The sequence below is a fragment of the Alphaproteobacteria bacterium genome (assembly GCA_024244705.1).
Taxonomy (GTDB): domain Bacteria; phylum Pseudomonadota; class Alphaproteobacteria; order JAAEOK01; family JAAEOK01; genus JAAEOK01.
Genome location: JAAEOK010000075.1, coordinates 1 through 57671, shown reverse-complemented (window position 1 = coordinate 57671; position 57671 = coordinate 1). Strand labels below are relative to the sequence as shown.

The 57671-nt window shown below is 62.3% G+C and carries 51 protein-coding genes, 1 tRNA gene and 1 other RNA gene (1 of these 53 running past the window's edge); 34 read left to right on the top strand and 19 right to left on the bottom strand.

Annotated features, from left to right (window positions below):
• On the bottom strand, positions 1–24 hold the beginning of the coding sequence (locus tag GY791_13155) for a hypothetical protein (GenBank protein ID MCP4329373.1). 342 nt of this gene lie to the left of the window's left edge; only the first 24 of its 366 coding nucleotides appear in the window; the start codon lies at positions 22–24; its stop codon lies off the left edge, out of view.
• A gap of 191 nt (positions 25–215) precedes the next feature.
• Here GY791_13155 and GY791_13150 point away from each other — a divergent pair, with 191 nt between their 5' ends.
• From GY791_13150 to GY791_13125, 6 genes are all read left to right on the top strand, one after another.
• Positions 216–1211 (top strand): C4-dicarboxylate ABC transporter substrate-binding protein, encoded by a 996-nt coding sequence (locus tag GY791_13150; GenBank protein MCP4329372.1) that lies wholly within the window; start codon positions 216–218, stop codon positions 1209–1211.
• 42 nt (positions 1212–1253) lie between these two features.
• Positions 1254–1757 (top strand): TRAP transporter small permease, encoded by a 504-nt coding sequence (locus GY791_13145; GenBank protein ID MCP4329371.1) that lies wholly within the window; start codon positions 1254–1256, stop codon positions 1755–1757.
• A gap of 1 nt (position 1758) precedes the next feature.
• A complete protein-coding gene (locus tag GY791_13140; protein ID MCP4329370.1) occupies positions 1759–3033 on the top strand; it encodes a TRAP transporter large permease in 1275 nt (424 codons plus the stop codon).
• 82 nt (positions 3034–3115) lie between these two features.
• Positions 3116–4513, top strand: a complete 1398-nt coding sequence (locus tag GY791_13135; GenBank protein MCP4329369.1) for an FAD-binding protein — start codon at positions 3116–3118, stop codon at positions 4511–4513.
• A 221-nt stretch (positions 4514–4734) separates the two neighbouring features.
• Positions 4735–9003, top strand: coding sequence for an AsmA family protein (locus GY791_13130; GenBank protein MCP4329368.1), 4269 nt, complete (start codon positions 4735–4737; stop codon positions 9001–9003).
• A gap of 47 nt (positions 9004–9050) precedes the next feature.
• Positions 9051–9341, top strand: a complete 291-nt coding sequence (locus GY791_13125) for a DUF3303 domain-containing protein (GenBank protein ID MCP4329367.1) — start codon at positions 9051–9053, stop codon at positions 9339–9341.
• Here GY791_13125 and GY791_13120 read toward each other — a convergent pair.
• The 3 genes from GY791_13120 to GY791_13110 form a co-directional block, all read right to left on the bottom strand.
• Positions 9338–9538 carry a ribbon-helix-helix domain-containing protein gene (locus GY791_13120; GenBank protein ID MCP4329366.1) on the bottom strand — a complete coding sequence of 67 codons (201 nt, stop codon included), beginning with the start codon at positions 9536–9538 and terminating at the stop codon, positions 9338–9340. The genes GY791_13125 and GY791_13120 overlap by 4 nt on opposite strands.
• 26 nt (positions 9539–9564) lie before the next feature.
• Positions 9565–10974: a class II fumarate hydratase gene (gene fumC, locus GY791_13115; GenBank protein MCP4329365.1), complete on the bottom strand. Its 1410-nt coding sequence runs from the start codon at positions 10972–10974 to the stop codon at positions 9565–9567.
• A 107-nt stretch (positions 10975–11081) separates the two neighbouring features.
• Positions 11082–11441, bottom strand: a complete 360-nt coding sequence (locus GY791_13110; protein ID MCP4329364.1) for a TfoX/Sxy family protein — start codon at positions 11439–11441, stop codon at positions 11082–11084.
• Between the two features lie 246 nt (positions 11442–11687).
• Here GY791_13110 and GY791_13105 point away from each other — a divergent pair, with 246 nt between their 5' ends.
• Positions 11688–13403, top strand: coding sequence for an adenylate/guanylate cyclase domain-containing protein (locus GY791_13105; GenBank protein MCP4329363.1), 1716 nt, complete (start codon positions 11688–11690; stop codon positions 13401–13403).
• A gap of 31 nt (positions 13404–13434) precedes the next feature.
• Here GY791_13105 and GY791_13100 read toward each other — a convergent pair whose 3' ends face one another.
• The 6 genes from GY791_13100 to ssrA all read right to left on the bottom strand — a co-directional run bounded on the left by GY791_13100 (position 13435) and on the right by ssrA (position 17840).
• The gene (locus GY791_13100; GenBank protein MCP4329362.1) at positions 13435–14070 is read right to left on the bottom strand and encodes a LysE family translocator; all 636 of its coding nucleotides are present in this window, start codon (positions 14068–14070) and stop codon (positions 13435–13437) included.
• Between the two features lie 29 nt (positions 14071–14099).
• Positions 14100–14720, bottom strand: coding sequence for an alpha/beta hydrolase (locus GY791_13095; GenBank protein ID MCP4329361.1), 621 nt, complete (start codon positions 14718–14720; stop codon positions 14100–14102).
• Positions 14717–15229: a DUF1499 domain-containing protein gene (locus GY791_13090; GenBank protein ID MCP4329360.1), complete on the bottom strand. Its 513-nt coding sequence runs from the start codon at positions 15227–15229 to the stop codon at positions 14717–14719. Before GY791_13090 ends, GY791_13095 begins: the two co-directional genes overlap by 4 nt.
• Before the next feature lie 20 nt (positions 15230–15249).
• Positions 15250–16869: a fumarate hydratase gene (locus tag GY791_13085; protein MCP4329359.1), complete on the bottom strand. Its 1620-nt coding sequence runs from the start codon at positions 16867–16869 to the stop codon at positions 15250–15252.
• Between the two features lie 133 nt (positions 16870–17002).
• A complete protein-coding gene (locus GY791_13080) occupies positions 17003–17488 on the bottom strand; it encodes a hypothetical protein (protein MCP4329358.1) in 486 nt (161 codons plus the stop codon).
• A gap of 23 nt (positions 17489–17511) precedes the next feature.
• Positions 17512–17840, bottom strand: a transfer-messenger RNA (tmRNA) gene (gene ssrA / locus GY791_13075).
• A 129-nt stretch (positions 17841–17969) separates the two neighbouring features.
• Between ssrA and GY791_13070 the strand changes: the two genes are divergently transcribed.
• Positions 17970–19556, top strand: coding sequence for an acyl--CoA ligase (locus tag GY791_13070; protein MCP4329357.1), 1587 nt, complete (start codon positions 17970–17972; stop codon positions 19554–19556).
• Between the two features lie 42 nt (positions 19557–19598).
• Here the strand turns inward: GY791_13070 and GY791_13065 are convergent, their stop codons facing one another.
• A complete protein-coding gene (locus GY791_13065; protein MCP4329356.1) occupies positions 19599–20126 on the bottom strand; it encodes a hypothetical protein in 528 nt (175 codons plus the stop codon).
• A 173-nt stretch (positions 20127–20299) separates the two neighbouring features.
• On the opposite strand from GY791_13065, the gene GY791_13060 reads away from it, so the two are divergent.
• The 3 genes from GY791_13060 (at position 20300) to GY791_13050 (ending at position 22899) form a co-directional block, all read left to right on the top strand.
• Complete coding sequence (locus tag GY791_13060) at positions 20300–21319, top strand: FAD-dependent thymidylate synthase (GenBank protein ID MCP4329355.1); 1020 nt, start codon at positions 20300–20302, stop codon at positions 21317–21319.
• 89 nt (positions 21320–21408) lie between these two features.
• Positions 21409–21765 carry a hypothetical protein gene (locus GY791_13055; protein MCP4329354.1) on the top strand — a complete coding sequence of 119 codons (357 nt, stop codon included), beginning with the start codon at positions 21409–21411 and terminating at the stop codon, positions 21763–21765.
• Positions 21766–22047: 282 nt separating this feature from the next.
• A complete protein-coding gene (locus GY791_13050; GenBank protein MCP4329353.1) occupies positions 22048–22899 on the top strand; it encodes a metal-dependent phosphohydrolase in 852 nt (283 codons plus the stop codon).
• A gap of 11 nt (positions 22900–22910) precedes the next feature.
• On the opposite strand, the gene GY791_13045 is transcribed toward GY791_13050, so the two are convergent.
• Positions 22911–23669: a DeoR/GlpR transcriptional regulator gene (locus GY791_13045; protein ID MCP4329352.1), complete on the bottom strand. Its 759-nt coding sequence runs from the start codon at positions 23667–23669 to the stop codon at positions 22911–22913.
• A 257-nt stretch (positions 23670–23926) separates the two neighbouring features.
• Between GY791_13045 and GY791_13040 the strand changes: the two genes are divergently transcribed.
• The 5 genes from GY791_13040 to GY791_13020 all read left to right on the top strand — a co-directional run bounded on the left by GY791_13040 (position 23927) and on the right by GY791_13020 (position 31448).
• Positions 23927–24883 carry an ABC transporter substrate-binding protein gene (locus GY791_13040; protein MCP4329351.1) on the top strand — a complete coding sequence of 319 codons (957 nt, stop codon included), beginning with the start codon at positions 23927–23929 and terminating at the stop codon, positions 24881–24883.
• Positions 24884–25026: 143 nt separating this feature from the next.
• Positions 25027–26106, top strand: a complete 1080-nt coding sequence (locus tag GY791_13035) for a betaine/proline/choline family ABC transporter ATP-binding protein (protein ID MCP4329350.1) — start codon at positions 25027–25029, stop codon at positions 26104–26106.
• Positions 26103–28106, top strand: a complete 2004-nt coding sequence (locus GY791_13030) for an ABC transporter permease subunit (GenBank protein MCP4329349.1) — start codon at positions 26103–26105, stop codon at positions 28104–28106. The genes GY791_13035 and GY791_13030 overlap by 4 nt, the downstream gene beginning before the upstream one ends.
• An 11-nt stretch (positions 28107–28117) precedes the next feature.
• A complete protein-coding gene (locus GY791_13025) occupies positions 28118–28996 on the top strand; it encodes a phosphotransferase (GenBank protein ID MCP4329348.1) in 879 nt (292 codons plus the stop codon).
• A 7-nt stretch (positions 28997–29003) separates the two neighbouring features.
• Positions 29004–31448, top strand: a complete 2445-nt coding sequence (locus tag GY791_13020) for an FAD-dependent oxidoreductase (GenBank protein MCP4329347.1) — start codon at positions 29004–29006, stop codon at positions 31446–31448.
• A 30-nt stretch (positions 31449–31478) separates the two neighbouring features.
• Here GY791_13020 and GY791_13015 read toward each other — a convergent pair whose 3' ends face one another.
• The gene (locus tag GY791_13015; protein ID MCP4329346.1) at positions 31479–32102 is read right to left on the bottom strand and encodes a histidine phosphatase family protein; all 624 of its coding nucleotides are present in this window, start codon (positions 32100–32102) and stop codon (positions 31479–31481) included.
• Positions 32103–32273: 171 nt separating this feature from the next.
• Positions 32274–32558 carry a hypothetical protein gene (locus tag GY791_13010; protein ID MCP4329345.1) on the bottom strand — a complete coding sequence of 95 codons (285 nt, stop codon included), beginning with the start codon at positions 32556–32558 and terminating at the stop codon, positions 32274–32276.
• 166 nt (positions 32559–32724) lie between these two features.
• Here GY791_13010 and GY791_13005 point away from each other — a divergent pair, with 166 nt between their 5' ends.
• The gene (locus tag GY791_13005) at positions 32725–33138 is read left to right on the top strand and encodes an SRPBCC family protein (GenBank protein MCP4329344.1); all 414 of its coding nucleotides are present in this window, start codon (positions 32725–32727) and stop codon (positions 33136–33138) included.
• Between the two features lie 60 nt (positions 33139–33198).
• Here the strand turns inward: GY791_13005 and GY791_13000 are convergent, their stop codons facing one another.
• Together GY791_13000 and apbC are read right to left on the bottom strand one after the other, a co-directional pair.
• On the bottom strand, positions 33199–33522 hold the full coding sequence (locus GY791_13000; protein MCP4329343.1) for an antibiotic biosynthesis monooxygenase: 324 nt from the start codon (positions 33520–33522) through the stop codon (positions 33199–33201).
• A 46-nt stretch (positions 33523–33568) separates the two neighbouring features.
• Positions 33569–34699 carry an iron-sulfur cluster carrier protein ApbC gene (gene apbC, locus GY791_12995; GenBank protein MCP4329342.1) on the bottom strand — a complete coding sequence of 377 codons (1131 nt, stop codon included), beginning with the start codon at positions 34697–34699 and terminating at the stop codon, positions 33569–33571.
• Between the two features lie 153 nt (positions 34700–34852).
• Between apbC and hflK the strand changes: the two genes are divergently transcribed.
• From hflK to GY791_12975, 4 genes are all read left to right on the top strand, one after another.
• Positions 34853–35956, top strand: a complete 1104-nt coding sequence (gene hflK, locus GY791_12990) for an FtsH protease activity modulator HflK (GenBank protein MCP4329341.1) — start codon at positions 34853–34855, stop codon at positions 35954–35956.
• Complete coding sequence (locus GY791_12985; GenBank protein MCP4329340.1) at positions 35953–36885, top strand: protease modulator HflC; 933 nt, start codon at positions 35953–35955, stop codon at positions 36883–36885. The genes hflK and GY791_12985 overlap by 4 nt, the downstream gene beginning before the upstream one ends.
• Before the next feature lie 60 nt (positions 36886–36945).
• Complete coding sequence (locus GY791_12980) at positions 36946–37131, top strand: DUF2065 domain-containing protein (protein ID MCP4329339.1); 186 nt, start codon at positions 36946–36948, stop codon at positions 37129–37131.
• Between the two features lie 259 nt (positions 37132–37390).
• Complete coding sequence (locus tag GY791_12975) at positions 37391–38818, top strand: DegQ family serine endoprotease (GenBank protein MCP4329338.1); 1428 nt, start codon at positions 37391–37393, stop codon at positions 38816–38818.
• A gap of 81 nt (positions 38819–38899) precedes the next feature.
• Here GY791_12975 and serB read toward each other — a convergent pair whose 3' ends face one another.
• Positions 38900–39799, bottom strand: a complete 900-nt coding sequence (gene serB, locus GY791_12970; GenBank protein MCP4329337.1) for a phosphoserine phosphatase SerB — start codon at positions 39797–39799, stop codon at positions 38900–38902.
• A 131-nt stretch (positions 39800–39930) separates the two neighbouring features.
• On the opposite strand from serB, the gene miaA reads away from it, so the two are divergent.
• From miaA to GY791_12905, 13 genes are all read left to right on the top strand, one after another.
• Complete coding sequence (gene miaA, locus GY791_12965; GenBank protein MCP4329336.1) at positions 39931–40872, top strand: tRNA (adenosine(37)-N6)-dimethylallyltransferase MiaA; 942 nt, start codon at positions 39931–39933, stop codon at positions 40870–40872.
• A gap of 105 nt (positions 40873–40977) precedes the next feature.
• The gene (locus GY791_12960) at positions 40978–42738 is read left to right on the top strand and encodes an acetolactate synthase 3 large subunit (GenBank protein ID MCP4329335.1); all 1761 of its coding nucleotides are present in this window, start codon (positions 40978–40980) and stop codon (positions 42736–42738) included.
• Between the two features lie 71 nt (positions 42739–42809).
• The gene (gene ilvN / locus GY791_12955; GenBank protein ID MCP4329334.1) at positions 42810–43328 is read left to right on the top strand and encodes an acetolactate synthase small subunit; all 519 of its coding nucleotides are present in this window, start codon (positions 42810–42812) and stop codon (positions 43326–43328) included.
• Positions 43329–43369: 41 nt separating this feature from the next.
• Complete coding sequence (gene ilvC / locus GY791_12950) at positions 43370–44389, top strand: ketol-acid reductoisomerase (GenBank protein ID MCP4329333.1); 1020 nt, start codon at positions 43370–43372, stop codon at positions 44387–44389.
• 490 nt (positions 44390–44879) lie between these two features.
• Positions 44880–46433: a 2-isopropylmalate synthase gene (locus GY791_12945; protein MCP4329332.1), complete on the top strand. Its 1554-nt coding sequence runs from the start codon at positions 44880–44882 to the stop codon at positions 46431–46433.
• A gap of 89 nt (positions 46434–46522) precedes the next feature.
• The gene (locus GY791_12940) at positions 46523–47563 is read left to right on the top strand and encodes a rod shape-determining protein (GenBank protein ID MCP4329331.1); all 1041 of its coding nucleotides are present in this window, start codon (positions 46523–46525) and stop codon (positions 47561–47563) included.
• A gap of 67 nt (positions 47564–47630) precedes the next feature.
• On the top strand, positions 47631–48509 hold the full coding sequence (mreC, locus tag GY791_12935; GenBank protein ID MCP4329330.1) for a rod shape-determining protein MreC: 879 nt from the start codon (positions 47631–47633) through the stop codon (positions 48507–48509).
• Positions 48510–48520: 11 nt separating this feature from the next.
• Entirely contained in the window at positions 48521–49018 is a 498-nt protein-coding gene (gene mreD / locus GY791_12930) for a rod shape-determining protein MreD (GenBank protein MCP4329329.1), read from the top strand.
• A gap of 1 nt (position 49019) precedes the next feature.
• On the top strand, positions 49020–50921 hold the full coding sequence (gene mrdA, locus GY791_12925) for a penicillin-binding protein 2 (GenBank protein MCP4329328.1): 1902 nt from the start codon (positions 49020–49022) through the stop codon (positions 50919–50921).
• A gap of 3 nt (positions 50922–50924) precedes the next feature.
• Positions 50925–52067: a rod shape-determining protein RodA gene (gene rodA / locus GY791_12920; GenBank protein MCP4329327.1), complete on the top strand. Its 1143-nt coding sequence runs from the start codon at positions 50925–50927 to the stop codon at positions 52065–52067.
• A 132-nt stretch (positions 52068–52199) separates the two neighbouring features.
• Positions 52200–52275 (top strand) — tRNA-Lys (locus tag GY791_12915).
• A gap of 134 nt (positions 52276–52409) precedes the next feature.
• On the top strand, positions 52410–52889 hold the full coding sequence (locus GY791_12910) for a hypothetical protein (GenBank protein MCP4329326.1): 480 nt from the start codon (positions 52410–52412) through the stop codon (positions 52887–52889).
• Between the two features lie 249 nt (positions 52890–53138).
• Positions 53139–53846: a DUF429 domain-containing protein gene (locus tag GY791_12905; protein ID MCP4329325.1), complete on the top strand. Its 708-nt coding sequence runs from the start codon at positions 53139–53141 to the stop codon at positions 53844–53846.
• Positions 53847–54502: 656 nt separating this feature from the next.
• On the opposite strand, the gene GY791_12900 is transcribed toward GY791_12905, so the two are convergent.
• The gene (locus GY791_12900; protein ID MCP4329324.1) at positions 54503–55894 is read right to left on the bottom strand and encodes an MFS transporter; all 1392 of its coding nucleotides are present in this window, start codon (positions 55892–55894) and stop codon (positions 54503–54505) included.
• A gap of 869 nt (positions 55895–56763) precedes the next feature.
• Positions 56764–57522, bottom strand: a complete 759-nt coding sequence (locus GY791_12895; GenBank protein ID MCP4329323.1) for a hypothetical protein — start codon at positions 57520–57522, stop codon at positions 56764–56766.
• Positions 57523–57671 lie beyond the last annotated feature (149 nt).

Sequence of the window (57671 nt, the reverse complement as noted above, 5' to 3'; positions counted from 1 at the left end):
CGGCAGAGTGGTATCGTCTGACATGGTTCGGTCCCCGGAATTTGCCATCGACTCCGATTGAAATGGTAGCCGGAACGACCGACCGGCGCAATGTCCAGACGGGACAGCGAAATTCTTATAGAATGACCCCGGTTGGGCGTTTGCCCGGTCCCGGCGTTGATTTGCCCGATCGTGCAATCCCTCACGACCTTCCTGAAGCGGGAGACAAGATCGAAATGACCAGGTTCGCGGTATTGCTGTTGTTGTCCGCTGTCGCCGTGCTGAGCCCGATCGACGCACGGGCAGAGCGGGTTTTACGCTTGACCATGCAATTGCCCCTGGCCAATGTGCTCGGCCAGAATATTCAGGCATTCAAGGACCGCGTCGAGCTCGCGTCCGGCGGTGATATTCGCGTCGAGATCTACCCCTCGGCCCAACTCTACAAGGACAAAGCGGTGCCACAGGCGGTTGCGAGCGGCGCCATCGATATGGGGTTGGCTTCGTTGACGCGATTCGCTGGGACCCGGCCGGCGGTCGAGTTGTTTTCGCTGCCCTTCCTGTTCAATGACAACGCCGCCGTCGCCGAGGCGATCGCGCCGGACAGCCCGGTCCGCCGGATTCTCGATGCCGATATCCTCTCCACCGGTGCGCGCGCCCTGTGGTGGCAGCCCTTCGGCCTCGCGATCACGGTCGGAAAGAGGCAGGCGCTGGTCGAGCCGTCGGACCTCAAGGGCAAGAAGGTGCGCGTCTACGGGCGTATGCTGGGTGAATTCGTCAAGCAGCTCGGTGCCGCACCGGTTCTGTTGTCGGGCTCCGAGCAGTTTCTCGCCTATCAGCGCGGCACCGTCGATTATGGCATGACCGCTGTCGGGGCGGTCGAATCGCGACGCCTCTATGAAGTCATGGACTACCTCTCCAACACCAACCTGGCGGCGGCGGTTTTTGTCGTGTTGATCAACGACGACCTGTGGCGCGGCATGTCCGAGGCCGAGCGCGAGATTATCGGCGCCGCCGCTGTCGCCGTCGAGCGCGAGCTGCGCGCCGGCTATGGTGCGGTGGAACTCGAGCTTCTCGATTGGCTGCGCACCGACACCGATATGACGGTCGTCGATCTGACCGCGGCCCAAATCGCCGATTGGCGCGCCCAGGCCGAACCCATCTATCAGCTGTATCTGCAGGAGGCCGGTGCCGAGGGTGAACGGCTGTTAACCGAGGCGAGACGGCTGCAATAGATCCGCCATGGGACCGCCCCCATCACCAACCACGACCCGCCAATGATCCGGATCATCGATCGGCTGAGCGGCACCTGCGGCTATATCGCGGCATGGGTCTTCGTCGCCATCGGTGCCATCCTCGCCTTTGAGGTGGCGATGCGGTACCTCTTCAACGCCCCGACAATTTGGGTCGGAGAGATCGCGCGCCTGGCCCAGCTGTGGGCGACCTATTTTGCCGCCGCGTTTCTCCTCCGCGATCGTGGGTTGATCCGAATCACGGCACTGACGGAGCGTCTCGGTGCTCGCGGTCAGCGCCGGCTGGAAGTCCTTGCTTTGGCGTGGATCGGCGCGTTCAGCGCCGCCGCGATATGGTATGGAATCGCGATCGCCGCCGAATCGATCCGTGTCGGGCGCGCCGAATCGACGATGCTGGCGCTGCCGCAATGGGCCGGTGAAATTGCCATACCGGTTGGGTTCGCGCTTCTCCTGCTGCAAGTCATCGCCGAGCTCTTGCGATTGCGCCATTCGGCCAAGTCGGGCAACGCCGACGCGACGGGCGGCTGACATGTCCGGCGCCCTTGTCTTCGCATCGCTGCTTGGGCTTCTGGTCGCCGGCGTCCCGGTCGCCTTTGCCTTGGGCGGACTCGGGCTGGTCTTGCTGATCGCCGGCGGATTTTCGCCGCTGATGATGGGTCACAGCCTGCACGGAGCGATCGACAGCTTTATTCTCCTCGCCGTGCCCCTGTTTCTATTGATGTCGAACGTGATGCTGAAAGGCGGGGTCGGCCGCGACGTGTTCACCGCCGCCCAAAGCTGGGTCGGTCACTGGCCGGGTGGGCTCGCCGTCGCGACGATCGTGTCCTGCGCCTTGTTCGCGGCCATTTCCGGCAGTTCGGTCGCGACCGCGGCGACGATCGGCACGGTCGCGATTCCGGAATTGCTGCGGAGCGGCTACCGCGAGCGCTTCGTCTTCGGGTTGTTGGCGGCCGGCGGCACCCTCGGCATTTTGATTCCGCCGTCGATCCCGATGATCATTTACGGGGTCATGACCGAGCAGTCGGTCCTTGACCTGTTCCTGGCCGGTATTGGACCGGGATTGCTTCTCACCGTCCTGTTCATCTTGTTCGCCGTAATCCATGCACGGTTTACCGCCGACTTCACGTCACCGGCACGAGCAACGTGGGAAGAACGCCGGCGCCGGACCCTACGCGCGCTGCCGACTCTGGCCGTCGCGGTCATTGTCATCGCCGGGCTCTACACCGGCGCCTTTACACCGACCGAGGCATCCGCGGTCGGGTTTGCGCTCGCCCTTTTGCTCACCGCCGGATTGTTTCGCAGCCTCAGTTGGGCGGGATTCAAGGACGCGGTGGTGGAGAGCCTGCGCACGACCGTGACCATCTTTCTGATTTTGGCCGGCGCCAAGATCTTCGCCAAGGCGATTACGCTGTACCGGCTGCCACAGGATATCTCCGGTTTCCTGGTCACCAACCTCAGCGAGCCCGCTTACTTCATTGCCGCGGTCTGCCTGGTGCTGCTGCTGCTCGGTCTGGTGCTCGAGGCGCTGTCGATGCTGATCGTGATGATGCCGGTGCTCTTTCCAAGCCTTGCGCCGCTCGGTATCGACCCGATCTGGTTCGGTGTCTTTTTCGTCGTCATGATCGAATGCGCGCTGATCACGCCGCCGCTTGGTCTCAATCTCTTTGTCATTCAATCGGTCGCGCGCGCCCGACTCGGCACCGTGGTAGCCGGGGTATGGCCGTTCGTTCTGTTGATGCTGATGGCCGTGATCCTGATTACGATCTTTCCCGATATCGCGCTTTTCATCCCGTTTGGGCTCTAACCCTTGGCTCTGCGGACCTTGCCCTTCGCCGCCGCGGGGACTAGCTTTTGAGGCATCCGCATGCGTCCAAGGGAACCGAGGCATGACCGCCGCCGCCGCGCGCAATCCTGCCGCGCTCGAACAGACGATCCAGATCTTGAAGCAGTTGCTGGGCGAGCGGCTGTCGACCTCGGCGGCGGTGCGCGAGCAACACGGCCGCGACGAATCCTACCACGCGGCGGTCGCCCCCGACGCGGTCGCCTTTGCCCGGTCGACCGAGGAGGTGAGCGAGATCGTAAAGGTCTGCGCGCGGCACATGGTGCCGGTCATTCCCTTCGGCACCGGGACCTCGCTCGAAGGCCATGTCGCGGCCCTTCATGGCGGCGTCTCGCTTGACGTTTCGCAGATGAACGAGGTACTGCGGGTCGGCGCGGAAGACCTCGATTGCACGGTCCAACCCGGTGTGACGCGCAAGCAACTCAACGAATATCTTCGTGATACCGGTCTGTTCTTTCCGATCGATCCCGGTGCCGACGCGTCGATCGGCGGCATGACCGCGACCCGCGCCTCGGGCACCAACGCCGTGCGCTACGGGACCATGCGCGAAAACGTCCTGGCGCTGGAGGCGGTGCTCGCCGACGGACGCGTCATCCGGACTTCGAATCGGGCCCGCAAGTCGTCGGCCGGGTACGACCTGACGCGGCTTTTCGTCGGCTCCGAGGGAACCCTCGGGGTGATCACCGAGGTCACCCTGCGGCTCTATGGGATACCGGAGGCGATTTCGTCCGCGGTCTGCTCGTTCCCCGATCTGGGAGATGCGGTCAATGCGGTCATCCTGACCATCCAGTCGGGTATCCCGATCGCCCGCATCGAATTGCTCGACGACGTCCAGATGGACGCCATCAATCGGTACGCGGGCCTCGATTATCCGGTCCAGACGACTCTGTTTCTCGAGTTTCACGGCAGCGACGCGAGCGTCGCCGAACAGGCGGAGAGCGTGCAATCCATCGCCGCCGAATTCGGCGGTGGCGACTTCCAATGGACGACCCGTGTCGAGGAGCGCAACAAACTGTGGCAGGCCCGCCACGACGCCGCCTATGCGTGCAAGGCCCTCCGCCCCGAAGGATCGGTTTGGGCCACCGACGTGTGCGTGCCGATTTCGCGCCTTGCCGAGTGCATCGTCGAGACCAAGCGCGACATCATCGACAACGATCTGATCGCGCCCCTGGTCGGTCATGTCGGCGACGGCAACTTTCACCTCGTCTTCGTCGTCGATCACAACGATGCCGACGAGGTGCGGCGGGCCAAGGCGGTCAACGAGCGCATGATCATGCGGGCCTTGGCGATGGACGGGACCTGCACCGGCGAGCACGGCATCGGCTACGGCAAGATGGACTTCCTGGTTGCCGAACACGGCGAAGCGGTGACCGTCATGCGATCGATCAAACGCGCGCTCGACCCCGACAACATCATGAATCCCGGCAAGATCGTCCGCGTCTAGGCTGGCGGGCGGGGGGATTCCACCCGCCGATTCGTTCAGCCGCGGTTCATTTTGGCCGGCTAAGGTCGGTATTTTCCCACGGATGCGCTTTGCCAGGGCGATCCGTCTTGTGTAAGACGCCTTCGAATGCCTATCTAAAGACATAATGAGCCTATCTTTAGGACGAAATCGTGCCTCCCTCGCCGCGTCGGGGGCGCTCCGCGGGGTCAGAGCTTGATTCAATGCGTGTAGACCCAAACGACAGGTTGGTCGTCGAGACCACCGAAGAAAAGAAACCGAAGAAGCGTGCCAAGCGTCCGCGCCGGGAGCGGCGGCGCAAGACCGGCGGCGCGGTTCGCGTGCTGTTTGGCCTTCTCGGCCTGCTGATCCTGATCGCGATCGGAGCATTGGTCGCGCCGAGCTTTATCGACTGGAACGAATACAAGGACGTCATCACCGCGCGGATCGAAAAGGAGACCGGGCGGCGCATGGTCATCGACGGCAACATCGCCCTGAACCTGCTGCCGGCACCGGCGCTGGCGGTCGAGGACGTGCGTCTGGCCAATTTGAAAGGCGCTTCGGCGGCCAATATGATGACCTTGAAATCGCTCCGCGTGCGGGTCGCGCTGGCACCGTTGCTGCAGGGCGAGGTCCAGGTCGAATCGATTGCTTTGGTCGAACCGGTGATCGAGCTGGAGCGACTCCACGATGGGCGGGTCAACTGGGCATTCGGCGAGCCCGCGCCCGGTGTCGCGGACGACGATGCGAGCGGACCAAGCCTGCCCCCGTTCAAGCTCGACAGCTTTACCATCGAGGACGGTACGGTCGTCTATCAGGACACGGCGGCGGGCACGATCGAAGCGATCGAGAATCTCAACGCCGAGATATCCGCGGCATCCCTGACCGGCCCGTTCAAGGCCAAGGGAACGCTCTCCGCCCGCGAAATGCCATTGGCCATCGATCTGCAGACCGGCGATGTCAGCGGGGCGGGTCCGGTGCCGATCTCGTTGTCGCTCCAGGTTCCCGGCTCGGAAGCCACGGCGCGGTTCAACGGCACCCTCGATATGGGCGCCGACGGACCTGACCTTGGTGGCAAGTTCGACGGCGCGGGGCAGAGCCTCGACAAACTGATTGTCGCCGTCGGCGGTAGTGCGACACCGGCGCTGGCGCAGCCGTTCGCCGTACGTGGCGATATCAGCGTCGGCGAAGACGCCTTTCGGCTGACCGACCTCACCGTCGAGTTTGGCGAGGATCGCGGCACCGGCCAGATCGCCGTCGGCTTCGGCGAAACCATGGTCGCCGAGGTCGCGCTGCGGTTGAACACGTTCGACGCCGATTCCTGGGTCGCCGTGATCGCCGACGGACAGCCCGCAGACGAAGAACCGGCCGAAGCGTCCGCGGCATTGGCGCTTCCCGCCAATATCAGTGGCGCCATCGATCTTTCGGTCGGCGCCCTGCGCTATAACGGCGGACAGTTCCGCGACGCCAAGCTGATCGCCACACTGGCCGACGCAACCGTGACCGTATCCGAGCTGTCCGCGGCCGGACCCGGAGATTCCAAATTGCGGTTCGCGGGGCGCCTTGCGACCGCTGACGGCGGACCGCAATACAAAGGGCGCCTGATCGCTTCGGCGACCAATCTCCGCAGTATCACCGATTGGTTTGAAGTGCCGGTGACCGGCGTGCCGGCGAACCGGCTGCGGTCGTTCGCGCTCAAGACGGACATCGAAGGCGGCACCGAAACGGTCAGCCTATCGGACATCGAGCTGCGGGTCGACGCCACCACGATTACCGGCGGCATCAATGCCGCCCTGGGCGCGCGTCCCGGAATCGGCGTGGCGCTGAACGTCGATAAGATCAACATCGACGACTATTTGGTGCCGACCGACGATGCGGCCGCGGCCGCCGACGATGATGATGCCACCGGCAGCGAGGCGCTGACGGCCTTCGACGCCAACGTGAAGCTCAATGTCGGCAGCCTGACCTACAACAAGACGGCGGTGCGCGGTCTCGACCTCGAAGCGAGATTGGCCGACGGTGCGATTACCGTCAGCAAGATCGCAGCGAAGGACGTCGCCGGTGCCCGCGCCGCGTTCGACGGCCAGATCGTCGGCTTGCCGGAGGCGCCACAAGCCAAGGGCCGGTTCAATCTCGAAGCCCAGTCACTCGATGGCGTGGCTCGTCTTGCGGCGCTCGACCTGCCGGTGGCGCCCAAGGATCTCGGGCCGACCAGCGCGGCGGGCAACATCGACTACGCCGGCGACGGGGTTGCGCTCGACGCCGACATATCGACCGCCGGCGGGAAGTGGAAGATATCCGGTACGTTGGCCAATCTGGGTACCTCGCCGACTTACGATTTGGGTCTCGATCTGTCGCATCCCGACCTCGCCCGACTCGCCGCTCTCGCGGCCCTTTCGCTGCCTCCGGCGGTGAACGACTTGGGCGCGGTCGCGGTCGACGGCAAGGTCGAGGGCGGTACCGACAAGGTCGCGCTGGATGTCGACATTTCAGCCGGCGGCGGCAACACCAAGGTCAAGGGCACGGTGTCGGGCCTGACGGGGACGCCGGCATACGATCTTGCCATCGCGACCGCACTGCCCGACGCCACCTTGCCGTTGAGCCTCGCCGGCATCGAGACCACCGACGCGTCCGCCGCACTGGGCGCCTTCGGCCTCGACGGTACCGTCAAGAGCCTCGATGGCGGCGTCGAAATGGATCTCTCGGCCAAATTGGGCAAGGGCGGTCTCGATGCCAAGGGGCGTCTAACCGGGATCGATACGAGCCCGCGCTATGTCGGTAATCTGTCGGCGCGGCACCCCGACCTGCGCGCGCTATTGGCGGCCTTGTCGCCCGGCTTCGAATCGCCGGCGCAGGATCTTGGAACGCTCGGCCTCGGCCTCACCGCGGACGCATCGGCCGAGGTCATCGATCTTTCGCAACTCAAAGGCAACCTCGGTCCGATCGATTTCGACGGCGCCATCGAGGTCGTCATGACCGGGCCGCGGCCGCGGGTGACGGGCAATTTGGCGACCGGGGTAATTCCCCTCGACTTGTTCGCCGGCGGTGACGATTCTGCGGACGGCGGTGAACGCTGGTCGCGCGAACCGTTCGATTTTTCGGCCCTCAAGACCGTGGACGGCGAACTGTCGCTGACGCCGAAGGGGGTGGTCTTCGGACCCTATCGGATCGATGAGCCGACGCTTCTGGTAACCATCAACAACGGGACGCTGTCGATTCCGGAGTTCAACGGCGGCCTTTTCGGCGGTCGCATGACGATGGTCGCGCGCTTGGCGCAGCAATCGCCGGTTCAAACCGCGCTCAATCTTACCATTCGTGACGCCAATCTGGCGCGTGCGCTCAAGGCGCAAGGACAGGCGCTGCTCAAGCGCGGCGTCCTCGACCTCGATGTCAATCTCAGCGGCGCCGGCATTAGCCAGTTCGACCTGATTTCGAGCCTCGACGGCACCGGTCGGCTCCATGTCGGCGATGGTATCGTCGACGGCATCGATATCGCCAAGGTCGACCGGCAACTCGCCGGCTTGAACAGCGGCAGCGGCGAGAACCTGATCGCGGCGTTGCAGAGCACGGCCGGGCTTGTCGGCCTCGTGGGGTCGGCCTTCGTCGGCGGCGAAACCGCCTTTTCCAATCTGTCGGGCAATTTCGCCGTGCGCGACGGTGTCGTGACCAGCGACGACGTCAGCCTGATCGCCAATGGCGGCATCGGCGTCGCCACCCTCACCGCGGACTTGCCGCGATGGGTCATGAACGCCAACGCCAGATTCAATTTCGCTTCGCTTCCCGATGTCCCGGTCGGGGTCAGCATGACCGGGCCGATCGACAATCCGCAAAACTCTTATGAGACCGCCGCCTTGCAGAAATATATGCTGGAGCGCGCGGGGACCGGTGTCGGCGGATTGTTGCAGAATATTCCCGGTGCCGGTGCCTCGACAACCGGCGCCGGCGGGCTCATCCAGGCGCTGCCGGGCGCCGTTTCCGGCGAATCCGGTGGTGTCGGCGGTTTGATCCAGGCGTTACCCGGCGTGACCGGCAATACGCCCGCCGTCGGCACCGGGTCGGGCTCGGGAACCGGTCTCGGCATTGGCGATATTATCCAGGGCACATTGCCCATCGCCCCACCGCCGACGCTGGCCCCCGAAGCGCCGGTTACGGCGGTGCCGGAGACGATTATCATCGAAGGCGACGGGTCGACCTCGCCCGGACTGCCGGGCAGCCCATCGCTGCTGACGCCGGTACCGCTGACCCCGGCTCCGGCGCCGGCCGAGCCGCAGACGACAACGATCGTTCCAGCTCCCGCCGCGACACCGCCGCCGGAGACCCAGCCACAGGGCACTTTCGGAGCCATTATCGACAACGTCATCCGGCCGGCCCCGCTGCCCGCGCCAGAGGCTCAGAATGCGCCGGGTGCTGCGCCCGGTGCGCCGGCGCCACAGCCGGCCCCGCAGGGCGGCGGGTTCAGCATCGAAAGCATCATCCAGAACCTCGGCAACTAGAGATCAGCCGCCGGTCGAATGCTCGCGGTGGAAGCGGGGGACCCGCAATGCTGTTCATGGTCATCGAAAGTTTCCGTAACCGCGGCGCGCGGGAGGTCTATCGCCGGTTCGACGAACAGGGCCGATTGATGCCGCCCGGGCTGGAATATCGCGGCAGCTGGGTTGCCGCCGATCTCGGCCGCTGCTTTCAGCTCATGGAGTGCGGTGACGTGGCTTTGCTTCACGAGTGGGTCGCGCAATGGTCCGATCTGATCGAGTTCGAAATCATCCCCGTGACCTCGGGGGACGTTGCCGCGGCCGCCCTCCGCCGCCTCGATACCCAAGGGGAGGACGCTTAGCCGCTCCCGCGGTCGATGCGGCGGCGCAGTTCGTTCAGCACGTAGACCCGGATGGCGCTGGACAGGTTGCCGGTCCGGTCGGCATCGATTTCGGCGATCAATGTGGCCACCGAAATCGCGCGCGCCGCGGCGATATCCTTGAGTTCACTCCAAAACGCCTGTTCGAGCGAAACGCTGGTCGGATGACCGGCGATCATCACCGAGCGTTTCTGCACCGCGCCTTTCACTCGTTGGGTCTCACCATGTCGGCCGGCCGCACCCAGGCGTCGAACTGTTCTTCGGTGACCAGGCCGAGCGCGACACCGGCGGCTTTGAGCGTAATGCCGTCGGCATGGGCCTTCTTGGCGATCTTGGCCGCGTTGTCGTAACCGATATGGGGATTGAGCGCCGTCACCAGCATCAGCGATTGGTGCATGAGGTGCGCGATCCTTTTGCGGTCCGCTTCGATGCCCAGCACGCAGTGGTCGGCCAGGCTGCGGGCGGCATCGGCGAGCAGCCGGATCGATTGCAGAACATTGTAGATGATCACCGGCTTGTAGACATTGAGTTCGAGATGTCCCTGGCTGCCGGCGACGGTGACCGCGACGTGATTGCCCATGACTTGCGCCGCGACCATGGTCGCCGCCTCGGCCTGGGTCGGGTTGACCTTGCCGGGCATGATCGACGACCCCGGCTCGTTGGCGGGCAGGACAAGTTCGCCGAGCCCGGATCGAGGCCCCGATCCGAGCAGGCGGATATCGTTGCCGATCTTCATCAACGCGGCGGCGAATGCGTTCAGATTTCCGGAGAGTTCGACTAGTGCATCGTGCGTGGCCAGCGCCTCGAACTTGTTCTCCGCCGAGGTGAATGGAATGCCGGTTAGCTGTGCGATTTCGTCCGCGATCGCGCTGTCGAATCCGGGTCGCGTGTTGAGACCGGTGCCGACCGCGGTGCCGCCCTGGGCCAGGGGATAGAGGCGCGGAAGGGTCGATTCGATGCGCGAGATGGCGTTCTCGACCTGCTTGGCATAGGCCGAGAACTCCTGGCCCAGCGTCAGCGGCGTTGCGTCCTGGAGATGGGTTCGTCCGATCTTGATGATATCGGCGAACGCGGTCGCCTTGGCGGTGAGCGCGCCGTGGAGGTGGCCCAGCGCCGGAAGCAGCAGTTGGTGCAATTCGCGCACCGTGGCAATGTGCATGACGGTGGGAAACGTGTCGTTCGACGACTGGCCCATGTTGACGTCGTCGTTCGGGTGCACCGGCTCCTTCGAGCCCATGCGTCCGTCAAGAATTTCGATGGCGCGGTTGGCGATGACCTCGTTGGCGTTCATGTTGGTCTGGGTGCCGGACCCGGTCTGCCAGACGACGAGCGGAAAATGCTCGTCGAGTTCCCCGTTCATGACTTCGCGTGCGGCTCTCTGGATCGCTTCCCCGTTCCGCTTATCGATCAGGCCCTCCGCCATGTTGACCGTCGCGGCGGCGAGCTTTTGTAAGCCGAGCGCGCGGATCACCGGGATCGGCATTTTTTCGCCGCCGATCTTGAAGTTCTGCAAGGAACGTTGGGTCTGCGCACCCCAGTAGCGGTCGGCCGGGACCTCGATCTCGCCGAGCGAATCGCTTTCGATGCGGTGTTTCATCGTGACTTGTTCGGGCATCGGGGGGCGCACATGTTCTCGGCCTCATGAAAAAACAATGCACCCGGCGCCGAATATGAGCGGCGCGAGCGGTCGTCGTTTGTGACCAACCTCACGGCGTCCCGGCGCTAGCGGGCTTTCTTGCGAGGCTTCTTTTTTGCCTTGGCCCGCCGCGCCGCGGCGATCGCCGATTCGACCCACGGCAAGAGGACTTCCGGTTCGTCGAGCGCGTCGCCGGGGACCGCGTAGTAGGACATCGTCATCGGCCGTCCCTTGGACTCATAGGCAAAGCGGTCCATGCCCGCATCTTCTAGGCTTGCGCGGTTTAGGTCATCGCCTTTGATGTAGAAACCGTCACCATCGACGATACCAAACATCGCGCCGTCGAGATAGATGCCGTGACCGCCGAACATGGCCCGCGCCGTAACCGGCCCGAGCGGGGCCAACTGCTCAAGCAGGAATTCGACGAATTCGTTTGGTTTCGCCATGGCCGATGTTTCCGTCATTGCATGGAAATAGGCTAACACTTGGCTCAAAGCGGGCAAATCAAATCGTCGTGGTTGGCTGTTTGAGCCCACGCATCCCGGTTCCCATCGACAGCCCGGGTCGCGAAAAGAGTCCAAACCGCAAACTGTTTGTGTACTCTATACTGTGGTGTTCCGGAGTTGGGCGGGTGGCAGGACGTGCGCGCAAAGAAGGTAGTTCGTAGGCTGGCCGCCATTTTGGCAACCGACATGGTTGGCTACAGCCGCCACATCGAGCGCGACGAGTCGGGCACGATTACGCGCCAGAAAAATCATTTCGAGGCGATCATGAATCCATCCATCTCGGAGCATGCCGGGCGGGTGGTAAAGTTGACCGGGGACGGTGCGCTGGTCGAATTCGGTAGCGCCGTCGATGCGGTTCATTGTGCCGTCGAAGTTCAGCAAGGGCTTGCCGAAAGCGAAGCAGCTGTTCCATCCGAGAGTCGGATTCTGTATCGGGTCGGCATCAATGTCGGCGATATTGTCATCGATGGCGACGACATTCTCGGCGACGGCGTCAATGTCGCTGCTCGCCTGGAGGCGCTCGCCGAACCCGGCGGTATTTGCATTTCCGGCACGGCCTATGACCAGGTTCACAACAAGGTCGATATGAAGTTCGCCGACCTCGGCGAGCAGCAGGTGAAAAATATTCAGGCCCCGGTGCGGGTTTATGCGGTTCGCGCCGAGGGCCTCGAAGGCGTCGACACCGGTCCACCCGCACCTCAGATTGACGGTGGGCCGAGACGGTCCGACAAACCGTCGATCGCGGTGCTCCCGCTGAACAACATGTCGGGTGATCCCGATCAGGAATTCTTCGCTGACGGTATCACCGAGGACATCATTACCGAGCTGTCGCGGTTTCGCGAGCTCTTCGTCATCTCGCGCAACTCGGCCTTCAAGTACAAGAACCAGCCGGTGAATATCGCGGAATTCGCGAAAACACTCGGCGTGCAATTCGTCGTCGAAGGCAGCGTGCGCAAGGCGGGCGATCGGGTGCGGGTAACGGTGCAGCTCATCGACGCCGAAACCGATGGCCATATCTGGGCCGAACGCTACGACCGTGAACTTAAGGATATCTTCGAAATCCAGGACGAGATTACATCGACGATCGTGGCGACATTGCCAGGCCGGCTCGAAGCCGCCACCCACGACCGGGTCAAACGCAAATTGACCGATAACATGGCCGCTTACGAGTGCCTCTTGACCGGCAAGATCCTTCATCACCGCAGCTCGAAGGAAACAAACGAGGAGGCGCTGCGGATACTCGACCGCGCCATCGAGCTCGACCCCAAATATGCCCATGCCCACGCCTGGAGGGCCTGCACGCTTGGACAATCCTGGGTCCACAATTGGTGCGCCGACCGCGACCAGACATGGGAGCAGATCGGGGCCGAGCTCAAACTGGCCCTGGCGCTCGATGACAACGACAGCGACGTGCATCGAATTTTGGCGGCGGTATGCGTGGCCCACGAGGAGCACGACAAGGCGGTCTACCACCAGGACCGCGCCCTGGCCCTCAATCCCAACGACGATCTGGTCGTCGTGCAGCAGGGTGAGATCCTGACCTGGATCGGGCAACCGGAGGAAGGGATCGAATGGATCCGCAAGGCCATGCGCCGAAACCCTTACCATCCGGAGCGCTACTGGGCTCATTTGGGCCGGGCACAATTCGTCGCGCGCCAATACGATCAGGCGATCAATGCGTTGCGGCACATCACCGCGCCCGACGAAACCCACCACGCCATCCTCGCCGCCAGCTTCGCCGAACTCGGCGATGCCGAGTCGGCATCGGCGCACGCCGATGAAATCCGCAAACTGATCCCCAAATTTTCAACCGATGTCTACCTCGAGACCCAGCATTACAAGCGAGACGAAGATCGCGCGCACCACCGCGATGCCATGTTGAAGGCCGGCCTTCGGCCTTGATGCCGGGAGCCCACCCGCACGGCACCCCAGCCTACAACAGGTGTTCGATCAGGATCGCGATGGCGAATACGATGAGAATGAGGCCCGTCGCCCACGACACGGCGCGTTGTATCGCCGGGTCGCCGAGCCAGCGCCGCGCTTGTTCGGTGGCCGCCCAGATCGCCACCTGCCAAATGACATTGACGCCGATCAGCGTGATCGCGAGCACGGTGAGCTGGAGCGGCACGTTGCCATTCGCGACGACCACGAAATTCGGCATCAGCGCGATGAACAATAGGATGACTTTCGGATTCAGGACGTTGGTGAGGATGGCGTCACGGCATCCGCGCCACGGTGTGATCGCATGCCCATTGACCCGGCCGGCGTCGACCGGCACGACACCGCCACGAAACGACTGAACCCCGAGCCAGGCAAGATAGGCCGCGCCGGCAAGCGCGACCGCGCCGAACAAGGGCGGCGACGAGGCGATCAGAACCGAGAGCCCGAGCACCGCCGCGGCGGTGTGAACGAGCAAGCCGAGCTGTACGCCAAGCACCGTGGCCAAACCGGTGCGATGCCCGGATATCATGGTGTTGCGCAGGATCAGCAACGTGTCCGGTCCCGGGGACATGACCAGGAGTATCGAGGCGGCGATGAAGGCCGCAAGAGTGGCCGTGTCTACGGGCATCGTGGCGGCGCTGCCTCAGGCCAACCGGATCATGCGCCGAGGCCGGCGACGAAGCCGCGGATCGCCGCCGCCGCGTCATCCCAGTTTTGGCCCTCGGTGCGGCCGGATTTCTTACGCGGCTTGAAACTGTGGTCGCCGTCGGCCAACCAGAAGACGCGAATCGAGGTGGCCAGCCGATAACCGGCCACCTCGTCCGGGGTGCCGAATGGATCGCGTTCACCCTGGCAGATCAGGGCCGGCGTCCGCAGGGCCGCCAGGTGATCGGTCCGTGTCCGTTCGGGCTTTCCAGGCGGGTGGAAGGGATAGCCGAGGCAAACCAACCCCGAAACGCCGGCCGAGTCGGCGACCATGCTGGCGATGCGCCCGCCCATCGACTTGCCGCCGATGACCAGCCGCTGCGGACCCAAGGCGCCGATCACGGAATGCCAGGTCTCGATCAGGACAGGCGCGCGATCGGGACCGCGCCGGAGACCGTCCCGTCGCCGCCCGGCCATATAGGGAAATTCGAACCGTGCGACCCGTAGTCCGGCCTCGGCGAGACGGTTCGCGACGTGCTCCATGAACGGCGAATCCATCGGCGCGCCGGCCCCATGAGCCAGTGCGATCGTCCAACCGGCACCGGCCGGACCGTCGAAGACGAATTCGGTCATGGTTCCGCGGCCAGCTTGTGCAGCCATGAGCGCACGCGCCGTTCGTTGACACCGAAATCGTCGTTTCCGTAGTGCGAACGGCTATAGATCGCGACCGTCGACGTGCCGTCGCGATTTTCGAACAGGCGCACGGTCATGGTGTCGGGGAAGGCGAATATCACCGAGGTTTCGCGGATGTCGTACTGGTCGTCAACCGGGTCGCTGGCGAGCAGGGTGATGGCGGGGAGCGCCGCCACCATTTCGAGGAATTTGACCCGCAATTCATCGACCGGGATGGCGAAGATCGGGCTTTCGATATCGGCGGCCGCCGCGCAGACCTCGGGCGGACAGGCGAGGAAGGTATTCGGCGTTGCCGGCAATTCGAGGGTCGTGAAATCGATGCTCTTCTGGTCCACCGGGCCAAAAAACAAGGCCAGCAATTCGGTCCGCCCGAAGATCGCGGCGGCGAGGATGTAGACGACGAATATGCCGATCAGGATTCGTCCAACTGCCCCCAATATCCGGCGCATGTCCTGCCTCCGCGCCCGCTCTAGATTGCGTCGAAGAAATCGTTGCCCTTGTCGTCGGTCACGATGAAAGCGGGGAAATCCTCGACGTCGATACGCCAGATCGCTTCCATGCCGAGTTCCGGATACTCGATGCACTCGACATTCTTGATGCAATCCTGGGCCAGTCGCGCCGCCGGGCCGCCGATCGAACCGAGATAGAAGCCGCCGTGGGATTTGCAGGCCTCGGTGACCTGGCGCGAGCGGTTGCCCTTGGCCAGCATGACCAACGAGCCGCCGGCGGCCTGGAACTGATCGACATAGGAATCCATGCGTCCCGCGGTGGTCGGGCCAAACGAACCCGAGGCGTAGCCTTCGGGTGTCTTGGCCGGGCCGGCGTAATAGACCGGATGGGCTTTGATGTAGGCGGGCAGGTCTTCGCCGGCGTCGAGCCGCGCCTTCAACTTGGCGTGGGCGAGGTCGCGGGCGACGATCATCGGACCGGTCAGTGATAGGCGGGTCTTGACCGGGTGCTTGGTCAGCGCGCCGAGGATGTCCGCCATCGGTCGGGTCAGGTCGAGGCGAACAACGTCGCTGCCGAGGATGTCGCCGGTGATTTCAGGCAGGTATTGTGCCGGATTGGCCTCGAGCTGCTCGAGGAACACGCCGTCACGGGTAATCTTGCCGAGTATCTGGCGGTCGGCGGAGCACGAGACGCCAAGCCCGATCGGCACCGAAGCACCGTGACGGGGCAGGCGGACAACCCGGACATCGTGGCAGAAATACTTGCCGCCGAACTGGGCGCCGATACCCATGGCCCGGGTCAGGTCGAGAACCTTTTCCTCCATCGCCAAATCACGGAAGGCTTGACCTTCGGCGCCGCCGGCGATCGGCAGCGTATCGAGATAGCGCGTACTGGCCAGCTTGACGGTCTTGAGATTGAGCTCGGCCGACGTGCCGCCGATGGCGATCGCGAGGTGGTAAGGCGGGCAGGCGGATGTCCCAAGGGTGCGAATCTTCTCGTCGAGGAACGAGATCAGCGAGTCTTCGTTCAAGACCGCCGGGGTCTGCTGGTAGAGGAACGTCTTGTTGGCGGAACCGCCGCCCTTGGCCATAAAGAGGAATTTGTAGGCATCGCCCACGGTGGCATAGATCTCGATCTGAGCCGGCAGGTTGGATCCGGTGTTCTTCTCCTCGAACATGGACAGCGGCGACACCTGGCTGTAGCGGAGGTGCGATTCGGTATAGGTGCGAAAGATGCCGCGTGCGATCGCCTCCTCGTCGCTGCCCGTGACCCAGACGTTGCGCCCCTTCTTGCCCATCACGATGGCGGTGCCGGTATCCTGGCACATCGGCAAGACGCCGCCGGCCGCGATGTTGGCATTCTTCAGAAGGTCGAGGGCGACGAAGCGGTCGTTGTCCGATGCCTCGGGATCGTCGAGGATGGCGCGCAACTGTCTCAAATGGCCGCTGCGCAACAGATGCGAGCAATCGCGAAAGGCCTCGCGGGTCAGCAGCGTTAGCGCCTCCGCATCGATTTTCAGCACCGGTTCGCCCTCGAAAACGGCCTCCGAGACGAAATCGGCGGTCAGCGTGCGATACGCGGTATCGTCCGCACCGAGCGGAAACATCTCGTGATAGGAAAAGCTGGGGCTATCGGGCATGAAATTGTCGGCAGTTGAGACTCACATTGAAATCCGGCGGCGGAAGAGAGTCCGAACGTCCCTCACACCTTGAAATGAAAACGGCGGCAATGCAATGCCGGGAGCCCCGAGCCGAAGAGGGCCGGTGAGTGGCTCAGCTTTTGCGGAAGGAATCGATGGAAACGACATTGTCGCCGTCGTCCGCATCGATCACGGGCAGGTCGTCCTGGTGCAGCGTCGCCCCTTCGGGCGCGGTTTCTTCGCCGTCACCGATCTCGTCGGAATCGACGAGGCCGAGGCGAAGAACGAAATTGACGGAGGGGTCGGCGAAGGTCGTGATCGCCTCGAACGGGACATGGAGGCGTTCGTGAACGCCCTTGAAGCTGAGTGTCACCTCGAACGAATCGTCGAATACGTCCAAACCCCAGAACTGGTGCTGCAATATCAGCGGCATCTCTTCCGGGTATTGAACGCGAAGATAGTCGGGCATTTCGATGCCGGGGTGGCCGGTCGAGAAGGTAATGTAGAAATGGTGCTGTCCGGGCAACCCGTTCTTCGCCGCGTCGGTCAAAACGCCGCGCACGACGCCGGTCAGTGCGTCGTGAACGAGAAGGTTATAGTTGTAGTCAGCCTGCGTCATGACCCCGTTCGCATTCACCAAACAGTGGGGGGCTTCTGTTGCCCGGTGCCCCCCGAACCGCGCTTGCTTAGCTATTAAGCAGCGAGAGCCAAATCGTTGTCATTGGCATCTTTGGTTTTGGCCCGATAACGGTGGTACCATGCCGAGCGAAAGATATACCTTTACACACGCGTCGATCCTATTTCGCCCCCATAACGTGACGCCGCGCCGAGGCCGCGACGAAAACCGGTAGATGGTGGAGGCGCCGGGTACCGCCCCCGGGTCCGCATTGCTTATTGCGAACATCGTTTATCGCCATAGTCGGTTGCCCGACGCCCTATATATAGGCGCTCTCCGCATTCCGCGAAAGGGCCAAGAAATCACGCTTTGGTCACCATGCGCCCCGATGAAATCCACGACGCGCCGAAAACCCTTTCGCTCGGGGCGGGGATCGATTAGGACCTGTCGGCCATGATTTGATCATTCCGATTGGGCGTAAACCATGCCTCTCACCGGACATCCCCTGAAAGCACCCTTCGAGATCGCCGGTCTGCTGCGTCCCGAAGTGCAGGCCAAGCCCGACGAGACCGCGCTGGTTTCAGCGGAACGGCGTTGGACTTGGCGCGAACTCGACCACGCGGTGGCCAATGTCGCCGCCGGTCTGCGCGACCTCGGCCTGACCCCCGGGACGCGGGTCGCCTCGCTGATGCCCAACCGGGACGCCTTGTTGATCCATTACCTCGCCTGTCTCCGCGCCGGCCTCGTCGCGACCCCGCTCAATTACCGCTACACCGCGCCGGAGATCGATCACGCGCTCGAGGTCAGCGGCGCGGCCGTCCTGTTCGCCCATGCCGAGCGCGACCCGGACATCGCCGACAGCCGGTTGGCCGGCCAATTGTCGCACGGCTTGATCTCCTATGGCGCCGATGACGGGCGCCGCCCGGCCTTCGAGGAATTGGTCGCGCGCGAAGCCTCCGACACCACGTTTGCGGCACCGCTTGCGGAGGATCCTGCGGTCATCTTTTTCACCTCGGGCAGCACCGGCAAACCCAAGGGCGTCACCCATTCCCACAACACGCTTGGATGGATGTTCGCCGCCTGCGCCCATGGTTTCGAACTCACGGCCGGCGACGTCATGATGCCGGGTTCGTCGATATCCCACCTCGGCGGCTTCCTGTTTTCATTCGCGGCCTTGTCGGTCGGTGCCCGCGTCATCGTGGTCCGTACTTTCGACGGCGACGAAATCATCCCTTTGTTGCGGTCGGAGCGACCAACCGTGCTGTGCATGCTGCCGGCGGCGCTGTTGCGCTTTGTCGGCGAGCACCGGGCGACCCGTGAGGACTTCGCCTCGCTCCGCCTGGTGCGCTCGGGCGGTGACAAGGTGCCGGCGGAGCTCGAGAAAGAATTTACCGAGCTGACGGGTTTCCCCATCGATGAAGGCTATGGCATGACGGAAATCGGCTTGGCCACGCTTAGCCCGCCGTCCGACGACTATAGATTGGGTTCGGTCGGTCGTCCCGTCCATGGGTTTCATTTTTCCATTCGCGACGAACAGGACCGGGAAGTCGCGCACGGCGTCGAGGGGCGTTTGTGGGCCAAGACGCCGACCAGCACGGTGGGCTATTGGGACAACCCGCAGGCCACGCAAGAGGTCTACCGCGAGGGTTGGCTCGATACCGGCGACGTGATGAAGTCGGACGAGGACGGCTTCCTTTGGTTCTGCGGCCGCAAGAAGCAGATCATCGTTCACGACGGCTCGAATATTTGCCCCCAGGAGGTCGAGGAGGCCTTGCTCGAGCATCCCGCCGTGGCGGCTGTCGGCGCGATCGGAGTCTACGACCTGCTCCATGGCGAGAACGTGCGCGCCTATGTGGCGCTCGAGGACGGGGCCACCCCGCCACCGGTCAACGAATTGATCCGCTTTGCCCGCGACCGGGTCGGCTACAAGGCGCCCGAGGAGATCGAGTTCCTCGACGAAATACCGCTCAATCCGACCGGCAAGACCGACCGCCTGGCGCTCAAGCGGCTCGCCGCCGAGAAGCACGAGGTCGGCTCACCGTCCGAGCACAGCGGTCACCTGGGCGCATAGCGTTCCAGGCCGCTCGTTGTCGCGGCGGCCGGTCGCCGACCGCTAGGGAGCGACGATCTTCTTGGCGGTGAGGCCGAACACGGTTTCTTCCCGTTCGATCGCCGGATCGTAAGGGTCCTCTTCCAGGCCGACGAAGGAGAGGCCGACCCGCCCTTCCAGAACCATGATCTCGGCATCGTAGGTCGCGGTGAAATCGAGACGGGCGATCTGCTGGGGCCGGCCAACGGGGAAGGTAAAGTTGAGGAACGTGCCCGATAGTTTCGGCGTTTCCCCTTCCTTCGATAGGCACCGCCACCGGCCCAGATTGTCGCTGAACGGCGAATAGCCGGGTTCTCCCGCCTCACCGGAATCGATGCGGATGACGTGGCCCCCGTTGGTCAGCGCGAGAAGCGCGCGGCTCGCCACTTCCTGCTCGTCGCCGTCGGTCCGGTAATGCGTCGCCAGATAGGTGCCGACCGCGGCGGCGCAGTGATGGACCGGCAATTCCGGATCCTCGGCGCGCGCACCATTCGAGACGCCGAGGAGCACCACGGCGGCGAAGACGGGGAATAGAGGAGAATATTTTCGCATGATCGAGTATCCCTGAGTTTACGGCATCGCAACGGTCGTTGTGGCAACCATAACAGAAAGCGCTCCCCTGGCGACGGCCGAAACGCCAGCCTTTTCCCCGCTATCCCCGTGACTCACAGCGCTCAACTGTGGCCGACTTCCGTCGCTTGGCGTATGGTAGCCGCATGGAGCCCATGGATCCCAATTCCGCGACCGAAGACGACGACATCGAAACCGCCGCTTCGACCGATGAACGCCAATCGGCCGAACGGGTCCGGCTGCTGACCCGCGACCAATTGGCCGAAATCGACGAGGCGCGCGCCGCCACCACGACGACGCGGCGGGTCACCGTCACCGATCTCGAGGACATTCTCTACCAGCCGATCCCGGTCCTCGATCGCGGCTTCGTGCGGGTCATCGACTATATGGGCGACGACGGCGCGGTGGTGCAAGCGGCCCGAGTGTCCTACGGCAAGGGCACGCGCAAGGTGCGCGAGGACGAGGGTTTGATCCGCTATCTGCTGCGCCACCGCCACACGACGCCGTTCGAGATGTGCGAGATCAAGTACCACGTCAAGCTGCCGATCTTCGTCGCCCGCCAATGGATCCGCCACCGCACCGCCAACGTCAACGAGTACTCCGCCCGCTATTCGATCCTCGACAACGAGTTCTATGTGCCGGCGCCCGAGGACCTGGCGGCGCAATCGACCGCCAACCGTCAGGGCCGCGGCGACGTACTCGAAGGCGAGGAGGCGGCGGCCGCGCTCGATATCCTCAAGGCCGACGCCGCCCGCGCCTACGACCATTACGAGGAATTGCTGAACGAGCGCGAGGACGGCACCGTCATCGACTCCGACCGACAGGGCTTGGCCCGTGAGCTGGCGCGGATGAACCTGTCGCTCAACTTCTATACCCAGTGGTACTGGAAGGTCGATCTCCACAACCTCATGCACTTCTTGTCGCTGCGCGCCGATCCCCATGCCCAGTACGAAATCCGCGCCTATGCCGAAGCCATGCTGGAGACCATGAAACGCTGGGTGCCGCTGACCGGCCAGGCCTTTCTCGATTACCGCATGGGCGGCGCTCACTTGTCGGCGGCGGGTCTCGAAGTGGTCAAGCGGCTGCTCGCCGGCGAACAGGTCGATCGCGGATCGACCGGGCTCAGCGCCCGTGAATGGCGCGAGCTGATGGAAACCCTGGGTCGCGACGCCTAAGCGACCGCTTCGAATGGCCGGGCTTGTTTCTGGTCACGGGTCGGATAATATCGCCATCCCCTTATCCGCAACTTACGAGGTTAACGGCCATGTGGAAACATGCCATCGGCGTCGCCGCCGCATTTGCCTTCTTCCTGGCAGCGCCCGGACCCAGCGATGCCCAGCAGAAATACTACGGCTTCTTGCCGCCGCTTACGAAACAGGACATCGCCCTGATCCGCGAAAAGACCGACGATTTCGAGCGCAGCGCCGCCGGCGCATCGGAGTCGTGGAGCAATCCCGACAGCGGCAATTCCGGGGTCGTGACCTTGATGCAGAAATTCGTCCGCCAGGGCTATCCCTGTCAGCAGATCTCGTACGTCTTGAACATGAACGGCGAATCCAGTCCCCGGCAATATACCGTCGTCTGGTGCAAGACCGAAGACGGAGAGTGGAAGATACTTTAGCCGCGGTGCGCCAATAAAGTATGCCCGAGACATGGCTAGGTAGTTTTCACGGCAGTCCGGCCATTCTCAGATCGTCGATGAGCGCGCTTTTGGTCGCCGCGCCCTTGATCGGAATCGTTCTCCGCTAGAGCGGTCGAGTGGGCTCCGAACTGGGTATACGCGGCTTCGCGGTGGCGGATTCACATGGTCTCGGCGACGAACGTGCAATGTCGATACGGGTGGACATCATGCGCGATATGCTGTCACCTTGAACCGGCACCGAGTCGAAGGCGGGGGTCCGGCGTGCTGAATCCGACATCGATCATATCGGCCCAATTGGGCGACTATCTGGGCGACCTCTACCTCCAGTATTTTGCCAGCCGGCGTCCGGAATACGCCTCCTATATGAGCGGGGCGGCGCGGCTGGTGTTGGAACGGATCGGCAATTCCGATGCCCTCTACCACAATGTCGAGCACACCATGATGGTGACGATGGTCGGTCAGCAGATCATCCGCGGCCGGCTGTTGGCGCAGGCGCTGACCCCGGAAGACTGGCTTCATTACACCTGCGCCCTGCTGGTCCACGATATCGGCTATACCCGCGGCGCCTGCAATGGCGATGGCGTCGGCAAAGTCGTCATCGACGAGGACGGCAATACGACAACGCCGCCGCGGGGCGCCTCCGACGCCTTCTTGGCGCCCTACCACATCGAGCGCGGCAAGATCTATGCCCGCGAAAGGTTCGGCCCGTCCTCCTATATCGACGAGGAGCGGATCATCAACTCGATCGAATTGACCCGCTTCCCGGTACCCGAGGGCGGTGATTACGCGAACACCGAATCGGAGGCGGCGCTGGTGCGCGCCGCCGACTTGATCGGGCAGATGGCCGATCCCTTCTATCACCGCAAGATCAATGCGCTGTACTACGAGTTCGCCGAGACCGGCATGACCGAGGTGCTCGGCTACGACAGCCCGGCGGACCTGGTCGAGAGGTACCCGGAATTCTTCTGGGGTAACGTCGAGCCGTATATCCAGCCCGCGATTCGCTATCTCGAGATGACCACCGAGGGCAAACAGTGGGTCGCCAACCTCTACAACAACGTCTTTCAGGTCGGGCGGCGAAATCTCTTTATCGGGCCGTTCGCCGGGGCGTAGTCCGGCCTATCTCAGGCAATATCCAGGGTGACGCCGGATTCGGCCAATCGGCGAACGAAGGCCGGCGACGGATCCTGGTCGGTGATCAGAGTGTCGACGGCGTCGAAGGCGCAGACCTTGACGAAGCCGGTAGCGCCGAACTTGGAGTGGTCGGAAACGACGATGGCCGACTCCGCCTGACCGATGACCGTGCGGGAGTATTCGGCCTCGGCAAGGTGGGCATCCATCAGCCCATTGTCCTTGTCGATGGCGCCGATCGAAAGGATGGCGTAGCGGACCTGAAACTGCCGGATGAATTCGACCGCCGCCGCTCCCAGGGCCGCCCCATCATCGCCGCGCAGTTCGCCGCCGGCCATGTAGACTCGGTTGCCGTTCCTCTTGGCCAAGGCACAGGCGATCTCGACGGAATTGGTCACCACGGTCAGGTTCGAATGCTCGTGCAGGGCCTTTGCCACGTAGCAGGTTGTGCTGCCGGTATCCATCATCAGCGATTCGCCGTCGCCGATGAGTTGGGCGCAACGCGCGGCGATCCGCATCTTGGCCTCCATGTTGGCGCGCATGCGGCGCTCGAACGGCGGCTCGCGCAGCCGCTCCGGCACCATGATCGCGCCGTGGACTTTGACCACGAATCCCTGCGACGCCAGGGCCCGGACATCGCGGCGAATGGTTTCCTGCGACACCGTCATTTGCGCGGCGAGGTCGCCGATGCCGCATTGCCCGCGGGCCATGACCGAATTCAGGATCTGTGATTGGCGTTCGGTGGGATGCATCCGGTGTCCGTAATCGGCGCTTCTCGTAACCGGGCCGGATTGGCCACGCCTCGGACGCCGCAAATGGAAGGATATGACACATGATCGATCACATCAATCCCCCGATACCACAAAAACGGTCAAGAATTGTGGTATCTTTGTGGAAGTGATTGTGTAATTCGTTGACGGCGCCGCTCCGGTTTGGGATCATGATTTTATCACGCATCCACCAAAGCGGTTCGACCAGCGACCGCCGGATTTTGTTCAGGGAGGTATTCATGAGAAAAGTTGTGCGCGCCGTTGCGACGCTCGCCGCGAGTGCGGCTTTGTCTGCTGCGGTCATGTCGACCGCGGTCGCCGACGTGGAATCCAAGGATCCGATCAAGCTTACGATTCACGATTGGACCGGCCAGTACATCACCACCCATATCATGGGCGAGGTGCTGCAACGTGCCGGGTACAACGTCGAATATGTCCAGGCGGACTACATCGCCCAGTTCGCCGGCCTCGAATCCGGCGATCTCGATATTGCGATGGAAATGTGGGAGACGACCGGCAAGCAGGCGATGGAAGAAAGCCTGGCGACGGGCAAGACGGTCGATCTCGGCGAGACGGGCATGCTGGCGATCGAGGAATGGTGGTACCCGCTCTACATGAAGGAGAAGTGCCCCGGCCTGCCCGATTGGAAGGCGCTCAATGACTGCGCCGAAGCCTTTTCAACGCCGGAGACCGCACCCAAGGGACGCTACCTTGGCGGTCCAGTGACCTGGGCCGGGTTCGATGACGAGCGCGTCGAGGCGTTGGCCCTCGACTACGAAGTCGTCCACGCCGGTACCGACGCCGCGCTGTTCGCGGAACTGGAGTCGGCGATGCAACGCAAGGCGCCGATCCTGCTGTGGATCTATACGCCGCACTGGGCGCCGATCAAATACGAGGGCGAATGGGTCGATTTCCCGCCCTATGCCGACGCCTGCTATGATGACCCGAGTTGGGGCATGAACCCCGATATGGCCTATGATTGCGGCAAACCGCGAGGCTGGATCAAGAAGGTCGGCTGGAAAGACGGCGAGAAGAAATGGCCGGGCGCCTACAAAGCGGTCAGAAACTTCTCCGTCAACAACGAAGAGATCGGTCTGATGATCGGCGAGGTCGATCTCGACGGGCGCTCCGTCGACGAGGTTGTTGCCGAATGGATCGACAACAACGAGCCGCGCTGGAGCAAGTGGATCGAATAGCGAGCGAACGAACGGTAATGGCGGCGCCGGGCGTTTGACGCCCGGCGCCATCGTTCATCGACCACCACCTTCACACGGCCTCAGCGGTTCTTTAGTCTTACGTGGCACACGCGATTTCCCTCGACTCGAGATCGGGAGTTGGCATGCCGGGCCCCGACCAGCGCCCTTCCGGTGCGTCTTGCACCCCAGAGGCGGCCGACCGTCCGGTTCATCTCGCCATCCGTGAGCTGTGGAAAATTTTCGGCGAAAATGCGCGCGGCTACCTAGCGGCGCGAGAACGCCCGCCGACCGTCGAAGAATTGCGCGATGCGGGCCTGGTCGGCGCCGTGCGCGACGCCAACCTCGAAATCCGCGAGGGCGAGATCTTCATCATTATGGGATTGTCGGGCTCGGGGAAATCGACGGTGGTGCGCTGCATGACCCGGCTCATCGAGCCGACCAGCGGCGAAATCCTGTTCGAGGGGCAGGACCTGCTCAAGGCATCGGAGCGCGAGCTTATCGAAATTCGGCGCCACAAGATGGGGATGGTCTATCAGCACTTTGCCCTGCTGCCGCACCTGACGGTCTTGGGCAATGTCGCCTTCCCCCTCGAGGTTCAGGGCATCGACCGCCGAACCCGGGAGCTTCGTGCGCGCGAGATCATTCAGCTGGTCGGGCTCGAAGGACGCGAGGCCTACTATCCGCGCGAACTATCGGGCGGCCAGCAGCAGCGAGTCGGCATCGCGCGGAGCCTGGCGGTCGAACCCGATATCTGGTTCCTCGATGAACCCTTCTCGGCCCTCGACCCGCTGATCCGCCGTGAGATGCAGGATGAGTTCCTGCGCCTCCAGAGCGTCCTCCGCAAGACCATCGTCTTCATTACCCATGATTTCGACGAGGCCATCCGCTTGGCCGACCGTATCGCGATCATGTACGAGGGCGCGGTCATCCAGATCGGGACGCCGGAGGCGCTGGTTCTCAATCCGGCGACCGATTACGTTGCCGAATTCACCCGCGGCATCCCGCGCGCCAAGGTGCTGTCCGCCCGCGCGATCATGGCGCCCGCCACCGCCTCGCAATTCGCCGGCCGGGTCGCGGCCGACACCAAGATCGAGACCCTGGCCGCCCGCATCGTCGATGCCGACGGACCGTTCGCGGTGATTGACGGAGCCGACAAGGTGGTCGGCCAGATCACGGGAGAGGCAGTCCTGGCGGTGCTTGTCGGCAGCGGCGGCGAGGCATGACCGCCGCCGCGGTGGCAGCCGGCGGGCGGACGCGGCGCTTCGATCCGCGCCTGTTGACGTGGCTGGTCGCGCTCGCCGCTACTGTCGCCCTCTACCTCGTCCGCGATCTGATCCCGTGGGCCTTCGACTATCCGAAGTCCGTGGAATGGCCGCTTCGATTCTGGATCAGCGATTTCATGAAGTGGCTGCTGAACGATGCCAGCTTTGGCATCTTCACGTTCAAGGAATTCACCCGCTCGATCGCCTGGGTCATCGAGCAGCCCTATTGGGTGGCCAAGAGTTTGCTCGCGCAGGGGTTCCGAATCGGCGTCGGCAGCGACGCGGTGGAGGTGTTTCCGCGTCTGTCCTGGCTCGCGCTGATCGCCGTCGTCGCATTGATGGGGCTTTACGCGCGCGACTGGAAGCTGTCGCTGATGGTCGGCTTGTGCTTCCTCTATCTCGCGGTGTTCGGGCAATGGGACAGCGCCATGGTCACCCTCAGCTCGATCGTCATCGCGGTGCCGTTCGGTGTCGCCGGCGGCCTCGGCCTGGGCATCTTGGGATTTCGCTCGCGCCGCTTCGAAGCGGCCATAACCCCGGTTCTCGACCTGATGCAGACGGTCCCGGTCTTCGCCTATCTGGTGCCGGTGCTGATTCTGTTCGGCTTCGGCCCGGTCGCGGCAATGATCGCGACCATAATCTATGCCACCCCGCCGATGGTGCGGGTCACCATGCTGGGTTTGCGCCAGGTCGCCCCAGAGGTCGTCGAGGCCGGTCGCATGGCCGGTTGCACACGCCGGCAATTGCTATGGAAGGTACAAATCCCGTCGGCCAAGAGATCGCTCATGATCGGTGTCAACCAGGTCGTGATGCTGTCCCTGAACATGGTCATCATCGCATCGATGATCGGCGCCGGCGGCCTCGGGTTCGACGTCCTGACGGCGCTCAAGCGGCTCAAGATCGGCGAGGGGATCGAGGCCGGTGTCGCGATTACCTTGCTCGCCATCGCGCTCGACCGCCTCAGCCAAGCGTTTGCCAACCGGCCCCAGCCGCAGCGCGACGATCGACGTGCCGGCCTCTTGGGGCGACACCCGTATCTCATAACGGCGTTGGCCGTCATGGCCGTGACTTGGCTGCTGGGCCTGATCACGGCGGCGACGGCGACCTATCCAGAGGCGTGGCAAATCACCACGGGAACGTTTTGGGGCGACGTCGTCAAATGGATCAACGTCAACTTCTTCGAGCAACTCGATGCGGTGAAGAGCTTCCTGTTGCTGAACGTGATGATCCCGTTCAAGCGCTTTCTCCTGACGTTGCCCTGGGTGGCGGTTGTCGGCTTGGTGGCGCTCGCCGGACTCCAGCTCGGCGGCTGGCGGCTGGCGCTTTTGACCGGCGCGCTCGCGCTTTTCATCGCGGTCGTCGGTCAGTGGGAAAAGGCGATGATCAGCGTCTACCTGTGCGGCATCGCCGTCGTGATCGCCAGCCTGATCGGAATTCCCATCGGCATCATGGCGGCGCGCAACGAGCGGCTCCACCGTATCGTCCAGGTCATGGTCGATACCCTTCAAACGCTGCCTTCGTTCGTCTATTTGATGCCCGCGGTGATGCTGTTCCGGGTCGGCGATTTTTCGGCGATGCTGGCGGTCACCGCCTATGCCTTGGCACCGGCGATCCGCTATACCGACCACGGCATTCGCAAGGTACCCACGCATCTCATCGAGGCCGCGAAGACCTCCGGTTGCACGCGCCGACAGATCCTGTGGAAAGTGCAAATGCCGCTGGCCCTGCCGGAGATCATGCTGGGCGTCAACCAGACCATCATGATGGGCCTCAGCATGTTGGTGATCACCGCGTTGGTCGGGACCCGCGATCTCGGGCAAGAAGTCTATATCGCGTTGACCAAGGCCGATACCGGCCGCGGTATCGTCGCCGGCCTGTGCGTCGCCTTCATTGCCATTATCGCCGATCGATTGATCGGCGCCTGGGCCAACCGCCGCAAGGCGGAATTGGGAATGGAGTAGGTGAGGCGGCGATGAACGACGACGCGCGCGGGCGAGCCGCAAAGCTATCGATCTGGAGCGGTACGGTCGAGCCGGAGCCTTTGACCGGGGGCATTACCAACACCAACTTCACCGTCGTTGACCGCGGCGAGAAATTCGTCGTCCGGATCGGTGACGATATTCCCGTCCATGGTGTCCTCAGGGTTAACGAACTGGCCGCCAGCCGGGCGGCCTTCGCCGCCGGCGTTTCGCCCGAGGTCGTTTACGCCGAACCCGGAGTCCTGGTATTGCGGTTCATCGATGGCAAGACCTATGCGGCCGAGGATGTCCGCCGGGACGGAGCGCTCGAACGGATCGTCCCCCTGGTCAAGCGGGTTCACACCGAGATCCCCAACCATTTCGCCGGCGCAACGCCCGCCTTTTGGGTCTTCCAGGTGTTGCGCGACTATCGCCGCAGCCTACGTGCGGGTAATAGCCGGATGATCGGCGATTTGCCGCGCCTCGAAAGCATCGCCGACGAATTGGAGGACGCGGTCGGTCCGGTCCGCATCGTCTTCGGGCACAACGACCTGCTGCCCGCCAACTTCATCGATAGCGGCGATCGCCTGTGGCTCGTCGATTGGGATTATGCGGGCTTCAATTCACCGCTCTTCGACCTCGCGAATCTGGCCTCCAACAACGAACTCAACGAAGCCCGCGAGCGATGGTTGCTTGAAACCTATTTCGAGAGCGCTGTCGACGACCGGCTGTGGCACCGTTATTCGGCGATGAAATGCGCCTCCCTACTGCGCGAGGGCATGTGGAGCATGATTTCCGAGATTCATTCGACGCTCGAATTCGACTATGTCGCCTATACGGCCGAAAACATGGCCCGGTTCGAGCGCGCCTACACCGATTTCCGGGCACTCTGAGCGCGCCATGGCGGCTTTCCCGACCCAGGCTCAAACCGTCGTCATCGGCGGCGGCATCATCGGCTGCAGTGTCGCCTACCACCTGGCCGAGTTCGGGCACCGCGATGTCGTGCTGTTGGAGCGCGCCAAGCTGACCAGCGGCTCGACCCATCACGCCGCGGGCCTGGTCGGGCAGTTGCGCAGCAGTGCGAACGTCACCCAATTGCTCAAATACAGCGTCGAACTTTACGACAGCCTGGAAGACAAGACCGGGTTGGCGACCGGCTGGAAGATGAATGGCGGCCTTCGGCTCGCCTGCAACGCCGAGCGCATGGTCGAGATCCGGCGCCAGGCGACTACGGCCCACAGTTTCGGCCTGGAGATGGAATTGTTGACACCGTCCGAGGCGCAGAATTTGTGGCCGCCCATGGATATCTCCGATCTTGTCGGCGCCGCCTTCTTGCCGACCGATGGTCAGGCCAACCCGTCCGACATTACCCAGGCGCTGGCCAAGGGCGCGCGCGATGGCGGCGTCCGCATCATAGAAGACTGCCCGGTTACCGCGATCGCGGTGCAAAACGGGCGTGTCTCCGGCGTCGAGACCGAACGCGGCGCCGTCGCCTGCGAAATCGTCGTCAATTGTGCCGGCCAATGGGCGCGCGAAATCGGTGAATTGGCCGGGGTCACGGTTCCGGTCACCTCGGTCCAGCATCAATATCTGATCACCGAACCAATCGGTGGCGTGGCGCGCGATCTGCCGACCTTGCGCGATCCCGACAGATTGATCTATTTCAAGGAAGAGGTCGGCGGGCTGGTCATGGGGGGCTATGAGCCCAACCCCATTCCGTGGGCCATCGACGGGATCCCGGCCGGCTTCCATTTCAGCCTGTTGGAATCCGACTGGGATCATTTCGAGCCGATGATGGAGCAGGCGCTGGCGCGGGTGCCGGCGCTCGCGACAGCGGGGGTCAAGGACCTCATCAACGGTCCCGAGGCGTTTACCCCCGACGGCAATTTCATTCTCGGCGAGGCCGCCGAGGTGAGCAACTTTTTCGTTGGCTGCGGGTTCAATGCGTTCGGCATCGCCTCCGGCGGCGGCGCCGGACGCGCTCTGGCCGAGTGGATCGCGGGCGGCGAAGCGCCATTCGACCTGTGGCCGGTCGATATCCGGCGCTTCGGTTCCCACCACGGCGACCCGAACTGGGTCCGCGAGCGGACGCTTGAGCTCTACGGCAAGCACTACGCGATGGCGTGGCCGTTCGAGGAGCATGAGAGCGCCCGTCCGGTACGCACCTCGGCGCTCTACCGGCGGCTCAAGGATCAGGGCGCCTGTTTCGGCGAGAAGATGGCGTGGGAGCGTCCCAACTGGTTCGCGCCCGAAGGTGTCGAGCCCACGGACAGCTATTCGTTCGGCCGCCAAAACTGGTTCGAGCATGTCGGCGCCGAGCATCGTGCCGTGCGGGAGGCGGCCGGTCTTTTCGATCAGAGCTCGTTCGCCAAGTTCGTCGTCAGCGGACCGGACGCGGAGACGGCGCTCAACTGGATATGCGCGGGCAATGTCGCCAAGCCGCCGGGTTCATTGACCTATACGCAAATGTTAAACAGCCGCGGTGGGATCGAATGCGACCTCACTGTCTCGCGGTTCGCCGAGGACCTGTTCTATATCGTGACCGGAACCGGGTTTCGCACCCATGACCTGGCGTGGATACGCCGTCACATCGATAGCGGTCTTGTCGCCACGGTTGAGGACGTCACCGAGAGCCATGGCACGCTGTCGCTGATGGGACCACGGGCGCGGGACATCCTGTCGCAGATCTCCGCCGCCGACGTGTCGAATGGCGGGTTCCCCTTTGCGCAATGCCGTGAAATCGAGATCGTCGGCGCGCCGGTTCGCGCCCTCCGCGTCACCTATGTCGGTGAACTCGGTTGGGAGCTGCATTTTCCGATCGAGCATGCGGGTGCCGTCTATGATGCGATCATGGCGGCGGGGCGGCCGCTCGGCCTCGTCAATGCGGGCTATCGCGCCATCGAGACGCTGCGCCTCGAAAAAGGGTATCGCGCCTGGGGGGCGGACATCGGACCCGACTACACGCCGCTCGAAGCCGGGTTGGAATGGGCGGTCAAGCTGAAGGACAATGTCCCGTTCTTCGGCCGCGAAGCGTTGGCGGCGCAACGCGAGGGGCCGATTGTCAAGCGGCTGGCCGGGTTTACCGTCGATGATCCGGCAATCGTGCTGTTGGGGCGCGAAACGATTTACCGCAACGGCGCGCGCGCCGGATGGCTGTCGAGCGGCGGTTGGGGTTACACAATCGGGACCAACATCGGCTACGGTTATGTACGCAACGCCGATGGTGTCGACCGGGACTACCTGGAATCGGGTGACTACGAACTCGAGGTGGCGACGGAACGCGTTTCCTGCAAGCTCCACCTGGCGCCGCTTTATGATCCCGGGATGACTCGGGTCAAGGCGTGACGCGGCTGGACGCGCCCCGGCGCCGTCGCGCTACGAAAAATCTTCCAAGTGGGCGGTGTCATTGATGCGCAAAACGCGGATGCGGCCGTCGACGATGTCGATCTCATTGATCGTGCAGGGCGCCTGTGCGATCCGCCAATAGGTCGACAGCGGCTGATCGAGGAGCTGGATCAGCAGCGCCCGATTGACGCTGTCGTGACCAACCAGCACGACGGGTTCCTCCGCTTCGATCGCATGTTCCAGAACGAAACGCAGCGCGTCGGCGGTACGCGCGACCAAGTCGTGAAGCGAATCTCCGTTAGGAAAGCGCACTTGGTCCGGCGTATCAAACCATGCCGCGAAGAGTTCGGGCGCCGCGGCCTGGATTTCGTCATGGCTGTGGCCCTGCCAGTCGCCGTAGTCGAGGTCGATGAGGCCGGGCAGAACCTCGCTCTCGACTTTGCAGGCGTCGGCGATCGAAGTGCCGGTCGCAACACAGCGGCCCATCGGGCTGGTGTAAACCCGGCGTGGCTGCCAGGTCGTCGCGATGCGTGCCGCCACCGCGGCGGCGTCGGCTCGGCCGCGCGCGGTCAGGGTGAGTTCGGCGCGGCCCCGGAAGACCGGCGGGTCGATCCCTTCGACATGGCCATGTCGGGTGAGAATGATCTTGGTCATAACGCATTGGTCCGAATTGTCCGCCGCGACATCGCGGTCGAGGGTAACCCAGCAAGCGACCGGAATCGCCAAGCCAAGAACCGCCGGCATTAGGCGCGGTCGCGACCGCCGTTTTAGCCGAGAGGCGCGGCGAAGACTATGCCTGGAAATGGTTCTGGGGGTGGCCCCGGTTCAGCAAGCGATCTCTTCGACGATGCCGCAGGGTTTGATCTCGAAGGGCTTACGAGGGTTGTCCCGATAGACATCGAAGGCCCGCTTGTCCTCGCAATGGGCCTTTGCGATGACGGTCTCCCGGCCGTCGATAACGCGCTCGACGACCTGGCTGAGGAACGAGAGCGTGCAGCCTTGTTCCTCGTCCAACTGAAGAGTCAATTCTTGTTGCCAACTCAGTGCGGCGGCGGCGCTCGCCACGGTCACGAAAAATGTGACAATGCATAATCCTCGCAACGGATTCATTCGACATCCTCGGCTTTGATATCGCTCGATGGTAATGGTACCGCGGCGACGCGCGACTGAGTTTGATCCAAGTCAATGGCGCTGCCCGCGGCAGGTGGCCTCGGTCGATGACAGCGACGACCCAAGCGGTCTATTATCGAGACCGCCGGTTAGGGAGGAAAATGGCATGGCCGAAGTTTCGCTCAAGACACACCTCAATGCGTCCGCCGATCAGGTTTGGGACGTAATCGGACATTTTAACGGGTTGCCCGCCTGGCATCCCATGATCGTCGAAAGCACGCTCGACGACGGCGGCAAGATGCGGACACTGACTTTGCCTGACGGCAGCAAGGTGGTCGAAGAGTTGCACGATTCCGACGACGGCGGGCATACCATGACCTATGCCATCGTCGATTCGCCGCTGCCGGTCGAGAATTATGTCAGCACGATCCGCGTGATCCCCGCCCAGGACGGGGTCGGCTGCACGGTCGAGTGGTCGAGCGCCTTCGACCCGTCGGGCGAGGAGGGTGCGGCGATCAACGCCATCCACGGCGTTTACCAGGCGGGCTTGGAAAATTTGACCAAGATGTTTGGGACTTGAGCCGACGGCTGGCCCGCCGGTCCGATCGAACTTGGTTGTACGGAGCCGCCGGACCGAACCCTAGTCGTAGGTACGTGTTTCCTTGACCTCGTAGTGTTCGGAAGTTCGGTCCCAGCGCTTCAGCACCTCTTGCGCCGCCGCCGGAACATAACAGCGACGATAGTCTTGACCCTGAAAGTCGATCACGCTCTGGATCGAATCGAAGGTCATGATGGTGATGAACTCGACCTCGTCCGGGTGGTCTTGGCGCAGTAATTCGATACCGCGATAGCCGGCAATGCGTTTCGCCTCGATACCGGGAAACACCTCGTCATGCAGCAGGGCCTCGTAGCGGTCGGCATTTTCCAGGGTCGTCCAGCCGTGCCAGATTCGTTTGACCGCCATGACCCTATCGCGCGTTAATCGCTAAGCCGTTCGAGGCGGTCGGAATTCAGTTCACCACGATGCGCGGCGCGACGCGGGACGGCTCGCCGGCTTCCTGGGCCACCTTATCGGCGATCCGCCCGGCGATCGTCAGATAGGCTTGGGCGTGGGCGCTTTCGGGGTTGGAAACCACGATCGGCAGGCCGGAATCGGAGGTCTCACGGATCTCGATATCGAGCGGGATTTCGCCGAGGAATTCCATGCCGAGTTTTTCGGCTTCGCGTCGGGCGCCGCCATGGGCGAAGATTTCGCTTCGCTCATTGCAGTGCGGACATATGAAATAGCTCATGTTCTCGACGATGCCGAGCACCGGAACATCGACCTTGCGGAACATGTTGAGGCCCTTGCGGGCGTCGAGCAGGGCAATATCCTGCGGAGTCGACACGATGACCGCACCGGCCAGCGGCACGCGCTGGGCCATGGTCAGTTGCGCATCGCCGGTCCCCGGCGGCATGTCGACGACGAGAATATCGAGCTCGCCCCAATCGACGTCGCGCAGCATTTGTTCGATGGCGCTCATCACCATCGGTCCGCGCCAGATCATCGGCGTGTCCTCGGCGACCAAGAAGCCCATCGACATGCATTTCAGGCCGTGATTTTCCATCGGCTGTAGGGTCTGCCCATCGGCCGAATTGGGTTTGCCGTGAATGCCCAGCATGCGCGGCATCGACGGCCCATAGATGTCGGCGTCGAGGACCCCGACCTTGAGCCCGGTCGCGGCCAGGGCCAGGGCGAGATTGGCCGCCGTCGTCGACTTGCCGACACCGCCTTTGCCGGAGGCCACGGCGACGATGGATTTGACACCCGGGACCAGCGCCTTGCCGGGGGCCTGAGCCCCGGCTTGTGGCGGCGGAGTCGCCGCGCTATCGCCGCCATTGCCCGGGCTGCTTCGGTGCGCGGTCAGGATGGCGGTCACCGATAAGACACCGGGCAGCGCCTCGATCGCCTTTTCCGCCTGCTGGCGCAGGGGCTCCAAATGGGGACCGCGTTTGGGGTCGACCTCGATCGAGAACCCGACATTGCCGTCTCTGATGACGATGCCTTTGACCATGTCCCCTGAAACGATGTCGGCTCCGCTGTCCGGGTCGACGACCGCCTTGAGGGCTTCGAGAATCTGCGCCTGGTTGACCTCGGCCATCCTTGAAAACTCCGCCTTTCGGCCAATATCGGGGTTACGACCCGTGCGTGCGGCGCGATTGGATCGATTGCACCGCAGCGACGGGTGACATATAAGGCGGCCAGCGTGGTTTGAAAAGCGCGCAGCACACGGCCAACGGCAAAGGAATACTGAATGCCTTGGACAAATCAGGGCGGCGGCAGCGGCGGCGGGGGCGGAGGTCCCTGGGGGCGCGGCCCGCAAGGCCCGACCCCGCCCAATCTCGAAGACGTTCTCCGTAAGGGCCAAGACAAGGTTCGCAGCATGCTGCCCGGCGGCTTGGGCGGCAAGGGAATCGCCGCCATCATCGGTGTCGTGCTGATCATTTGGCTGGTCCTCGGCACCTACCGCGTCGAGCCCGGCGAACAAGGCGTGGCGCTGATTTTCGGCAAGGTGTGGACGACGACGGGCCCGGGGCTGCACTGGAACTTCCCCGGACCGATCGGGAGCGTCGATACGCCCGAGGTCGAGCGCATCAATCGGGTTGAAGTCGGCCTGCGCACCAGCGGTACGGGAAGCCGGACCGGCGCCCGCCGCGACGTCACCGAGGAAAGCCTGATGCTGACCGGCGACGAGAACATCATCGACATTCAGTTCGTGGTGCTGTGGAAGATCAGCAACGCCGAGGAGTTCCTGTTCAACGTCCGCAACCCGGTCGAGACGGTCAAGGCGGTTTCGGAAAGCGCGATGCGCGAGGTTGTAGGCCGTTCCGATTTCGAGTTTGCGCGCACCCAAGGCCGCGGCGAAATCCAGGATGACGCGGAGAAATTGATCCAGGATACCCTCGACGACTACAACGCCGGCATTCTCGTCACCAGTATCGAGCTGCAAAAGGTCGACCCGCCGGGACAGGTCATCGACGCCTTCCGTGACGTCCAGGCGGCCCGCGCCGACAAGGAACGCTCGGTCAACGAAGCCCAGGCCTACCTCAACGAGGTAACCCAGAGGGCGGAAGGCGAGGCCGAACAGGTCACGCGCTCGGCGGAGGCCTACAAGGAAGAGAAGATCGCCGCATCGACCGGTGACACGGCTCGCTTCCTGTCGGTCTTCGAGCAATACAAGCGTAACCCGGACGTCATCACGCGGCGGGTCTATCTGCAGACGATGGAAAATCTGTTGAGCGGCATGGACAAGATACTGATCGACACGAAATCCGGCGGCGCGCCGGTGCCATACCTGCCGCTCGATCAGCTGATCAAACGTGACCCGCGATCAGACCAGCAAGGAGGCAGCCAATGAAACCTTGGCTCAAGCTGGCCCTAGGCATCGTGATCGTCGTGCTCGGTATCGCCACGTTCATGTCGCTCTATACCGTCAATATGCGCGAGCAGGCGCTGATCATTCAATTCGGCGAGCCGATCGACGTCGTCGAAGAACCCGGCCTTCACTTCAAATGGCCGTGGCGCAGCGTCACCTTTTTTGACAAACGCGTTCTGGACTACGATGCGCGCACGGTCGAAGTGCCGACTCGTGACCAGAAACAGTTGGTCGTCGATGCCTTTTCCCGATACCGCATCGTCAATCCGCTCAAATATTTCCAGTCGGTGCGGACGGAATCGGATGCTCATGCCCGGCTTGGCAACTTCATGGAGGCGGCGCTGAGACAAACGCTGGGCCGTGTCGGGATGTTGCGCATCCTTACCGAAGAGCGCGCCGCCTTGATGGATGAAATCGGCGATACGGTCAATCGTCAGGCGCAGGCGCTGGGCATCAATGTGATCGACGTACGCATCAAGCGCGTCGACCTGCCCGAGGCCAACAGCCAAGCCATCTTCCGCCGCATGCAGACGCAGCGCGAACAGGAGGCCCGGCGCATTCGAGCCGAGGGCAACCGCGATGCCCGCCAGATCACGGCCGAGGCCGACAAGCAAGAGCGCGTGATCATCGCCGAGGCCAAGAAGCAGGCCGAGATCCTGCGCGGTGAAGGCGACGCCGAGGCCGAACGCATCTACATCGATGCCTATGGCCAAGACGAGAAATTCTTCGATTTCTGGCGCTCGATGCAGGCCATGTCGAAAGGCTTGGCCGACGACACCACGAGCTATATCGGTTCGCCCGATGGTGACTTCTTCCGCTTTTTCGGCGATCAGACGGGGACAGGCCTGTCGCGGAGTCCACGCGCGAACGATGGCGCGCAGAGTTCCGATCGCGCGCCAACGCCCGAATAGGGATCGTGCGCGAGCGAGCCGGCGGCGCCGCCCCGACGGCACAGCCGTGCGTGCGCCGCGATGACGGATTTTATCGTTGCGATTGCCCTGATCCTCGCCATCGAGGGCGCGATTTATGCCTTGTTTCCGGATGGCATGAAACGGGTGATGATTCGGGTGCTGGATGAACCGAGTTCCACTCTCAGAACAGCCGGTATCCTGGCGGCGTTCGTGGGCGTCGCGATCGTTTGGATGATACGAGGGTGAACGTCGCTACAATCCCGCAAAATAGACATATTTGAAACATAATTAGCGACTGAAATCCTCTGCGACTGTCGGCCCGCGTGGCGGGATGGCTCCGGTGCGGCACTTTGCGCAGCGGCGTAGTCGATCCCGACGACGGGCATGCAATCGATCAACGAAACGAGATCGAATTATGAAATGGAGAGGAAGCGTGGATAAGCATTCCGTTCAATCGACCACCTCGTTCGCGGCGCGGGCGACGGTGTTGCAACAGGCGCTGCACATGAAATTGGTTGGCGTCGTTGTCGTCGTGGCCGCGCTCGTCGCGTCCGGCGCCGCCCAGGCCAAGCCCGCCCCCGAAAGCTTCGCGGAACTGGTCGACGACCTTCTGCCTGGCGTTGTCAACATCTCGACCACCCAGAAGGTCGAAGCGCGCGGACCAGAGCTGCCGCAGTTTCCTCCGGGCTCGCCCTTCGAGGATTTCTTCAAGGAATTCTTTGAGCGTCAAGGGCCCGAGGGCCCACGCCGGAATGCTCAATCCCTGGGCTCCGGTTTCATCGTCAGCGCGGATGGCTATATCGCCACCAACAATCACGTCATCGAGGACGCCGATGAAATTACGGTGATCCTGCATGATGAGACCGAGCTCGATGCCGAACTCGTTGGCCACGATCCCAAGACCGATCTGGCACTGCTCAAGGTCGACACCGAAGGCAGGACCTTGCCGTCATTGCAATGGGGCGATTCGTCGGCGACCCGGGTCGGCGACTGGGTGGTCGCGATCGGCAATCCGTTCGGTCTCGGTGGTACCGTGACCGCCGGCATCGTTTCCGCTCGCGCCCGCGACATCAACGCCGGCCCCTATGATGATTTCATCCAGACCGATGCGTCGATCAATCGTGGCAATTCGGGCGGCCCAATGTTCAACGTCGACGGCGAGATTGTCGGCATCAATACCGCGATCTTCTCGCCGTCTGGTGGCAGCATCGGGATCGGGTTTGCCATTCCCTCCAATCTCGCTCGCAACGTGATCGAACAGCTCAAGACGCACGGCCATACGCGCCGTGGCTGGCTCGGCGTGCGGATCCAGACGGTGACCGACGAAATCGCCGAAAGCCTGGGTCTCGGCGATCCGCGCGGCGCCTTGGTGGCAAGCGTCACGGGCGGTGGCCCGGCCGAGGATGCCGGGCTGCAGCAGGGCGATGTCATTCTTGCCTTCGACGGCAAGGACGTCGAGGAAATGCGCAATCTGCCGCGTATCGTCGCCGAAACGCCGATCGAGAAGTCGGTTGACGTCGTGGTCTGGCGGAAGGGCGGCGAAGAAATCGTCAAGGTCCGGGTCGGCGAGTTGGACGAGAACGAGCCGCAAGTTGCCAGCCTGCCGGAGCAGCCGGAATCGGGGGAGGCACTCGACGATCTGGGGCTTTCGCTGACCGGCATCACCGACGATGTGCGTAAGCAATTCGACCTCGGCGAAGGCCTCGATGGCGTCGTCGTGACCGACGTCGATCAAGAAAGCCCGGCCGGCGAAAAAGGCCTGCGCCCGGGCGACGTCATCATCGAGGTTGGCCAGGAGCCGGTGACCACGCCGACCGAGGTTGCCGAACGCGTCGACGAGGCCAAGGATGCCGGCCGCAAGTCGGTCCTGCTGTTGCTGCAGCGCGGCGACGATCTGCGGTTTGTCGCCATCCGCATCGACGACAAGGGCTGACCGCCGGTCGATGTCAAAGGGAAACGGCGCCCCGCGGGGCGCCGTTTTCTTTTGCGCTGACCGAATGTATCGTACCGTCGGCTAGTCGACGAACTCATCGGCGCGGAAGCCCTGAATGAAGAGGAGCGATCGCAGATCGGTATGATCGATGCGCACGGCGGCGCGCTCGGCGACGATCTTTTTGCCCTGAAAGGCGACGCCGAGCCCGGCGCGCTCGATCATGCCGAGATCGTTGGCGCCGTCTCCAACGGCCAGCGTGTCGGCGATCGAAATCCCCCGGTTGCCCGAAATCCGCAGCAACGCGTCGACTTTTCCATCGCGATTTATGATCGGCGGTATGATCTTCCCGGTTAGGCGCCCGTTCGTGAATTCCAATTCGTTGGCCTCTTCTTCGTCGAAGCCCACGGTGCGCGCGACCCGCGACGTGAAATACTTGAACGCGCCGGAAACGAGTGCGGTATAGGCCCCGCATCGGCGCATCGTGCGAACCAAGGTGCGGGCACCAGGCATCAGGATGACTTGTTGGTAGGCGGCCTCCAGCATCGTCGCCGGTAGCCCGTCGAGCATCGCCACGCGCCGCTCCAGGGCGTCGATGAAGTCGACCTCGCCCTGCATCGACTGCCATGTGATCGCCGCGACTTCGTCGCCGACACCGGCGAAAGCGGCGAGATCGTCGAGGGTCTCATTGGTGACGATCGTGGAATCCATATCGCAAATTAGAAGGTGTTTGCGGCGGGCATCGGCGGGCAGAACGGCGAAATCGATCGGACGACCGTCGACGATTTCTCGAATGACAGCCTGCGCCGCCGCGACCTCCAACCCGCTGACAGCGAGATCGACCGCCCGCTCGGGCGCAAGCCAGTCGGGCGTCGCGCCGACGGGCCGCGGACCTGAGGCCAGGGCTTCTGCGACCTCGCCGACAAGTCGCGTATCGAGCGGCAGAATCGATGGATCGGAGATCAGTGTCGCGACATGTTGCATGTGCGAAATTTCTTGTGCAGCGCAACTATAGCTTTGCGCCACGGATCCGCGCAAGCGGGTTGAGGCGGCGCCCGCATTCCGGCATGACTGAACGCAGACGGACCCGCACCGCCAAGCATGATTACCAAGCCATGGCCAACGCAGCACTGATAATAACCGGACCCACGGCAAGCGGGAAGTCGCGGCTCGCCATGGATGTGGCGGCAAAGTTCAATGGCGTCGTTGTCAATGCCGACAGCATGCAAATTTACCGCGAGCTTCGCATTCTGACGGCACGGCCGACAGCCGACGATGGTAGTCGCGTCCCGCACGAACTTTATGGCATCGCGTCGGCCGCCGAGCGATTTTCGGTCGGCGCCTGGCGCGACCGCGCGGCGGGGCGAATCGAGGCGCTGGCCGATGCCGGAAAACTCCCGATATTCTGCGGCGGCACGGGGCTCTATCTCAAATCCCTGGTCGACGGTCTGGCACCGATTCCGGCGATCCCGAGCGACGTCCAAGAACGGACCCGTGATCTTTTCGACCGCCTCGGCGGCCCGGCGTTCCATGCCCGCCTGGCGGAACGGGATCCCGCCGCGGCGGCGCGCATCCGGCCCCAAGATGGTCAACGCTTGCGGCGCGCCTGGGACGTCCTTGAGGCGACCGGACGGTCGATCGTTGCATGGCGGAAAGCGACGCCCCGGTCGAGATCCGATACGGACTTCCGCACGATCCTCGTGACGCCGCCGCGGGCCGAGCTCTACGCCGCCTGCGACGCCCGCTTTGACGCCATGATCGCGACCGGGGCGGTGGACGAGGTTGCCGGTTTGGCAGCGATGGCTCTCGACGACGGGCTGCCGGCAATGAAAGCCCTGGGTGTCAAGGACTTGCGGCGCTATGTCGCCGGCGAGGTCGACCTCGATACCGCCGTTGCCGAGGCCAAGAAATCGACCCGCCGTTTCGCCAAGCGTCAACTGACCTGGTTCCGCCACCAACTGGAGCCGGACTTGGTCATTAATGAGCAATATTCGGAAAGTTTGCAGCCAAAAATCTTTTCATTTATTCGCGAGTTTCTGTTGACCATGGATAGGTAAAGGTCTACCTATGCGCCTTCGCACGCGCAGCAAAGGCTTGCGAAACCTGGATGGCCGGCCCGTTTCGGCGCCGGCCTCCGATTTCTATGCCCGAGGAATGGAACGATGGCGACAGCAGAGATGAACGGGTCCCAGATTGTGTTGAAAGCCCTGGTCGACCAGGGAGTCGATACGATTTTCGGCTATCCCGGCGGCGCTGTTCTGCCGATCTATGACGAGCTGTTTAAGCAAAACTCGATCCGCCACATCCTGGTCCGTCAAGAAGGCGGCGCGGTCCACGCGGCAGAGGGCTATGCGCGCTCGACCGGCAAGGTGGGTGTCGTCCTTGTTACGTCGGGTCCCGGCGCAACCAACGCGGTAACCGGCCTCACCGACGCGCTGATGGATTCGATTCCGATCGTCTGCTTGACCGGGCAGGTGCCGACCCACCTGATCGGCAACGACGCCTTTCAGGAGGCCGACACCACCGGCATTACCCGGCCGTGCACCAAGCACAATTACTTGATCAAACGGGTCGACGACTGCTCGCGGATCGTGCACGAAGCCTTTTATGTGGCGAAAGGCGGCCGCCCCGGGCCGGTCGTTGTCGATCTGCCCAAGGATATTCTGATGGGGAGCGGTCGCCCGCAAGCTCTCGAGCAAATCCAGCACAAGAGCTATCGGCCGCGGGTCAAGGGCGATATCGATGAGATTAGAAAGGCGGTCGACCTGATCCGTTCGGCCAAGCGCCCAATCTTCTATTGCGGCGGCGGCGTCATCAACTCGGGTCCCGCGGCGTCACAATTGCTGAACGAATTCGTTCACCTCACCGGCTATCCGATTACCTTGACCCTGATGGGGCTCGGCGCGTTTCCGGCCTCGGATCCGCAACATCTCGGCATGTTGGGCATGCACGGAACGCTGGAAGCCAATCTGGCGATGCACGGCTGCGACGTGATGATCAACATCGGCGCCCGCTTCGACGACCGGGTCACCGGCCGCCTCGCAGCGTTCTCTCCCGGCTCGAAAAAGATCCACGTCGATATCGACCCGTCTTCGATCAACAAAAACATTTCCGTCGACTGCGCCATCATCGGCGATGTCGGCCACGTGTTGGAGGACATGATCAAGGTGTGGAAGTCGAGCCAGGTACGGCCCGACGGGGAGGCATTGGCGTCGTGGTGGAAGTCGATCGAGGAGTGGCGCGCGCAGGACTGCCTGAAATACCGGCAGGACGGCGACATAATCAAACCGCAATACGCACTGCAGCGGCTCTACGAGCTGACCAAGGATCGCGAGACCTTCATCACGACCGAGGTCGGGCAGCACCAGATGTGGGCGGCGCAGTTCTATAAATTCGAGAAGCCGAACCGGTGGATGACCTCCGGCGGGCTCGGCACCATGGGCTACGGTCTACCGGCGGCGATGGGAGTCCAGGTCGCCCATCCGGATGCCCTGGTCATCGATGTTGCCGGTGAGGCCTCTGTGCTGATGAACATTCAGGAGATGTCGACGATCGCCCAGTACCGGTTGCCGGTGAAGGTTTTCATCCTCAACAACGAATACATGGGCATGGTCCGCCAGTGGCAGGAATTGCTGCATGGCGGACGGTATTCGGAAAGCTATATGGATTCGTTGCCGGATTTCGTGAAGCTGGCGGAATCGTTTCATGCCGTCGGCCTGCGGGCCGAAAAACCGGATCAGGTCGATGACGTGATCAAGGAGATGATCGAAACCGACCGTGCCGTGATCGCCGACATCATGATCGACAAGGAAGAGAACTGCTTCCCCATGATTCCGTCCGGCGCGGCGCACAATGAAATCCTGCTCGGCCCCAGCGACAAGGCTGAAAAGCCGGTCTCGGAAGAGGGCATGGTCCTGGTCTAGCGGCCTGGACCCCGGGATCGGCGGCGCGGTCTGCCGCGCCCGTCAGCGGCACGCGTGAGGGAGCACGACAGGTGGATACGAAAATAGAACGGCATACGATTTCGGTGCTTGTGGAAAATGAGCCCGGCGTGCTCGCCCGGGTCATCGGCCTGTTCTCGGGGCGCGGCTACAACATCGAAAGCCTGACCGTCGCCGAGGTCGATGCCCGCCGGCACCTGTCGCGGATCACCATCGTGACCTCCGGAACGCCGATGATCATCGAGCAGATCAAGGCCCAGCTCGACCGCTTGGTGCCGATCCACGCGGTCAGCGATCTCACTGCCGAGGGGCCCCACATCGAGCGAGAATTGGCGTTGATCAAGGTCGCGGGAAGCGGCGAAAAACGGGTCGAGTCCTTGCGTATCGCCGATATCTTCCGCGCCCGGGTGGTCGATAGCACGACCGCTTCGTTCGTCTTCGAGATGACCGGAGCGACCGACAAACTCGACGCCTTCGTCAAGCTCATGGAGCCGCTGGGCCTAGTCGACGTATGCCGGACAGGGGTCGTCGCCATCTCTCGCGGTCCGAACCCGCAAAATGGATCCGGCTAGGAGCCGGGCAAGAAATACTCACCATAAGGAGGCGCCAAAATATGCGCGTTTATTATGACCGCGACGCGGACGTCAATCTGGTCAAATCGAAAAAAGTGGCGATCGTCGGCTACGGCAGCCAGGGGCACGCCCACGCGATGAATTTGCGTGACAGCGGCCTCGCCGAAATCGTCGTCGCCTTGCGCCAGGATTCCTCGACCCGCGCCAAGGCGGAAGCTGCCGGTTTTCAGGTGATGACCGCCGGCGAGGCGGCTGCGTGGGCGGATGTCGTGATGATGCTGGCACCCGATGAATTGCAGGCCAATCTCTACAAAGACGATCTCCGGGACAATTTGCGCGAGGGTGCGGCCATGGCCGTCGCTCACGGTCTCAGCATCCACTTTGCGTTGATCGAGCCGCGCTCCGACCTCGATGTTTTCATGGTCGCACCCAAGGGGCCGGGACACACCGTGCGATCGGAATACCAGCGCGGCGGCGGCGTGCCTTGCCTGATGGCGATCGCCCAAGATTCGACTGGCAGTGCTCATGATCTGGCACTGTCCTACGCCTCGGCGATCGGCGGCGGACGAGCCGGGATCATCGAGACCACGTTCCGCGAGGAATGCGAGACCGATCTGTTCGGCGAACAGGTGGTGCTGTGCGGCGGCCTCACCTCGTTGATCCAGTCCGGATACGAGACACTGGTCGAAGCGGGATACGCGCCCGAGATGGCCTATTTCGAGTGCCTGCACGAGGTCAAGCTGATCGTCGACCTGATGTATGAGGGCGGGATCGCAAACATGCGCTATTCGATCTCCAACACCGCCGAGTATGGCGATTACACCAGCGGGCCGCGCATCATTACCGATGAAACGCGCGCCGAAATGCGGCGTGTTCTCGATGATATCCAGTCGGGCCGGTTTACCCGCAACTGGGTCCAGGAATGCCAGGCCGGCCAGCCGAGTTTCAAGGCCATGCGCCGCCGCGCGGCCGAACATCCGATCGAGGAGGTCGGCGAACGCCTCCGCGGCATGATGCCGTGGATCAGCGAAAAGGCGCTGGTTGACAAGACTAAGAATTAGGCGGTCGGAATCGTCGGCGGGGCGCTTGCGAATACTTTGATCGCGGGCGACGTGGCCTGCGATGGCCTCATTGCGGTCGCCAAACCGCATGTTTGGTGACGAAAAGTTAAAAAAAATCGCATTGAGTCCCGTTAAATACTTGCGATGACTAGGCAAAACGGCGTAGACATGAGCGAGTCAAGCCTCTGATGGGCTTGATATTGTGTTCGATGTCCCTGGCAACCCCAATATAAGGTAGCTATGGACGGAGGCAGGCAGCGGAAATGAGCGCACGGATCAAACGCGCATTAACACGGTCTACACGTCCAGCGACGGACGTTGAGACGGTGCGTGTAAATTCGGCCTGCCTTGACGCGCTTCTTCTTCGTAGCGGCGCGGGGCTTCGACTTATTCGCCCCTGAACAATGGCCAAGCCCGTTGGGCTGCCCGTTCAGGGGAAGATTGCGAATAGTCGAAGTATGAACCCGTCAAGCGCGAAAGGATGAATGACATGACGGACACGACCGCGAACGATTACGTCACCATATTCGACACGACGTTGCGTGACGGCGAGCAATCGCCCGGCGCGTCGATGAATCTTCACGAAAAGCTGAAGATTGCCGAAATCCTCCAGGAAATGCGGGTCGACGTCATCGAGGCCGGATTTCCGATCGCTTCGAACGGCGATTTCGAAGCCGTGACCGAGGTCGCCAAGCTGCTCAAGAATTCAAAGGTCTGCGGCTTGGCGCGGGCGTCAAAGAAGGATATCGACCGCGCTTGGGAGGCCCTCCATCATGCCGACCAGGCGCGGATCCATACTTTCCTGTCGACCAGTCCGCTGCACATGAAATTCAAGCTGCAGATGGAACCGGAAGCGGTGCACCAGGCGGTGATCGATAGTGTCACCCATGCCCGCAATCTCTGCGACGACGTTGAGTGGTCGCCCGAGGACGGCTCGCGCACCGAAAGCGACTTCCTCTGTCGCTGTGTCGAAAGCGCGATCAAGGCCGGTGCCACGACAATCAACATTCCCGACACCGTCGGATATGCCGTGCCGGGCGAGTTCGCGGCCTTGATCGCCAAGCTTTTCGACCGCGTTCCGAATATCGACAAGGCGACGATTTCGGTTCACTGCCACAACGATCTCGGCTTGGCGGTGGCCAATTCGTTAGCCGCCGTCGATATCGGCGCACGGCAGGTCGAGTGCACGATCAACGGGCTTGGCGAACGGGCCGGCAATGCCGCGCTCGAGGAAATCGTCATGGCGCTGCGGACCCGCAACGATGCGATGCCGTATCAGACTGGCCTTCAAACCCAGCATATCACCCGGGCCTCCCACCTGGTTTCGACGATCACCGGATTCCCGGTCCAGCCCAACAAGGCGATCGTCGGTGCCAATGCGTTCGCCCACGAATCGGGCATTCACCAGGATGGTGTCCTCAAGCACGCCCAAACATACGAGATCATGACCCCGGAATCGGTCGGACTGACGAAGTCTACGCTGGTCATGGGTAAGCACTCCGGCCGCCATGCATTCAAGGCCAAGCTCGAGGAATTGGGCTATCAATTGGGCCAGAACGCTGTCGAAGATGCGTTTCAGCGCTTCAAGGATCTCGCCGACAAGAAGAAGGATGTCTATGACGAGGACATCGTGGCGCTGGTCGACGACGAGGTCATTCGGGACCGCGAGAGAATCCGCTTCGTGTCACTCCACGTCGTATGTGGTTCGACGGGCCCGCAGACGGCCGACTTGCAGCTCGAAATCGACGGTGAGGTCAAGCAAACGACGGCCACCGGCGATGGCCCGGTCGATGCCATTTTCCGGGCGATCCGCAACCTGAGCCCGCACGACGCGCGGCTGCAACTCTATCAGGTTCACGCCGTTACCGGTGGCACCGACGCGCAGGCGGAGGTCACCGTGCGCCTTGAAGAGGGCGGCAAGACCGTCAACGGTCAGGGCGCGGATACCGATACACTGGTCGCTTCGGCGCGCGCCTATCTGCACGCGCTCAACAAGTTGCTGACCAAACGCGAGAAGACGGCACCGGCGGCGCTCAGCGCATGATGGTGGCGTCGAACCTTGAAACCGGCGACGGGCCGGGCCGATAGCCCGGCCCCCGCCGACCAGACACGGGGGTAGCTGACGAGACAATGATATTCACCGGATTGATGGGAATGCTGTCCGCCGATATGGCAATCGACCTCGGCACCGCAAACACGCTAGTCTACGTCCGTGGCCGCGGGATTGTACTGAACGAACCGTCGGTGGTCGCCATGGCCGACCGCAAGGGACGCAAGCAAGTCATCGCGGTCGGCGACGAGGCCAAGATGATGCTGGGCCGTACGCCGGGGGACATCACCGCGATCCGGCCGCTCCGCGATGGCGTGATCGCGGATTTTCAGGTCGCTGAGGATATGATCAAGGCATTCATCCGCAAGGTGCACAACCGGCGCAGCTTCGCTCGTCCGCAGGTCATCGTCTGCGTTCCCTCGGGGTCGACCGCTGTCGAGCGGCGGGCGATTCAGGAATCGGCCGAAAGCGCCGGTGCGCGCCGGGTCTACCTGATCGAAGAGCCGATGGCGGCGGCGATCGGTGCGGGGCTTCCGGTGACCGAGCCGACCGGCTCGATGATTGTCGATATCGGCGGCGGCACGACCGAGGTCGCGGTGCTGTCTCTCGGCGGTATCGTCTACTCGCGCTCGGTACGGGTCGGCGGCGACAAGATGGACGAAGCCATTATCGCCTATATTCGCCGCAACCATAATCTGCTCGTCGGCGAAAGCAGCGCCGAGCGGATCAAGAAGGAAATCGGCAGCGCCTGTCCGCCCGAGGATGGGGAAGGCCGGGTGCTCGAGATCAAAGGCCGTGACCTGATGAACGGCGTGCCCAAGGAACTGGTCATCAGCGAGCGCCAAATCGCGGAAAGCCTGGCCGAGCCTGTCGGTGCGATCATCGAATCGGTCAAGGTCGCGCTCGAGCATACGGCGCCGGAGTTGGCCGCCGACATCGTCGACAAGGGCATCGTGCTAACCGGCGGCGGCGCGCTGCTCGGCAATCTCGATTACGTGCTGCGCCATGCCACCGGGCTGCCGGTGTCGATCGCCGACGACCCGCTGTCCTGCGTCGCGCTCGGCACCGGGCGTTGCTTGGAGGAAATGAAAACGCTCAACAATGTTTTGACGACGGCTTATTGATCGCTGTCGGTGGGTTATGAAGCGGAGACGTGCGCCAAGCTCAGAAAAATAGCGACAGGCTAATGACGTGAAACGACGCGGCGCCTCCGTTGCCCGACTTGCTCACCCGGCCAAGATTTGGGTGCAACGCATTCTGCTGATGCTGATGGTCGGAACGGCGGTCGGGCTCATTCTTATCGCGGACAAGGAAAAGGCGTTGGTCGAAGAGCTTCGGACGACCGCCACCGATGCCTTCGCGCCGGTTCTCGAAATCGTTTCGGCACCGGTCGAAACCGCCACCGAAGCCTTTGAATCGCTTGGCCAATTGGCCTCGCTGCAGGGCGAGAATTCACGCCTCCGCGCGGAGAATGAGCGGCTCTTGAAGTGGGAAGCCGTGGCCCGGCGTTTGGAGGCGGAGAATCGCGCCTTCCGTTCCATGCTCAACTTCGTACCCGAGCAAGCGTTTCGCTATATTTCGGCCCGCGTCATTGCCGATTCGAGCGGCGCCTTCGTGCGCTCCATGCTGCTCGACGCAGGTGCTCGTGACGGCATCGGGAAGGGCCAGGCGGCGATCAGCGGCGAAGGCCTCGTCGGGCGCGTGGCGGAGGTCGGCGACAACACCGCTCGGGTGCTGCTCGTCACCGACCTCAACAGCCGTATTCCGGTTCGGCTCGAGACGAGCCGGGATCGCGGTATGCTGGCCGGCGACAACAGCGATCGCCCGCGGCTGATCTATTTGCCGCCAAATGCGCGCGTTGTCGACGGCGACCGCATCGTCACTTCCGGCGATGGCGGCGTGTTTCCGCCCGGGCTTGCGGTAGGGACCGTGGGCGGGCTCGAGGATGGCGTGATTCGAATCGATCCCTTCGTCAATTGGAACCGGCTTGAATACGTCAGGGTCATCGACCTCAATCCGTTGGGCATCGTCGGACGCGACCGCCGCCGCTCGATTCTCAATATCGAATAGGACCGGTCGCGATGCTGGGGCGGATGAACTTCTTCGCTTTGGCGGTCATGCCTTTCATCCTGACCGTCGCCCTGGTTCTCGTCGGCATCGCCCAATGGCCGCTGCCGAGCCCGGTATCGACACCGCCGCAATTCGGTCTCATCGCGGTTTTCTATTGGGCGATCCATCGGCCCGGTGTCTTGCCGGTGGTCGCGGTATTCGTCATCGGCCTGATTCAGGACACCTTGGGCGGCGACCCGATCGGGCTAAACGCGCTGATATACCTTTTCGCCTACTCCATCCTGCGCGCCAACGGCCACCGTTTCGAAGACAAATCGTTCTTCGTCGAGTGGGCGGCCTTCGCGGCGACGGCGGCGGCGGCGGTATTCTTGACCTGGATCGTCATGTCGCTTCGCGCCGAAGCGTTCCTCGGGCTCGGCCCGGCGCTGACCCGTTTTGCCCTCGATCTTGCAGTCTACCCTATTTTTGCCTGGATTTTCGGTTTGATTCGCCGTGGGATGGTGAATTGACATGGCAAAAAAGAAGAAACAGAAGAAGGTCGTCGACCGCGCGAAGCTGTTCAATCGCCGGGCCCTTCTCTTGGGCGGGACCCAATTGGGGCTGCTCTCGCTTCTGGTTGGCCGGCTCTATTACCTTCAAGTCGTCGATTCGAACAAATACGTCGTCCTGGCCGAGGAGAACCGGGTCAATCTCCGCTTGCTGGCGCCACCCCGTGGCCGCATTTACGACCGCTATGGCGTTGAAATCGCCAGCAACCGGCAAAACTACCGGGTCATCCTGGTCGTCGAGCAGGCGCGCGACGTACGCAAGCTGCTCAAGGATCTGTCGGGCATCATCGACATCAGCGAGAAGGACCACTGGCGCGTCCTTCGCGACGCGGCCAGAAAGCGCGCCTTTGTTCCGATCCTGGTGCGCGAGAACCTGTCCTGGAAAGAAGTGTCGCGGATCGAGGTCAACGCGCCGGACTTGCCCGGCGTCACGATCGAGGAAGGGCAGCGCCGCTTCTATCCCTACTCCAACAGCGCCGGGCATATCCTCGGCTATGTCGCGGCGGTGTCCGAAGCCGAGCAGACCGGGGATCCGCTCCTGCAGCTGCCGGATTTCCAAATCGGCAAGAACGGCATCGAGCGCGCCCACGACAACCTGTTTCGCGGCAAGGCCGGCGCCAGCCAGATCGAAGTCAATGCGGTCGGCCGCGTCATCCGCGAGTTGAAGCGAGACGAAGGAACGCCGGGCTACGACATCGACCTGACCCTCGATATGGGGCTGCAGCAATACACGTACTATCGGCTCGGTGACGAAAGCGCCGCCGCCGTGGTCATGGACATCCATACCGGCGAATTACTGGCGATGGCGTCGAGCCCGAGCTTCGATCCCAACGATTTCGCCGACGGAATCGACGCCAAGACGTGGAAGGGATTGCTCGACAACAAGAAGGCGCCGCTGACCAACAAGACGATCGCCGGTCAGTACGCGCCGGGATCGACGTTCAAGATGGTCGTCACCCTTGCGGGGCTCGAGTCGGGCATCATCAAGCCTTCCCATGCGGTGACCTGCTATGGCTCGACCAGTATAGGCCGGGCCAAGTTCCACTGCTGGAAGCGCGGTGGACACGGCACCATGAACCTGCACAACGGGATCAAGCAGTCCTGCGACGTCTTCTTCTACGACGTCGCGCGCAAAGTCGGCCTCGACAGGATCGCGGAAATGGCCAATCGGCTGGGCATCGGCGTTCCGCTGCCGCTGGGATTGCGCGGCGAGAAGAAGGGCTTCATGCCGACCCGGGAATGGAAACAGGCCCAGTTTGGCGAGCGGTGGCAGCATGGCGAGACCCTGGTCGCCGGCATCGGTCAGGGCTTTATCCTGGCCACGCCCCTGCAGCTCGCGGTGATGACGGCGCGAATCGTCAACGGCGGCAAGGCGGTCATGCCGCAATTGCTGCGGCGGCAGATCGGCCCCGACGGCTCGGGCGCACCGATCGCGACCGACTACCCCGATATCGGAATCTCGCAGGCGTCGCGCGATGCCGCGATCCGCGGCATGATCGGTGTCGTCAACGAGCCCCGCGGCACCGCGGGGCGGTCGCGCATCACCGAGGAGGGCATGGAGATGGGCGGCAAGACCGGCACCTCGCAGGTCCGCCGCATCAGTAAGGCGGAACGCGCGACGGGTGTGGTCAAGAACAAGGACAAACCGTGGGAGGAGCGCGACCACGCGCTGTTTATCGGCTTCGCCCCGATCCACGATCCCCGCTATGCCTGCGCCGTCATCGTTGAGCATGGCGGCGGCGGGTCGCGGGCGGCGGCGCCGATCGCCAAGGACGTGCTGCTCGAAACCCAGCGCCGCGATCCGTCGCGGACCAGTCCGTTGTCGAGCCTGGCGCTTGCCGCGCCGATCGGGCAGGACGGCTAGGCGATGACGCACTATTCGCGCCACGACGGTGCCCGCATCGGCTTGGCGCAGCGCATGCTCCAGGTCAATTGGACGCTGGTCGTGCTGATCTGCCTGACCGCGTCGATCGGTTTCATCATGCTCTATTCCGCCGCCGGCGGCAATTTCGAGCCCTGGGCGACACGGCAGATGGTGCGATTCGGGATCGGCATTCTCGGCATGCTGTTCGTGGCGATGATCGATATCCGCATTTGGATGAAGCTGGCCTATGTCGCTTTCGGGGTTTCGCTGGTCCTGCTCGCCGCGGTCGAGTTCGCCGGCACCGGCGCCGGCGGTGCCCAGCGCTGGATCAGCCTCGGGCTCTTCAACCTGCAGCCGTCGGAGCTGGTGAAGATCGCCATGGTGCTGGCGCTCGCCCGCTATTTCCACGGCCGCAGCCATGAGCAGATCGGCAACCCGCTTTACCTGGTCGTGCCGCTGCTCATCGTGTTCGTGCCGGCGGCGCTGGTCATGAAACAGCCCGATCTTGGAACCGCCGTGCTCATGGTCGCCGTCGGCGGCGCCATCTTCTTCCTCGCCGGCGTACGAATCTGGAAGTTCATCCTGGTCGTTCTCGGGGCGCTGGCCGCCATTCCGATCGGCTGGCAATACCTCCACGCCTATCAGCGCCAGCGCATCCTGACCTTCCTCGACCCCGAGCAGGATCCGCTCGGCAGCGGCTACCATATTCTGCAATCGCAGATCGCGCTCGGCTCCGGCGGCCTGTTCGGAAAGGGCTACATGCAGGGCACCCAGGCCAACCTGAATTTCCTGCCGGAAAAGCAGACCGACTTCATCTTCACCATGCTGTCGGAGGAGTTCGGCTTCGTGGGCGCGTTGACGCTGATCGGGCTCTATCTGCTGTTGCTCATCTACGGTTATGCCATCGCCCTGCGCAGTCGCAGCCAGTACGGACGGCTGGTGGCGCTCGGCATCACTTCGACCTTCTTCCTCTATATCTTCATCAATGTGGCCATGGTGATGGGGCTGATCCCGGTCGTCGGCGTGCCGCTGCCGCTCGTCTCCTATGGCGGCACCGCGCTGTTGGCCTTGCTGTTCGGCTTCGGCCTGCTGCTCAACGTTTACGTCTACCGCGACATTCGGCTGGCCCGGACGACCGAAGACTGAGGCCGCGGCGAAGCGGCGGCCGGCGCGACACGGGCGCGGGCGTCGGCCACCAGCGGCCTTGATTCCCCGGTCGCGCGGGGCCAAATGCTCGACAGCGCGCGCCGTCTTTGCTATACGGCGCGCTCATCTCACGGGCGATTAGCTCAGTTGGTAGAGCAGCTGACTCTTAATCAGCGGGTCCGGGGTTCGAGTCCCCGATCGCCCCCCAAGTTTTTCAATTAAATTACAATAGTTTATTCACATACTACGGAAGGGCATTCGAGATGGTGCTTATCCGGGTAGCATTGGGGTAGCACAATCCCCATATTACGGCGTATGAGAAACAACGATTACTGTGCTCCCTTGGCGAGCCTTCCGAAGCATATTCCTCAACTCAATGAGAAACACGAGCAGTTCGGCGCCGAGTATCTAGACACCGGGAGCGCAGCCGAAGCTGCCCGGCGGGTGGGGTATAGTCCATCCTATGGGCGTCAACTCAAGATGCGGGATGACATACGCGCCGCTATCCTCATCGCTTCTCGAAAAGAGTTTGAGGCGGGAGCCGCACCGGCAGTACGCACGATTATCGACTTGGCGCAACATGGGCGTAGCGAGAAGGTGCGACTAGACGCAGCCAAATATCTTGCGGACCGCGTATTTGGTCGACCTACCGCACGTGTCCAAACAACAATACCCGTCGCCGAACTGGGCATCGATGAGATTCGGCAGGAAATTCGAGAGCTAGCAGAGGAACTTGGTCTCACCGACATGATCGATGTTACACCGGATCGAACACCCACTAACGTCGTTAGCAAGGAAGATGGCGCTGAGATAGGCACTTAGCCCCACATCGCACGAACAAAACCGACGCCCATCAAACTTGTCGTTTGCTCGCAATTGAAAGTCGGCTTAGCCGTACCGAGGATTGACCGACTTGCGCCGAGACCGAACTTCTAGCGAGTTGGGTTCTTGGTTGGCTCGGTACCAATAGCCTTCGTTTGCAAGCATCATATCTCCTCTATTCCGGGCATCGACCAGTGAGAGCATGTGCTTGTGCTCGTAGAGCGTCAATTCTTTAGGCAAGGTACTGGAATGGTTTGGGTAGCTGGCGCAGATGGTTGCAAGAAAGGCTGGTTCAGAGTTTCGCGGGATACCGAGACAGCAGAGCTACGCTTTCACATCATAGAACAAGCAAATGGTTTGTTGGAAGTCCTTCCGCGGCCTTCTGTCTTAACGTTGGATATTCCAATCGGTTTGCCTGATGCGGGACAGCGTGACTGTGATAGGCAAGCGCGGAAATGCCTAGGCCCGCCTCGGCAAAGCAGTGTGTTTCCCACTCCAATTCGACCTGCGCTAAGAGCTACGAATCGCGAAGAAGCATCACGTATTACGGAAGTCCGAGACGGCCGAAGGGTGGGAGTTCAATCCTGGGCACTCTATGAAAAAATCTGTGAAGTGGACAAACTTTTACAGTCGAGTGCAGAAGCTAGAAAACGGATTCGAGAGGTGCACCCGGAAGTCTGTTTTTGGTCGTGGGCGGGGGGACGTCCGATGTCTGCTGGGAAGAAAACGCTGGTGGGTAGGGCAATGAGATGCAAACTCGCGGAGGAGTGGCTCGGCTCGCGGGTGCTCGAATTGGGCCGCGGTAGTCACTTGAAGAAGCACGTTGCAGATGACGATATCTTGGATGCAATTGCTGCCCTTTGGACAGCCAACCGAATAGCGCATCGTGAAGCTCAAACACTTCCCAAAGATCCACCGTTGGACGCAACGGGTCTCCCAATGGAGATGGTCTACTAAGGGCGTGACCTTCGGCCTCAATGTCTGGTTGTTGACCCCTGGTGGTCGCCACGGAACATATCGTGCCATTTCGCCTTTGTGCCATAACCCCACTGACAACCAACTTTGCTCAATGTTAGCTTGGTCAGATTTCATCGCTCGGGGATACGCTATGTCTAAGATCACGCGGGAAGCAGAATACAAGCATGTCCAATCCTTCGGAACGTGGGCAAACGCCTTCTATTACGGTGCGCCCGCCATGTCGCTGCTTGCAGGTTTGTATTTTCTGGATGTAGGCACGGAGTAGTGGACTCCAGTGCTACTTGTGTATGGTGTCGTAGCAATTGGAAATTGTGTCGCGTATGGGTTCCAGTCGGCAAATATGCAGATAATTACAATTTCCGATTATTGGGAGGAGAAGCTGAACGATAATGAATTTCATTGACAGATCATGTTTTCATACAGCTTTCTCGTGATTCGGGTCCTTCTAGCAAGTCTTTATTCGGCCAGACTCGGACAAACGCGGACCGCCTGAGCAACGTTCGCTTTGCGGGGTAGACTGGTCTTATCAGGGCGAGACCGGAGATCGCGCTCGAACGTCCGTTAGTAGCCACAAGGAGACCCTGGCAGTCCAACTTGTCCCGCTCTTGCCTCTATCGAGGACAGCAACGTGGCATTCAGTCAGGGACGGCCTGCAATTTCTTTTCGTCGATCACTGCTGCCACGGCGATGCCGAGGATCGCCAGGGCCGTCGCTAGCCAATAGGCATGGCTCATACCGGCGGCGAAAGCCTTGCTCATCCCGGCTTGAGCCACACCGGCGGTCTCGGCGTTCATGATTGCGGTCGCACCGGCCACGCCGAGTGCGCCGGTGCACAAGTGGGCCATGAACGACAGCCCGCCCGCGACGCCGGCACGCGAGGGCGGAACCGCACTCACGGCAGCCGTGCCGGCCGTGCCGACGCACAGGGTGGCGCCTAGCCCCATCAGGATCATGGCGGGCAGAATTGCGAAGTAGCCCCAGGACGGCATGAAGAAGACAATCGTAGCCGCGCCGAGAGCGACCAAGGCATAGCCCGCGAGCAGCAGGCGCCTGGGTCCGATCGGGTCATACAAGCGCCCACCAAGAACTGATCCCACAGACAGCAGCACCATCAACGGCAGCATGCCGAACGAGGCAGCCAGCACCGACCAGCCCATCGTCTTCTGCAGGTATTGCGGAAAATACAGGAAGGCGATGAAGAGGGCGGGGACCAGCAGCCCATTTGTCGACAAGATCAGCACGAACTCGCGGTTCCGCATTAGGCTCGGCGGTACCAGAGGGGCCTTGACGCGGGGTTCGACAAACGGGAACGCGACGAACAAAACCGCGCTCAAGACGAGCAGGCCGACAAGTGCGGGCGATGTCCAGCCCCAGTCGGCTCCGACATCCAGACCGTAAAGCAGCGCCAAGAGCGCGAAACCCAGGACCGCCATGCCAGCGATGTCGATGCGTTTGTCAGTCTTGCCCGGCGATTCCTTTCTCAAGAAGCGGAGCACCAGAGCCGCGGTCAGCACCGCCATCAATGTGTTCACCAGGAAAAACAGCCGCCAATCGCCGATCCAGGTCACTACACCGGCGATGAGCGGTCCGGCCACGTTGCCGCCCGTGACCCCGGCCAGGATGAGCCCCATTGCCAGGCCGCGCTTGTCCTCGTCCACGCTCGTCGTGCCGAGCGCCAGGATACACGGCCAGAGGAGCGCCGCGCCGATACCCTGCACGGCACGTGACCCGATGAGCCAGCCGATAGAAGGCGCCGCAAGACAGCCTATGGAAGCGATCAGAAAGATGGTGAGGCCGACCAGAATCTGGCGCCTGTGCCCGTAGATATCGCCCAACCGGCCCCCGCTAACTATGAAGATCCCGAAAGTCAGGGCGTAAATGTTCAACACCCATTGCGTGGTCGTAATGTCGACCGAAAAGTCCCGCTCGATAGGCGTGACCAGAAGCAAAACGCCGGTGAAGTCCGTGCCGATCGTGAGCGCGGCAATCATCAAGGTCGTGATCGTCAGTTTTGTATCTTTACCCATCGAACCCCCCGCAACTCACGTCGGACACGGCTCATGCCACGGGCGGAAACACTTCCAAAACGCCCTGCAGGGTCAATCAGAAGGTGTCACGAACCCATGATGCCAACCGTGGGAGGACGACCTCATCTGGTCAAGCGGAATGACTGTAACGGGTCAAAGTCGGACGTTTGAATTAGTCGCATCCGACTTCCGCTTTACTCCAACGAGAGGACATTTAAGCTAAGTTGCTGTCTCGGTTCAGTTGTAATTCTGAAGCCCGAAAGCTTCGAGTTACGAGTAATGAACTTACCGAAACAGAATAGGCCATCATCGGGCCAATTCTTCCAAATGAACTATGCTGTTTGCCGCACGTTGATGACCAGCGAATGTCAAACAGTGACTATCTCGTCATTGTGAAACTGGACTCCGTTAGCCGGCGGCTTTGTGTCTATGAGAGTACTTCTAAAATTAATAGGAGGATCATGGCGCGGTTTCTGCAGTTTAGATAAGAAGTCGGCCACGCCCTGAAGTATGCTGCTGGCGAGTCAGTCAATCGATTTCCTATCCGTGATTTGGGGATTTGGCCGCCGTATATTAGCGGCACGCTACCCATGCGCTACCCCAAACCCACTATCCAACCGCAAACGATTGATTGAGCATCACAAATTGAGCAAGACTCGCTGATTGATGATCAGGTGGCCCGGTCCAAGCACAAATAACCAGGCGCAGAACGGATTCGTCTTTGCGCCCACACCGGTACGCTTTCGAAGGCACCCCTACCCCAGGGTTTTGGTATTGGATACGGGGTTTTGGTGTGACCATAATCGCGGCCGGTCAATCTTCGAGAGTTCCTATTACCCTCCCACGCTTCCAACCCAATGCTTGCGAATTTATGCTGCCCGATTTGTCAACCTGCTATCGGTAAATGCGTAGATATCATCGGCGGACTCTGCCAAGCCAAGCGCAACGAGGGCGTCCAGGGCTTCTCGAACGGCGGGACCCTTGCGGCCCTTGAACAACCGGGCAATGTCGCGAACTTCCACTATACCACCGTGATCGGCCAATACATCCCTTATGACAGCGATTCGTTCGGGAAGTTCTTTGGGCAGCGTACGAGCAGCATCTTGGGCAGTGATCGGGGAGGCGACGACCATTTCCTCTTGGACCCGCTCTGGTGCGCGCTCTTTGCCGTAGTTCGGGTCCTGGAATTCAGGCCGAAGCCAACGTATGAGGCCACGGGCTTCTTCTGCTGCACGCTCGGCGTTCAAATTTACCAGATTTTCGAGAATGTCATTCTCGCCTATGTCATGTGCCCAGCCATAGGCATCGAAGGTCGCATCATCAATCTCGTTGTGGATCTCTCTCAACACGCCGACCAGTCCGCGATCGAAAATATCGCGCTCCTTATCAGTTAGGGTGCCAGTGCCCATTCGTTCGATCTGGCGCACGCGTTCGAGAACATTGTAAAGGCGGGTTATGGTGAGATCGTTGTGTTGGATGAGCACCTCTTTACGATGTCGATCCAGCCGCTCGCCCAAACCAGTCAGTTGAGCGCTTATACCCCTGCTCAGGATCGGAAAGGGAAACTTGTCGAAACAGTGGGATTTCTGGTAGCGAGGCCTATCTTCCAGCGTGCCACCAATTGCCAAAGACCATATTATACCAAGTCTCTGTGAGTGGGACTCATATAGGGGCTTTCCGGAACGGTGTTTTTCTGATTCAAGATGGCAAACGGATGGAGGTTTGCCATGGGTTCTCCGGTTTCACTTCGAGACGATTTTGGTGCGGCCGGACTTCG

What these genes read in the sequence shown, in the direction of transcription:
- GY791_13150 (MCP4329372.1), top strand. Translation starts at nt 216, where the DNA reads ATGACCAGGTTCGCGGTATTGCTGTTGTTGTCCGCTGTCGCCGTGCTG.
- GY791_13010 (MCP4329345.1), bottom strand. Translation starts at nt 32,558, where the DNA reads ATGAATCCGTTGCGAGGATTATGCATTGTCACATTTTTCGTGACCGTG.
- GY791_13085 (MCP4329359.1), bottom strand. Translation starts at nt 16,869, where the DNA reads ATGCCCGATAGCCCCAGCTTTTCCTATCACGAGATGTTTCCGCTCGGT.
- ilvC (MCP4329333.1), top strand. Translation starts at nt 43,370, where the DNA reads ATGCGCGTTTATTATGACCGCGACGCGGACGTCAATCTGGTCAAATCG.
- GY791_13125 (MCP4329367.1), top strand. Translation starts at nt 9,051, where the DNA reads ATGCTGTTCATGGTCATCGAAAGTTTCCGTAACCGCGGCGCGCGGGAG.
- GY791_12975 (MCP4329338.1), top strand. Translation starts at nt 37,391, where the DNA reads ATGAAATTGGTTGGCGTCGTTGTCGTCGTGGCCGCGCTCGTCGCGTCC.
- GY791_13105 (MCP4329363.1), top strand. Translation starts at nt 11,688, where the DNA reads ATGGTTGGCTACAGCCGCCACATCGAGCGCGACGAGTCGGGCACGATT.
- GY791_13065 (MCP4329356.1), bottom strand. Translation starts at nt 20,126, where the DNA reads ATGCGAAAATATTCTCCTCTATTCCCCGTCTTCGCCGCCGTGGTGCTC.
- GY791_13145 (MCP4329371.1), top strand. Translation starts at nt 1,254, where the DNA reads ATGATCCGGATCATCGATCGGCTGAGCGGCACCTGCGGCTATATCGCG.
- GY791_13135 (MCP4329369.1), top strand. Translation starts at nt 3,116, where the DNA reads ATGACCGCCGCCGCCGCGCGCAATCCTGCCGCGCTCGAACAGACGATC.
- GY791_13090 (MCP4329360.1), bottom strand. Translation starts at nt 15,229, where the DNA reads ATGCGCCGGATATTGGGGGCAGTTGGACGAATCCTGATCGGCATATTC.
- apbC (MCP4329342.1), bottom strand. Translation starts at nt 34,699, where the DNA reads ATGGCCGAGGTCAACCAGGCGCAGATTCTCGAAGCCCTCAAGGCGGTC.
- GY791_13030 (MCP4329349.1), top strand. Translation starts at nt 26,103, where the DNA reads ATGACCGCCGCCGCGGTGGCAGCCGGCGGGCGGACGCGGCGCTTCGAT.
- GY791_13140 (MCP4329370.1), top strand. Translation starts at nt 1,759, where the DNA reads ATGTCCGGCGCCCTTGTCTTCGCATCGCTGCTTGGGCTTCTGGTCGCC.
- GY791_13080 (MCP4329358.1), bottom strand. Translation starts at nt 17,488, where the DNA reads ATGACGCAGGCTGACTACAACTATAACCTTCTCGTTCACGACGCACTG.
- hflK (MCP4329341.1), top strand. Translation starts at nt 34,853, where the DNA reads ATGCCTTGGACAAATCAGGGCGGCGGCAGCGGCGGCGGGGGCGGAGGT.
- GY791_13020 (MCP4329347.1), top strand. Translation starts at nt 29,004, where the DNA reads ATGGCGGCTTTCCCGACCCAGGCTCAAACCGTCGTCATCGGCGGCGGC.
- mreD (MCP4329329.1), top strand. Translation starts at nt 48,521, where the DNA reads ATGCTGGGGCGGATGAACTTCTTCGCTTTGGCGGTCATGCCTTTCATC.
- miaA (MCP4329336.1), top strand. Translation starts at nt 39,931, where the DNA reads ATGGCCAACGCAGCACTGATAATAACCGGACCCACGGCAAGCGGGAAG.
- GY791_13015 (MCP4329346.1), bottom strand. Translation starts at nt 32,102, where the DNA reads ATGACCAAGATCATTCTCACCCGACATGGCCATGTCGAAGGGATCGAC.
- GY791_13040 (MCP4329351.1), top strand. Translation starts at nt 23,927, where the DNA reads ATGAGAAAAGTTGTGCGCGCCGTTGCGACGCTCGCCGCGAGTGCGGCT.
- GY791_13025 (MCP4329348.1), top strand. Translation starts at nt 28,118, where the DNA reads ATGAACGACGACGCGCGCGGGCGAGCCGCAAAGCTATCGATCTGGAGC.
- fumC (MCP4329365.1), bottom strand. Translation starts at nt 10,974, where the DNA reads ATGCCCGAACAAGTCACGATGAAACACCGCATCGAAAGCGATTCGCTC.
- GY791_13070 (MCP4329357.1), top strand. Translation starts at nt 17,970, where the DNA reads ATGCCTCTCACCGGACATCCCCTGAAAGCACCCTTCGAGATCGCCGGT.
- GY791_13045 (MCP4329352.1), bottom strand. Translation starts at nt 23,669, where the DNA reads ATGCATCCCACCGAACGCCAATCACAGATCCTGAATTCGGTCATGGCC.
- GY791_13110 (MCP4329364.1), bottom strand. Translation starts at nt 11,441, where the DNA reads ATGGCGAAACCAAACGAATTCGTCGAATTCCTGCTTGAGCAGTTGGCC.
- GY791_13035 (MCP4329350.1), top strand. Translation starts at nt 25,027, where the DNA reads ATGCCGGGCCCCGACCAGCGCCCTTCCGGTGCGTCTTGCACCCCAGAG.
- serB (MCP4329337.1), bottom strand. Translation starts at nt 39,799, where the DNA reads ATGCAACATGTCGCGACACTGATCTCCGATCCATCGATTCTGCCGCTC.
- GY791_13055 (MCP4329354.1), top strand. Translation starts at nt 21,409, where the DNA reads ATGTGGAAACATGCCATCGGCGTCGCCGCCGCATTTGCCTTCTTCCTG.
- rodA (MCP4329327.1), top strand. Translation starts at nt 50,925, where the DNA reads ATGACGCACTATTCGCGCCACGACGGTGCCCGCATCGGCTTGGCGCAG.
- GY791_13095 (MCP4329361.1), bottom strand. Translation starts at nt 14,720, where the DNA reads ATGACCGAATTCGTCTTCGACGGTCCGGCCGGTGCCGGTTGGACGATC.
- GY791_12985 (MCP4329340.1), top strand. Translation starts at nt 35,953, where the DNA reads ATGAAACCTTGGCTCAAGCTGGCCCTAGGCATCGTGATCGTCGTGCTC.
- GY791_13000 (MCP4329343.1), bottom strand. Translation starts at nt 33,522, where the DNA reads ATGGCGGTCAAACGAATCTGGCACGGCTGGACGACCCTGGAAAATGCC.
- GY791_13100 (MCP4329362.1), bottom strand. Translation starts at nt 14,070, where the DNA reads ATGCCCGTAGACACGGCCACTCTTGCGGCCTTCATCGCCGCCTCGATA.
- GY791_13060 (MCP4329355.1), top strand. Translation starts at nt 20,300, where the DNA reads ATGGATCCCAATTCCGCGACCGAAGACGACGACATCGAAACCGCCGCT.
- mrdA (MCP4329328.1), top strand. Translation starts at nt 49,020, where the DNA reads ATGGCAAAAAAGAAGAAACAGAAGAAGGTCGTCGACCGCGCGAAGCTG.
- GY791_13005 (MCP4329344.1), top strand. Translation starts at nt 32,725, where the DNA reads ATGGCCGAAGTTTCGCTCAAGACACACCTCAATGCGTCCGCCGATCAG.
- GY791_12945 (MCP4329332.1), top strand. Translation starts at nt 44,880, where the DNA reads ATGACGGACACGACCGCGAACGATTACGTCACCATATTCGACACGACG.
- GY791_12960 (MCP4329335.1), top strand. Translation starts at nt 40,978, where the DNA reads ATGGCGACAGCAGAGATGAACGGGTCCCAGATTGTGTTGAAAGCCCTG.
- GY791_13130 (MCP4329368.1), top strand. Translation starts at nt 4,735, where the DNA reads ATGCGTGTAGACCCAAACGACAGGTTGGTCGTCGAGACCACCGAAGAA.
- GY791_12905 (MCP4329325.1), top strand. Translation starts at nt 53,139, where the DNA reads ATGGTTTGGGTAGCTGGCGCAGATGGTTGCAAGAAAGGCTGGTTCAGA.
- GY791_12900 (MCP4329324.1), bottom strand. Translation starts at nt 55,894, where the DNA reads ATGGGTAAAGATACAAAACTGACGATCACGACCTTGATGATTGCCGCG.
- GY791_12980 (MCP4329339.1), top strand. Translation starts at nt 36,946, where the DNA reads ATGACGGATTTTATCGTTGCGATTGCCCTGATCCTCGCCATCGAGGGC.
- GY791_13120 (MCP4329366.1), bottom strand. Translation starts at nt 9,538, where the DNA reads ATGATCGCCGGTCATCCGACCAGCGTTTCGCTCGAACAGGCGTTTTGG.